The organism is Vibrio sp. V23_P3S9T160 (assembly GCF_963886625.1).
Lineage (GTDB): Bacteria > Pseudomonadota > Gammaproteobacteria > Enterobacterales > Vibrionaceae > Vibrio > Vibrio anguillarum.
The window spans coordinates 1-57,671 of sequence record NZ_CAWPDB010000138.1 but is presented as its reverse complement, the minus strand read 5'-3'; the positions used below and the strand labels follow the sequence as shown (position 1 = coordinate 57,671).

Genomic DNA, 57,671 nt, shown 5'->3' with positions numbered 1-57,671 from the left:
GAGTACCCATCGATTCAGCGTTTTACTGATTTACTAGAAAAAACTGAACGTGGCATTATTCGTTAGCTCGCCACTGAGTTTTGATTAATATCCGAAGATCGCTACTTGTTTAGCGATCTTTTGTCTTTTTGACGCCGCATAACGGCTGAGCGGATTCTGTTAGGAAACGATATGCACTCACATGAAAATCCCCTAAGAATCGGTATTGTTGCCGGAGAGCTTTCTGGCGATACATTAGGAGAAGGCTTCATTCAAGCCATCAAGCAGCAATACCCCAATGCACAATTTGTCGGTATTGGCGGCCCTAAAATGATTGCTCAAGGTTGTGAATCTTTATTTGATATGGAAGAGCTAGCCGTGATGGGTCTGGTTGAGGTGCTTGGCCGCTTACCGCGTTTACTGAAAGTTAAAGCGCAGTTGGTGAAGTATTTTAAAGCCAATCCGCCGGATGTGTTTGTTGGTATTGATGCACCAGATTTTAATTTACGACTAGAGCTTGATCTCAAAAAAGCGGGCATCAAAACCGTCCACTATGTGAGCCCATCTGTATGGGCATGGCGTCCCAAACGTATTTTTAAAATCGATGCGGCGACCGATCTAGTGTTGGCATTTCTTCCGTTTGAAAAAGCGTTTTACGACAAGTATCAGGTTGCGTGCGAATTTGTCGGCCATACACTGGCCGATGCCATTCCACTGCAACCCGATAAAATTGCCGCTCGTGAACTGTTGAAATTAGAGACAGATAAACAGTGGCTGGCTGTGCTACCCGGTAGCCGAGGGGGAGAAGTCGGTTTAATTGCCAAGCCATTTATTGAAACATGTCGACAAATCAAACAGAAATACCCTGATATTGGTTTTGTGGTAGCTGCCGTCAATCCCAAACGTAAACAGCAGTTTGAAACCATTTGGCAGGAGATCGCCCCAGAGCTCGATTTTGTTATTATTGAAGACACCGCGCGTAATGTCATCACGGCTGCAGATGCTGTGCTGCTTGCCTCTGGCACAGTCGCACTGGAATGCATGTTGCTCAAACGGCCGATGGTGGTGGGATACAAAGTGAACTGGCTTACCGGATGGTTGGTTCAGAAGCTTGCGATAACCGAATTTGTTTCACTGCCCAATATTTTAGCCGGAGAAGAACTGGTTCCTGAGTTCATTCTTGATGAATGCGACCCGCAACATCTGTTTCCTGCGGTCGATAGCATGCTTAGCCGTGATAATTCCTCTTTAATTGAACGTTTTACTGAAATGCATCACTGGATCCGCAAAGGCGCCGATCAACAAGCTGCCAAAGCGGTTTTAAGCTTGATTAACCGTTAACGATAAAAAAAGAGCGATTGAAAAATAACGAGAGGAAAATAGACAAGATGGCAGAACAAACACTGACTCCTTTTGAATACCCTAAGGGCTATGTTTTGATTGCAGGAGTGGATGAAGTTGGTCGAGGTCCATTAGTGGGCGACGTAGTGACTGCCGCAGTAATCTTGGATCCGAATAATCCGATTGAAGGTTTAGCAGACTCGAAAAAGTTATCAGAAAAAAAACGCCTAGCGCTTTTTCCTGAAATTCAACAAAAGGCGCTCGCTTGGTCTGTTGGCCGCTGTTCACCAGCTGAAATTGATGAGCTTAATATTCTTCAAGCGACTATGGTGGCGATGCAACGCGCGATTGCAGGTCTAGCGATTCAACCTGATTTGGCTTTAATTGATGGCAACCGTGTCCCACAATTACCGATGCATGGTATCGCAGTCGTCAAGGGTGATATGCGTGTGGCGCAAATCAGCGCCGCCTCAATCATTGCTAAAGTGGTACGCGATAAAGAGATGGAAGCGCTCGATAAATTGTACCCACAATTTGGCTTTGCTCAACATAAGGGCTATCCAACTAAAGCGCATTTTGCCGCGATCGAACAACATGGCGTCATCGCAGAGCACCGTAAAAGCTTTAAGCCAGTGAAACGCGTGCTGGGAATTGACTAATTGCGGGTGTCAGCCACGAGCAGATTCGCGTAGAATAACCGCCAAATCTTGTACCAAACCTAGCATCTAGGATTTTATTGCATGCCAGAACCAAAGTTTGTCCACCTTCGTGTCCACAGCGACTTTTCTATGATCGATGGCTTGTCCAAAGTGCCACCGCTTGTGAAAAAAGTGGCCGAGATGGGGATGCCTGCCGTAGCGTTGACCGACTTCACGAACTTATGTGGTTTGGTCAAATTTTATGGTACCGCTCATAACTGTGGGGTAAAGCCGATTATCGGTGCAGATTTTGTCATGCAATCCGAGGAGTTTGGTGATGAGCTCACCAAGCTGACGGTTCTAGCGAGTGATAATGTTGGTTACAAAAATCTGACCTTACTGCTCTCCGATGCTTATCTACGCGGTCATGTGCAACACCTACCTGTGATTGATAAAGCGTGGCTAGTGAAATATGCAGAAGGCTTGATTGTGCTTTCGGGTGGAAAAAGTGGTGAAATAGGCAAAGCACTGCTTAAAGGTAATCAGGCGTTAGTCGATAAATGTGTCGAGTTTTATCAAACTCATTTTGTCGATCGTTTTTACCTTGAATTGACTCGCACAGGGCGAGCCGACGAAGAGAGCTATCTGCACTTTGCTCTAGAATTGGCTGAAAATAACGATCTGCCCGTCGTTGCAACCAATGAAGTGGTGTTTCTCAGCGAAGAGTTTTTTGAAGCGCATGAAATTCGAGTAGCGATTCATGATGGCTACACCATGGAAGATCCTCGTCGGCCAAAAAATTACAGCCCACAGCAATATTTGCGCACCGAAGCGGAAATGTGTGAGCTGTTTGCCGACATTCCTGAAGCGCTGCAAAACAGTGTTGAGATTGCCAAACGGTGTAATGTTACCGTCCGTTTGGGGGAATATTTCTTGCCCGCCTTCCCAACGGAAGGAATGAAAGAAACCGAATACTTGGTGATGAAATCACAAGAAGGCCTTGAAGAGCGTCTTGAATTTCTGTTCCCCGATCCTGATGTTCGCGCACAACGTCGCCCTGAATATGATGAACGGCTGCAAATTGAGCTCGAAGTGATTAATAACATGGGATTCCCCGGTTATTTCTTGATTGTGATGGAGTTCATCCAGTGGTCAAAAGATAACGATATTCCGGTGGGACCGGGGCGCGGATCGGGTGCGGGTTCATTGGTGGCTTACGCGCTCAAAATTACCGATTTAGATCCACTACAATATGATTTACTTTTCGAACGTTTCTTGAACCCAGAACGGGTCTCAATGCCCGATTTTGACGTCGATTTCTGTATGGATAAACGTGACCAAGTTATTGATCACGTTGCTGAAATGTATGGTCGTGATGCGGTATCACAGATCATCACCTTTGGTACTATGGCTGCCAAAGCGGTCATTCGTGACGTGGGACGCGTGCTTGGTCATCCGTTTGGATTTGTCGACCGCATTTCAAAGCTTATTCCACTAGATCCAGGAATGACACTCGAAAAGGCGTTTAAGGCTGAACCCGCGTTACCTGAGCTGTACAACAATGACGAAGACGTCAAAGAGCTGATTGATAAGTGCCGAATTCTAGAAGGTTGCACGCGTAACGCCGGTAAGCATGCGGGTGGGGTGGTGATCTCCCCAACCACAATTACCGACTTTTCGCCGATTTATGCGGATGCTGAAGGGCATTTCCCCGTCACTCAATTTGATAAGAACGATGTTGAAACCGCAGGCTTGGTCAAGTTTGACTTCTTAGGTCTACGCACCTTAACCATTATCGATTGGGCACTAGGGCTGATTAACCCGCGCTTACAACGAGAAGGCAAAGAGCCCGTTCGTATTGAAGCTATCCCGTTAGAAGACCCAGTTTCATTTCGTGTATTGCAAAATTCTGAAACCACCGCGGTATTCCAGTTAGAATCGCGCGGCATGAAAGATCTGATCAAACGTCTCCAGCCAGACTGCTTCGAAGATATCATTGCACTAGTGGCCCTGTTTCGCCCAGGGCCTTTGCAATCGGGTATGGTGGATAACTTTATCGACCGTAAACATGGCCGAGAGGCGATCTCCTACCCAGATGAAAAATGGCAACATGAGTCATTAAAAGAAATTCTAGACCCAACCTACGGCATCATCTTGTACCAAGAGCAAGTGATGCAGATCGCCCAAGTCCTAGCCGGATACACATTAGGCGGCGCGGATATGCTGCGCCGTGCGATGGGTAAGAAAAAGCCAGAAGAGATGGCCAAGCAGCGGGCGATTTTTGAAGAAGGTTCGATAAAAAACGGCGTGGATGGCGAATTGTCGATGAAAATCTTCGACTTAGTAGAAAAATTCGCCGGTTACGGGTTTAACAAATCGCACTCTGCGGCTTATGCTCTGGTTTCTTATCAAACCTTATGGTTAAAAACCCACTACCCAGCCGAATTTATGGCGGCAGTAATGACGGCCGACATGGACAACACCGAAAAGGTGGTTGGCTTAGTGGATGAATGTTTACGCATGAATCTTAAAGTGTTACCACCGGATATTAACGCCGGCTTGTACCGCTTTAACGTCGATGAAAATGGCGCGATTGTCTATGGTATTGGTGCGATCAAAGGTGTGGGTGAAGGGCCGATTGAAGCGATTTTAGAAGCGCGCACAGCCGGCGGCTATTTTAAAGATTTGTTTGATTTTTGCGCCAGAATTGATCTGAAAAAAGTCAATAAGCGTGTGATTGAAAAGCTTATTTATGCGGGTGCTTTGGATCGTTTAGGCCCACACCGTGCTGCTATGATGGCCTCATTAAATGATGCTGTGAAAGCGGCCAGCCAATTCCACCAAGCTGAAGCCTTTGGTCAGGTTGATATGTTTGGTGTATTGACTGATGCGCCAGAAGAAGTAGAACATAAATATACGCAAGTCCCCGAGTGGCCTGAGAAAGTTTGGCTTGAAGGTGAGCGTGATACATTGGGCCTTTATTTGACCGGGCATCCAATAAACGCACATATTAAGGAACTTGCGAAGTACACCAGTTGTCGACTAAAAGATGCTACTCCAACACGACGCGATCAATCTGTGACCTTAGCGGGGTTGGTGATTGCTGCCAAAGTGATGACCACCAAGCGTGGTACGCGGATTGGCATCATGACGTTAGATGATCGTTCTGGGCGCATGGAAGTGATGTTATTCTCTGATGCGTTAGAGCGGTATGCAGAGCTGTTAGAAAAAGATAGAATTTTAGTGATTTCTGGACAGGTCAGCTTTGATGACTTCAATGGTGGCCTTAAAATGTCGGCGCGCGAAGTCATGGACTTGGACAGTGCGCGTGAAAAATATGCCCGTGGTTTGTCAATATCGATTGAACAATCACAGATAGACAGCCAGTTTTTTGAGCGCTTTAGTCAGATCTTAGAGCCTCACCGAGCAGGGACTATACCTGTCAATGTATACTACCAACGCGCAGAGGCGAGAGTGCGACTCACTCTTGGTACGCAGTGGCGTGTAACCCCAAGTGATACATTGTTAGACGAATTGAAACAGCTACTTGGCAAAGATCAGGTAGAACTCGAATTTAACTAAAATTTGGCGTCAAATATGTTGAACGCTGAGTATAAAAGGATCGGTAGATGAGCCTAAATTTTCTAGAATTTGAAAAACCAATTGCTGAACTTGAGGCTAAAATTCAGGCGCTACGCGACGTGTCTCGCCATGGTGGTGATAAGTCCGTTGATCTCGACAAAGAGATCGAACAGCTAGAAAAGAAAAGCTTAGAGCTTAAGAAGAAAATCTTTGGTGATTTAGGGGCATGGCAAGTAGCTCAATTGGCACGCCATCCACAACGCCCTTACACGCTTGATTACATCAACCATGTCTTTACTGAGTTTGACGAGTTGGCTGGTGATCGCGCTTTTGCTGATGACAAAGCGATTGTCGGCGGCATTGCTCGTTTAGAGGGACGTCCGGTGATGGTGATTGGTCACCAAAAAGGACGTGAAACGAGAGAGAAAGTAAGACGTAACTTCGGAATGCCAAAACCAGAAGGTTATCGTAAAGCACTGCGTTTAATGAAAATGGCTGAACGTTTTGGCATGCCTATTATTACCTTCATTGATACCGCAGGTGCTTATCCTGGTGTTGGCGCTGAAGAACGTGGCCAATCTGAAGCGATTGCTACAAACCTAAAAGTGATGTCAGGCTTGAAAGTGCCTGTAATTTGTAATGTTGTTGGTGAAGGTGGCTCTGGTGGTGCTTTGGCGATTGGCGTGGGTGACTACGTGAACATGCTGCAATATTCCACTTACGCGGTAATTTCGCCAGAAGGGTGTGCTTCAATCTTGTGGCGAGATTCAGATAAAGCGCCGCAAGCGGCTGAAGCTATGGGCTTAGTCGCTCCTCGCTTAAAAGAGCTTGAGCTGATTGATGAAATTATCGAAGAACCATTAGGTGGCGCGCATCGCGATCCAATACAAATGGCCGCCAACATGAAAGCAACACTGCTAAAACAGCTTGCTGATTTAGAGCCGCTGAATGAAGAAGCATTATTGGCTCGTCGTTATCAACGTTTGATGAACTACGGCTACTGCTAAATAGCAGAGCGGACAATAAATAAAAAGGGTTGGATTCTGTCCAGCCCTTTTTTATCAGCCCGATTTCAAGGCTGGTTTGCTTGGCGCGTTTCAAGGTAAACTGGCATCAATTCCTCTTAGCACTGAAAACCCATGTCTGAACTTTATTCGCTATTTTCACACGTTATCAATCGTCATCGCTTAGCAAGCAGCCAATTAGTCTTGGGTTTTAGTGGTGGCATGGACTCGCGGGTGATGCTTGAACTATTGGCGCAATATCGTGACGAAACCTCCTGTGAGTGCTGCGCTGTTTATGTTCATCATGGATTAAGTCAACATGCCGATGAGTGGGCCAAACAGTGCCAGCGCTGGGCCCAACACGCCGCGATCCCTTTTTTTATTGAACGGGTGCAACTCGATACCGCTAGCGGTGAAAGTGTGGAGTCATTGGCGCGTACGGCGCGTTACCAAGTTTTAGCGAAATACATTAACACTGACGATTTGTTGCTAACTGGACAGCATAGCGATGATCAGATCGAGACATTTTTGCTCGCGTTAAAGCGTGGTAGTGGACCCAAAGGACTCTCTTCGATGGCACAAGCGATGCCATTTGGCGCGGGGAAAATCGTCCGTCCTTTGCTTGCGGCGACTCGCGTACAGATCGAAAGCTTTGCCGTAACCCAGAATTTGGATTGGGTCGAGGACGAAAGCAACCAAGATACCCGTTTTGATCGTAATTTTATCCGCCATCACATCACGCCAGTTCTTACGCAGCGCTGGCCGCATATTCACCAAGCGGTTGCTCGTAGTGCGACATTGTGTGCTCAGCAGCAGGTGTTGCTTGAAGAGCTGCTACAAGAGGCAATGCAAGAGGCAAAAATGCCTGATGGTAGTTTATCAATTACCGCGCTTTCTCATCGCAGCGAATTAGCACGCTATCAATTGCTAAGAATGTGGCTTGCTCAATTGGGGGAGCCAATGCCGACTCAAGAACATTTAGCGATGATTTGGCAACAAGTGGCGTCTGCGCGTATTGATGCGAATCCTCGGCTTAAACTAGGGCAAAGTGAGATCCGCCGTTTTGACCAAAAGCTATATTGCATCCAAACTTATCAAGACATTTCAGATTGGCAGGCGATGATTGTGCCCGATCAATCATTAACCTTGCCTGATGGACTAGGAAATCTGAGGTTATCGTCTCATGGTGCTAGCAAGGAAATAGCCTTGCCTGATGATTGCCATCAATTAAGCGTTACGTTTAATCCTGAAGGGCTGGCAGCATGTCCTGTCGGACGAGTGGGAAGTCGAAAGCTAAAAAAATTGTTCCAAGAGCATGGCGTGCCGAGTTGGTTACGACGAAGAACGCCAATATTGATGCATCGGAATCAAGTGGTTGCGATTGCAAATTTATTTGTTGATCGTGACTTCAGTGGGCAAGATTGTGAACTCATCTGGGACAAATGAACGCTTTTCATGCAAAATTCGTATAAAACATACCATGAATATGGACATAAAGGTGGAGCAATGAAAAAAGTCGCGATTGGAATAGTTATGGGTTTTACGTTGTTAGCGGGAAGTGCGTTTGCTGGAGACCCAGCCGCAGGGCAAGCCAAAGCGGCTATCTGCGCGGCGTGTCACGGCGCAGACGGGATAGCCCTTATTCCGGGATATCCAAATCTAAAAGGGCAAAATGAGCAATACCTTATCTCATCAGTTAAAGCCTACAAGAATAAAGAGCGTAATGGTGGTTTAGCCGTCGTAATGCAAGCGCAAGCGGCAATGCTCAGTGATGCCGATATTGAAAACTTAGCGGCCTATTTCGCAAGTCTTAAGTAAATGGCAGTGAACGGGTTTCAATCAGCCCAGGCGTTGCTTGGGCTTTTTATTGATTGTTTTTTTTTGCTAGCAGATAATGCCACCAATTGACGAAAGTGTAAGGGATGAACATGAAAAAAATCGAAGCCATTATTAAGCCATTTAAACTTGATGACGTCCGCGAAGCGTTAGCTGAAGTCGGGATCACGGGTATGACTGTTTCTGAAGTAAAAGGATTTGGTCGTCAGAAAGGGCATACTGAATTGTACCGTGGCGCTGAGTACATGGTGGATTTCTTACCTAAAGTGAAGCTTGAAATTGTAGTGACTGACGATGTCGCTGATCGCTGCGTTGACACCATTATTGAGACGGCGCAAACGGGAAAAATTGGTGATGGTAAAATTTTCATTACTAATATTGAACGAGTGGTACGAATTCGTACCGGTGAAGAAGACGAAGACGCTATTTAGCCGTACACCGAGAAGAAGGGAGCCAATGGCTCCTTTTTTGTCTCTTTATTAATACATCCCTACCAATTTTGTTGAACGTTATGAAAAGAAAATATCTGCTTGTTTTGCCGCTGTTGCTGATTACCGCGGCTGTGATTAGTTTTTTCTCTATTTTTACTATTCCTTCAACGCCGCAATTGTTGACTATTGATGGGAAAAACGCTTCATCTCCACTGATTTGTTACGATAATCCAAACGCTCGCGCAATTGATGTGCGTGGTCAGCTTAATGTACTGGTTTGGAATATCTATAAACAAAATAGAGCAACATGGCAAAGTGAGCTGGATAAATTCAGCCAAGATGCCCAATTGATGTTGCTACAAGAAGCGAGCATGAGCTTGTCATTGAAAGAGTGGATCAGCCAAAAGCAGTGGGGAGGGACACAAGCGGATGCTTTTCGTGTTTTTGGTGAATCAGCCGGAGTGTTAAATCTTGGCAGGCAGATGCCAGTATTAGCGTGTGCTTACACCGAATTAGAGCCTTGGTTACGCTTACCCAAATCGGCGATTTACGCCCTGTATCGTTTAAGTGATGGTCAGACTCTGGCGGTTGTAAACCTGCATGCAGTGAACTTTACCTATGGAACGCAAGAGTATACCAATCAGTTGGAAGCGCTACTCGTTCAATTAAAAACACATCAAGGGCCAGTGATTGTCGGTGGCGATTTTAATAGCTGGAGTCAAGCAAGAATGGACACATTAACCGCTGCATTAAATCGTGTGGGTTTGAAGGAAGTGTTGTTCGAACCCGATCACCGTGTTCAGTTTGTGACGGGCTTGGTGCTTGATCATCTTTTTTATCGTGGTTTAACACTGCTCAATGCAAAAGCGCCCGTAACGGACGCTTCTGATCATAACCCACTATTGGCGAGTTTTAGTTTATAACCACTTTCTAGCTGATGGCGATGTACAGCGCCCAAATCAGGTAATAGCCAATCCAAGGCAGCGCCGAAATCACCAGAGCTTGGCCGCGTTCAAGCTCTGTCCATGCACCCACCGCCGCGTAGCCAAGTACGATGTACCAAGGCAAAAGCAGTGGGAAGGAGCTGGCAAATTGAGACCAATCATTAGTCAGTGGCAACTTAATTAGGCCATTTAAACTGTTAAGGTCAGCAGCGTAAGTCATCACGTGGCCATGTTTGAGTAATAAGCTCGCGTAACTGGCGAGATCACCCAACACGGCTGGGAAAGTGATGACAGCACTTGCGGCAAACCAACGCCAGAAACCGTGCTGATGTTGGCTCTGCTTGGTCGCCAAATTGAACCACAATGCCAACATGAAAATCGTTAGCGTGCGGCCTACCACATCGCTGATAATTTCGCTGGCCATCAAGGTGTTGGCATCTAACATTTCAAGCTGAGCGGGGTTGATCATAGCCAACTGCGCCGAGAGCCCAGCTTTTAACCATTCAAGGTTAACCACGTCAAAATAAGCCCCCCAAAATAGAAAGGGACTCAGGATTAAAAAGAGATAAGGTTGCCAACCCCACATGCCGCGTTGATAAAGGGCTAAAAAACAAGACGTGGGGGAACGGAAAATATCCACCAACATGATTAACGGGTTACTGGAAGGATTCATACACTGACCTTAGTGACATCGACGTAGAGCTTGAGTTTTTGACCCGGCTTTAAGTACTTTTGGTTTGCAAGCTCGTTCCATTTTACAATGTCGAGGCTTTTGACTTTAAACTTATTAGCGATGGCGCTGAGTGTATCGCCGCTACGCACTTGATAAAAGACGGTGCGAATGATGGCACCCTCACTGCTATTTTTCCAAATGACCAGTTTTTGGCCAATCTTCAACGTGTCTCTTGGCCCCATACCGTTCCATTTTGCTAAGGACTGATGGGAAACATTGTGCTGTTTGGCAATGCTCCATAAGCTATCACCTTTGGCTACCGTATGAGACAGCTTATACTGACCACGGGCCATCGCTTGCGTTTTTGCCAAGCGGTTACTGGCACTGAGTGCGTATGCTTTTTCGTCTTTTACGGATGTTGGGATCATTAAATACTGCTCAACGCGAATGACGTTGCCATTGAGATTGTTGGCCGTCTGAATCACTTTGCTGGTGGTATTGTGCTGTTGAGCAATCACACTCAAGCTATCGCCGGATTTTACCTTGTAGCGTACTAACTTCATCCCCTTACCGCGATTCTCTTCAACTTTCTGAGCAAAGCGTTCCACTTTATCTACTGGGATAAGCAGTTGATGAGGTCCCGTCGGCGAGGTCGCCCATTGATTGTAAGCTGGGTTGTAACTTTGCAACTCTTTCACGCTCATTCCGGCGTAATTGGCGGCAATGGCAAGATCAAGCTGTTCTTGAGGGTCGACTAACGTTAACACTGGTTTGTTAGCGATTGCTGGGATTTCAATGCCATATTTTTCTTGATTGGCAACAATATCGGCCAGTGCGAGTAATTTAGGGACGTAGCCTGTGGTTTCATCGGGTAAGTCGAGTGAGAAAAAGTCGGTTGGTTTACCAGCCTTGTGATTTTTACGAATCGCGCTAGAGATCCGCCCACCACCGCTGTTATAGGCGGCAATCGCATGGCTCCAATCACCATCAAAACGCTTATTTAATGCAGTGAGATAATCCAAAGCCGCATCGGTGGCGGCGTCTACATCTCGTCTTCCGTCATACCAAAAATTTTGCTCTAGGCCATACATCTCTCCCGTACTCGGCACAAATTGCCACAGCCCCGCAGCGCTACCGTGTGAGTAGGCAAAGGCATCAAACGAGCTTTCAACAATAGGTAAGAGTGCTAACTCAAGTGGTAAGCCGCGCTGCTCAATTTTCTCAGTGATAAGGTAAAGAAATGGCTTTGCTCGCTCGGCAACAGTTTGTAGGTGATTAGGGTGTTTAAGATACCAAGTTCGATAATAATTCACTGATTTATGATCTGGGATATCCATCGACAACTGCATTGCGATGCGCTGCCATACGTCCGCTTGCTCTTGTGGCGTGATCACTTTCGGCGTTGTCTTTTTTGCAGATGACGACTTTTGTTTAGCCATCTCTTTTTGTGTCTGAATCTGAGGGCTATTTGCCTCTTTGGCATTTGGCGCTGTTGTTTGGTCTGTTGGCTGAGTGATTTGGCACCCCGCTAACAAGAGCACCATCACCCAGCTAAATTGAAATCGCATCTATCTCAGCCCTTTGACTTAATGGCTGCTGATAATACTTGGCACTTTATTGCTATGACAAGCAGCAAATCGTCAAAATTCGTTCTTCCACTCACGTAACGCGGTAAAAATTGATAGAGGATCGGTTTGTTGAGTACGATTCGCGACGGATTTCATCACACTCTCTTGCTGGGTCCGCAAAAATGGATTGATCCATTTTTCTTGGCGGATCGTGGTCGGTAATGTCGATTTCTGCTGGGCTCGGAGCCGGTTGACGGTATCTCGATACTGTTGAAGTTGGTCATTATCGGGCTCAACGGCTAAAGCAAATGCGACGTTACTTGCGGTATATTCGTGCGCGCAATAGACCTCAGTCTCTTCTGGCAATGCGGCAAGTTTACACAGTGACGTAAACATTTGCTCCATTGTGCCCTCAAAAACACGGCCACACCCTGCGGAGAACAGTACATCGCCACAAAACAGTTTATTGTCACCGACATAGCCAATGTGACCTTTTGTGTGTCCTGCGAGATCAAGCACCATAAAGATTTCATCGAATAGTTCTAGCTGATCGCCAGCTTCAACCGCGTGCGTTAAGGTAGGAATAGGTTCATGAGCGGGACCAACAACGTTAATGCTGGGAAACTGGCGAACCAGTTCTGCAACACCACCAATGTGATCATGGTGATGGTGGGTAATTAATATTGCTTCGAGCGTTAATTGATGCTTCGAGAGGTACTCAAGCACTGGTGCTGCATCACCGGGATCGACCACAGCACAACGCTGATCGCTATTTTGGATCAGCCAGATGTAATTATCATTAAATACGGGTATGCTTTTGATCTGTAACATGAGTATCTCCAATCACCGAGGTGAAATAGGTTATCGATGAAGCCAGCGCGTAGCGAAAAAAAATTAGATAAGCCTCATTCTTGGTCCCAACTTAAAAATGGCCAGTGGGTTAGTGATTCTATTCAGACTCGGCTTGATGAATGGTGCTCTAAATTATTTGGCTATCATATGCTTAAGCTCGGTGGTTTGAGTTGTGAGCTTGCCAGTTGCAACTGCAATATTCAACACCAAGTTCATCTTGATATTGAAAACCCACTCCATACGGTGATTGCCGATAGCTACGAACTGCCTTTTCTTGAAAAGAGTTTTGATGTGGCTATTTTAGCGCACCAACTGGATTATTGTGGCGATCCGCACCGTATCTTACGCGAAGTTGATCGCGTGATGATGGATGATGGCTACATCATTATTACGGGGTTTAATCCAATCAGTTTTACGGGGATCGCAAGTTTGATGCCTTGGCGAAAACATAACTTACCTTGGAGCGGTCGTATGTTTACCGCTAATCGGATTAAGGACTGGCTGAGTGTCTTGAACTATCAAGTGATTGACTGTGACCAATATGCCCTTTTCCCGATGCAAAAATATCAACCCATGTGGGCGTGGTTGGAAAATGGTATTGGCGACTGGGCCGCTCCATTTGGTAGCCTGTATTTCATCGTAGCGCGCAAACGTACTTATCCCTTGAAACCGATTAAACCTCATTGGCGTTTTAAACGGCGTCTTTCGCCAGTTAGCCTGAACTACCGTTTATCAACTCAGAATCAAGATAAGGCCTGTGACCCTTATTCGGATGCTTGATACCCAATATCGTCTTCGGTTGGGTTTTCTGCTGCATTGCGTGCTAATTCATCGCACATTTCATTTTCACGATGACCCGCATGGCCTTTCACCCAGCGCCAGTCAATGGTGTGGCGGGCGCTTTCTTTATCAAGTGCTTGCCATAAATCGGCATTCTTCACTGGTTTTTTATCCGATGTTTTCCAACCGCGTTTTTTCCAGTTGTGGATCCACTGAGTAATACCTTGACGAACGTATTGGCTGTCTGTGGTGAGAATAACATTACATGGCTCTTTCAGTGTTTGCAGTGCAACCACTGCCGCTAACATTTCCATTCGGTTGTTAGTGGTGAGTCGGTAGCCTTTGGCTAACGTTTTTTCGGTTTCTTTGTAACGAAGGACAACCCCATAACCACCCGGGCCAGGATTACCTAAGCAAGATCCATCAGTGAAAATTTCCACCTGTTTTGTCATGATTTGATACTATTAGGTTACGCACATTATTGGCATAGTCTGACATACATATCCTTATGAATACTAGCAGCAATTCCCAATCCCAACGTATCGTCGTTCTCGATACGGAAACCACGGGTATGAACCGTGAAGGCGGCCCTCACTATGAAGGACACCGCATTGTTGAAATCGGTGCCGTTGAAATTATCAACCGCAAGCTGACAGGCCGCCACTTCCATGTCTACCTGAAACCCGATCGTGAGATTCAGTTAGAAGCGATCGAGATCCACGGTATTACCGATGAGTTTTTGATGGACAAACCGCAATATCGCGATGTGCATCAAGAGTTTTTAGATTTCATCAAGGGGGCTGAGCTGGTGGCGCACAACGCTCCCTTCGACGTCGGTTTTATGGATTACGAGTTTCGCAAGCTCGACGCTAAAATCGGTAAGACGGAGCAGTATTGCAAAGTGACCGATACGCTTGCTATGGCAAAGCGTATTTTCCCCGGCAAACGCAACAATTTGGATATACTTTGTGATCGTTATGGTATCGATAACTCACATCGTACCTTGCACGGTGCATTGCTCGATGCGGAGATATTAGCGGACGTTTATCTGCTGATGACTGGCGGGCAAACCTCGTTACAGTTCAGTGCCGGAACGCGCAGTGATGGCAGTGTGGGAGGAGAGTCAATAAAACGAGCTGTCGCAGGTCGGAAAAAGCTAAAGGTTTTGCAGGCTTGTGCCGATGAATTACAAGCACACCAAGAAAGATTGGATCTAGTCGAAAAGAGCGGAAGCTGCCTTTGGCGTCAGTAGGAGAAAATATGTTGAGGATAATGGCAGCAGTGATTACGCTGATGTGGAGTACAGGCGTTTTTGCGGTGAATTCCTCCTCGATGTCGCTGCTCGACAATCGTTTCCGTGTGGATCCAACCATTTCACAAATTACTTTTGTTGTGTATCGCGAAAAGTCATCCCAACCCGTGGTGCTTGTGCGGCCTGATGGTAAGAAATATTACGCTTGGCAACATAGCGATAATGTGCGTTGGTATCAAGAACCCACAATGGATATCATTTCAATTGATAAGCCAATGCCTGGCCCTTGGCAGGCCATAGGCAAGGTTTCCTCACAAAATAGCATCAAGCTTATTTCTCATCTGCAACTTGATACTGATCTGTTTCCTACGCGCTTATACCTTGGTGAAGTGATAAAATTTACCGCGCGATTAACCTCCGACGGTAAGCCTTTATTGTTGAGAGACTTTCTCGATAGAGTCAACTTAAAAGTAACCTTTACTAAATACGTTGAAAATGAAGAAGATCTGATTAAAGAAGCGCGTCCATTACCGGAAGTGATTGGTGAATTTGCCGATGATGGACGTGGTTTAGATGAACAGCCAGGTGATGGCATTTTCACTGTAGCGCTGCCCATCACCCCAATGCCGGGTAAGTATCGCGTTAGGATCACCTCTGGCAACGGCGTGTTTTTACGCGCCCAAGAGCAAGAGGTGCTGGTTTACCCAGCTCCAGTATCAACCACCTTTATCCAATCTCGTGTTGATGGTGCGCCACATCAAATTGTTTTTTCGGGTGAGCAAGGAATGATAGCCCCAGGCTCCATCGTTGCCCATGTCGAACATGCGAATATTTATGATGATATCTTTATTACTGAGGGGCAGTCAGAAAAAGAGGCGCTAAAGTTAAGTTTAGAAATTCCATACAATGGAGACAACGGTAACTATCGTTGGTCTGGAAAGTTGTATGCGACAGAGCTTGCTAGCCAGCGCCCACTTTACTTCCCGCTTGCTGAGCATACTTACAGCGTGGTTGATGATGTCAACATTGAGGAGACTCGCCGCTTACAGATTGAAGAAGAAATCCAGCAGCGTAAGCTTGAACAAGAGCAGTTGATTATTCAGATGAGAGAAGAGGCAACGAGTCGCAGTATTATGTTCATTGTTATTGGTAATATTGGTGCGATATTGATTGGGCTTTTGGCGTGGTTTGTGATGCGTAAGATTAAAGCGAAAAAGGCGTTGCAACCCGAATTACAGTTGAATATGCCGAAGAAATAACAAGGAATGTTGCCGAGTTGGCAACCTCTTGATTCTGTATTCCAGTCATAAAAAAGGGCGTTGAAAACGCCCTTTGACATTCAATAAATTGACTTACGCAACATCATTTATTGCCGGATATTGAGGCTTTGCGGCCAGTTCCTGTGGCGCAAAATCATCGACATTAATGGTATACAAACGATGAGCCTCAGCTTCCGTTAATAGCTGTGCTTCTTGTTCGGTTAGAATTTTTTGTTGTAAGCCAATGGCGGCCACTTCATCTAAACGCAAAAATGGACGGCGTTGATTGGTGACGCTGCACACTTTATCGAACAAAGGCTCTGCACGTAAAATGATGTCCAGTGCTTGTTCAATCTTACCCGCCGCATTATGCGCCGTTGGGGCGAGATATTGGTTGCGACCAATGCGTGAACGAGTTTCACTCGGTGTTTGCAGGATCTGCGCAACTTGGCTATCTAATTTATCACTAGGTGCTTTGCGTACTCGACCAATCGGCATCAACAATATACGAAGTACCTTACCAATCGCTTTATTCGGGAAGTTGGCTAAGAATTCATCAATGGCGACTTCCGTCTGCTTCAAACTGTCTTGCAGACCCCAATGAACCAAAGGAAGATCCTCCACGGGACGACCATCATTTTCAAAACGCTTAAGTGTGGCAGAACTGAGGTAGAGTTGGCTCAAAATATCGCCAAGGCGTGCTGACAAACGCTCTTTACGTTTGAGAGAGCCTCCCAATACAGCCATCGAAATATCAGAAAGCAGTGCTAAGTTAGCGCTGTAACGGTTTAGTTGTTGATAGTAGCGTTTGGTTGCATCATTAGTCGGTGTAGATGAACCAAAACCATCGGTAACACCAAACCAAATACTGCGCACAAGATTACTCATGGTGAAGCTGACGTGACCTGCAAGAGCGGCGTCAAATTTCTCAACGGCATCAGAATCTTGTGAATAAGCGGCGTTCATTTCTTCTAAAACATAAGGATGACAACGGATAGCGCCTTGACCAAAGATGATCATTGAGCGAGTCAGAATATTGGCCCCTTCGACGGTTACGGCAATCGGTGCACCTTGGTAGCTGCGAGCTAAAAAGTTAGCAGGACCAATACAAATGCCTTTCCCGCCCACGATATCCATTGCATCAATAATGCTGCGTTGACCACGGTGGGTACAGTGGTATTTGACTATAGCGGAAATGACCGAGGGTTTTTCGCCCAGATCAATACCAGCTACGGTTAAATTGCTCGCCGCATCCATCACATAAGCGTTACCACCTAAACGTGCTAATGGCTCTTCGACACCTTCCATATGGCCAATTGGTTGCTTAAATTGACGACGAATCCGAGCGTAAGCTCCTGTTGCTAGCGCCGCAGTTTTAATTCCGCCCGTCGAGTTAGAAGGTAACGTAATGCCACGTCCAACCGATAAACACTCTACAAGCATGCGCCAGCCTTGCCCTGCCATGCTTGGTCCGCCAATAATGAAATCAAGCGGCACAAATAAGTCGTTAGCTCGTGTCGGACCATTTTGGAATGGAACGTTCAATGGCATGTGGCGATTGCCAATTTCAACTCCTTTTAAGTGGGTTGGGATGAGCGCACAAGTGATGCCAAGCTCTGTTTTATCCCCAAGTAAGCCGTCAGGATCGCGCAGTTTGAATGCTAGGCCTAATACGGTTGCAACCGGGGCGAGCGTGATGTAGCGCTTGTTCCACGTTAGGCGCATCCCTAACACTTCTTTTCCTTCCCATTTCCCTTTACATACCACGCCAAAATCAGGAATTGAACCTGCATCGGAACCTGCTTCTGGGCTGGTTAATGCAAAGCAGGGAATCTCTTTACCTTCCGCTAAACGTGGCAGGTAATGGTTTTTCTGATCTTCAGTACCATAATGTTGTAAAAGTTCGCCCGGGCCTAAAGAGTTCGGTACACCAACGGTGGATGAAAGCACTCCAGATACACCCGTTAGCTTTTGTAGCACAATGGATTGTGCATAAGCTGAAAATTCCAAGCCGCCGTATTGTTTTTTAATGATCATGGCGAAGAATTTATGATCTTTTAAATATTGCCAAACCTCAGGAGGTAAGTCGGCTAATTCATGCGTAACTTGATAATCGCTAACCATGGCACACACTTCGTTGACTGGTCCATCAATAAAGGCTTGCTCTTGTGCACTTAATGTCGGCGCTGCAATTTTGTGTAGTTTGTTCCAGTTCGGTTTGCCTTTAAACAGTTCAGCTTCCCACCAAACGGTTCCTGCATCTAATGCCTCTTTTTCGGTTTGTGACATTGCAGGCAGCACTTTTTTGAACAGTGTTAATGCTTTTTCGCTAATAACGCTTTGACGGATAGAGGGAACGGCTAATAAAGCGATAGCCGCTAAATACAGCAACCATCCAATCACCCCGGTGTAATCCAGCAGGGTAAGAACCACCATGGTTACCGTTAGCGCAACTAATGCGCTAAAAAGTGACATTCGGTGGTAGAGGCACACACCGAACACGGTGAGAAAACCAAGTATAGAGAGCAAGATGTCCATAATTTCATTCCTTTGAGACTGTATTCACGCCATTGCGGCTGATTTTTCTCAGTGCATTGGAAAGTGTTGTTAGTCGTCTCGTTTGTGTAAGTGGTCTAACCAGTTCTAAGTGTAATCAAATTATTAACGAAATGTAAAACCTTGTATTGTTCAAAAAGTGATCCATGTAGGGCAAAACCTCAAAATAAATAACCCATAGAGGGCTTTCTGGAGTGGGAAGCGGGAGAAAACAACAATTCTTGAAGTCGAACTATCGACAGAAAGGATGGTTTGGGTAAACTCAAGCCTGTTACTGGCTCTTGATTGATGGAGCCTATCGGTAAACAGATTAAAAAGAGAATATATCTATGTACCAGGATTTAATTAAAAGTGAATTGACCGAAGCGGCTGACGTGCTAAACAAATTTCTTAATGATGAGCATAACATCGCTCAAATTGAGGCCGCCGCAAAACTGATTGCCGACTCATTTAAGCAAGGCGGGAAAGTGCTCTCTTGCGGCAATGGCGGTTCCCACTGTGATGCAATGCACTTTGCTGAAGAGCTAACGGGGCGCTATCGCGAGAATCGTCCGGGTTATCCTGGTATTGCTATTTCAGATCCAAGCCATTTGTCTTGCGTTAGCAATGATTTTGGTTACGATTTTGTATTCTCTCGCTATGTGGAAGCGGTGGGTTCAAAAGGCGATGTCCTGTTTGGCCTATCGACTTCTGGTAATTCAGGGAACATTTTGAAAGCGATTGAAGCGGCCCAAGCCAAAGGGATGAAGACCATTGCACTGACCGGTAAAGATGGTGGGAAAATGGCAGGTTTAGCGGATATCGAGATTCGTGTCCCGCACTTCGGCTACGCGGATCGTATCCAAGAAATCCATATCAAGATCATCCACATCGTTATCCAACTGATTGAAAAAGAGATGGCGTAAGAAGTTCAACACCGTTCTTTTCTTTTAATGTGTTTGTGGTTGCAAAAGGGAGTGCATTAAACCATGTGTGAATTGCTCGGTATGAGTGCCAATGTGCCGACTGATATTTGCTTTAGTTTTACTGGGTTGATTCAGCGTGGCGGCAACACGGGGCCGCATCGTGATGGTTGGGGAATCACTTTCTATGAAGGGAAGGGGTTTCGTACCTTTAAAGATCCTAACCCTAGCTTTCAGTCAAAAATTGCAGAGCTTGTGCAGAGTTACCCTATAAAAAGTCGGGCAGTGGTTAGCCATATTCGTCAAGCAAATCGGGGTGGGGTGAATTTGGAAAATACTCACCCATTCACTCGAGAATTGTGGGGGAGATATTGGACGTTCGCTCACAATGGACAATTGGCGGATCACCAGCAGCTAGAAACTGGGCGCTATCGCCCTGTTGGTGAAACCGATAGCGAGCAAGCTTTCTGTTGGTTGTTAAAGCAGTTAGAAGCGCGTTATCCTGAACCGCCTCAAGATATGCTCAGTATGTTTCAATTCGTTGCGAAGTGTTGCGATCAACTTAAGCTGCAAGGTGTGTTTAATATGCTACTTTCTGATGGTGAGTTTGTGGTGACCTATTGCACGAATCATCTGTACTGGATTACTCGACGAGCTCCCTTTGGGAAAGCAAGTTTACTTGATGAAGATGTCGAGATTAACTTCCAAGAAGAAACAACGCCTGATGATGTTGTGTCAGTGATTGCGACTCAGCCACTGACGGGAAATGAAACTTGGCAACGAATGAAGCCAGGCGAATATGCGATTTTCCATTATGGCGAATACGTTGATGGCAATGCGCAGTCCTTAGCTGACATTCCGTTTGCCGCGGCAAAGCCAGGCTGCCAAGCACCCATTTAAGTTTTTTATTCTTAAGCTTGTCTATTTACTGCTGTTTGAATTGTATTTGAGATGACAATAAAAAAGGTTGCTGTTGAGGCAACCTTTTTCGCACTATTTAGAGATACGATTTATTCATCGAAAGCATAACCATGCATGCCAAGTAATTGTCCATCTAAATAGGCTTTACCTTCACGCATTTCCAAGCGTCCTTCAACGAACCATTGTGCCACTAGTGGGTAAATTCGATACTCTTGAGCTTGGACACGTTGAGTCAGAATCTCAACGGTATCTTCATCAAAAATAGGCACTTTTGCTTGTAGAATGACTGGGCCACCATCAAGTTGTTCAGTCACAAAATGCACACTGGTGCCATGTTCTTCATCACCCGCGTGAATCGCGCGTTGGTAGGTATTCAACCCAGGATATTTAGGAAGTAAAGAAGGATGAATATTGAGCATCCGTCCTAAATAGTGACGTACAAACTCACCACTCAGAATACGCATGTAGCCAGCAAGAATGATTAAGTCAGGCGCGTATTGGTCAATTTTCTCCATCAATACCGCATCAAACGCATCTCGCGTGTCAAAGGCATTTGGGTCAATATGCACCGCCGCCGCACCTGCTTTTTTAGCTCGTTCTAAGCCATAAGCAGTTGCTTTGTTTGAAAAAACAGCCGTTACTTTGCCATCTTTAATTTTCGTTTCACACGCATCAAGGATAGCCTGTAAGTTGGTGCCATTTCCTGAAACTAAAACAACAATACTTTTCATCAGTTATTTGATCTCTACTTGCTCTTCATCGAGTTGAGCTTCAGCAATATGACCGATAACCCACGCATTTTCGCCTTCCGCTTGCAGTAATTGAACAGCCGTTTGTGCTTGATCCATTGGAAGCGCAACAATCAGTCCGACACCACAGTTAAATGTGCGGTACATTTCGTGAGTGGTTACATTCCCTTTTTCTTGCAGCCATTGGAAAATAATTGGCCATTCCCAGCTATTGCCGTCAATCACCGCTTTCGTCCCTTGTGGAAGAACGCGAGGAATGTTTTCCCAGAAACCACCGCCAGTAATGTGTGAAATGGCGTGAATATCGTGCTCGGCGATCATTTTAAGCGCTGATTTGATGTAAATCTTGGTTGGTGTCAGTAAGTGCTCACCAATCGTTTTGCCAGCCAAGTCTTCATTTTTGTCGGCACCTGATACTTCCAGGATCTTGCGAACTAATGAATAGCCGTTTGAGTGAGGGCCGCTAGAGCCAACCGCAATCAGAGCATCACCTGCTGCTACTTTTGAGCCATCGATGATCTCTTCTTTTTCAACCACACCGACACAAAAGCCAGCGACATCGTAATCTTCACCTTCGTACATACCCGGCATTTCAGCGGTTTCACCACCGATTAAAGCGCAACCTGCTTGCACACAACCATCGGCAATACCCGACACCACATCAGCAGCTGTATCTACATCCAATTTGCCCGTGGCGTAGTAGTCCAGAAAGAAAAGCGGTTCAGCACCTTGAACAATCAAATCGTTAACACACATTGCAACCAAGTCAATGCCAATGGTGTCGTGCTTATTCATATCCAATGCGAGGCGAAGTTTTGTGCCAACTCCATCGGTGCCAGAGACTAAAACAGGATGTTTATATTTGGTTGGTAGCTCGCAAAGCGCGCCAAAACCACCAATGCCACCCATAACTTCAGGGCGACGAGTGCGTTTGACGGCGCCTTTAATTCGTTCAACAAGTGCATTGCCTGCATCAATATCTACGCCAGCATCTTTGTAACTAAGAGAAGTGTTATTACCGCTCACGGGGAAGTCCTCGGTCATAAGTTGGATATGAAAACGGCGCTATTCTAACAGGGCTTAAAACAAAAAGGAAAACGTTTGCGTCAGTTTTTTTGTTTATAATTGGCACTGAAATTAGCATAAAAAGTGTGTACAATTCGAAGGTTTGTTTAAATGTCGTCGGAGATGAAAATGAAAGTTGTTGAAGTTAAACACCCTCTAGTTAAGCATAAACTTGGGTTAATGAGGGAAGGGGATATCAGCACTAAGCGTTTTCGTGAGTTAGCTACAGAAGTGGGTAGCCTACTAACTTATGAAGCAACCTCAGACTTTGAAACAGAAAAAGTGACGATTGAAGGCTGGAATGGCCCAGTTGAAATTGATCAAGTCAAAGGTAAAAAAGTAACGGTAGTACCTATTTTGCGTGCTGGTCTTGGCATGATGGACGGCGTTTTAGAGCACATTCCAAGTGCGCGGATTAGTGTTGTTGGCATCTATCGTGATGAAGAAACACTTGAGCCTGTCCCTTATTTCAACAAACTCGCTTCTAATATTGAGGAGCGAATTGCGCTTGTGGTTGACCCAATGCTGGCAACTGGCGGTTCCATGATTGCGACGATCGATTTGCTCAAGGAGCGCGGCTGTAACCAATTTAAAATTCTCGTTTTAGTTGCAGCGCCTGAAGGCATCGCGGCGTTAGAAAAAGCGCACCCTGATGTTGAGCTCTATACGGCGGCAATTGATGAGAAATTGAATGATAAAGGTTATATCGTTCCTGGTCTTGGCGATGCTGGTGATAAGATTTTTGGTACGAAATAAGCGTTAATTTTATGCTGTCTTAAAGGAGAAACGAAAGTTTCTCCTTTTTTATAGTTGCTTCGGTTTTTTATAGTTGTTTCAGTGATGCGTCATTACGGTCATTTTATTGCTCAACAGAATTAACGCATTGTTCGATGATTATTTTTTAAGACTTAACGTACTGCTTTTTCTGTGGCTATTAGCTGGCGCACCTTGTGATGAATTTGTGGGTCGGCGCGGTGCTCTTTTTGTATTTGGAGCATGGCGAAACTCATCGGCATTGCGTCCTTGGAACGTTTTTGGCTTTTGATTTCTGCGTGCCGTCGAGGTTTGATTTTGCTCACGACTATCAAACAGTTTTGCATCGGTAGCTTTGTGAATACGCTTACCTGTCACATCAAGCTTGGACGCGCCTTCCGTACCGCAAGAACTTTCGCACATTGCTAATATTTCAGCGACTTCCTCGTCGCTTAAATAACGCCATTCACCATTAGGGATACCGTCTAGGCTGATGTTCATAATACGAACTCGGCGTAGTTTAAACACTTCGTAACCTAAGGCCTCACACATACGACGAATTTGACGGTTTAACCCTTGTGTTAACACAATTCTAAAGGAGAACTTCGTTTCTTGGGTTACTTTGCAAGGCAGTGTCACCGTATCAAGAATTTCCACGCCAGAGGCCATCTTATGTAAAAATTCGTCGGTGATGGGTCTATCTACTCGGACGACGTACTCTTTTTCATGGTTATTACCAGCACGTAATATCTTATTGACTATGTCACCATCGTTAGTCAGAAAGATCAGCCCATCAGATGGTTTGTCTAATCGACCTATCGGGAAAATACGTTTGTGGTGGCCAATAAAATCAACAATGTTACCTGGAATATCGCGCTCTGTTGTGCAGGTGATTCCAGTCGGTTTGTTAAGGGCAATGTATATCGGTTTTTCTTTTGATTTTAATGGATTACCATCAATACACACCTCATCGTTCGGCGTGACTTTAGTGCCCATTTCCGGCAATAGTCCATTGATGGTTACTCGGCCTTGTTCAATTAACTTATCGGCCTCTCGACGAGAACAGAAACCAGTTTCACTGATGTATTTGTTTAAACGGATGGTGGCTTGTTGTGACATAGGTTGCTCTTACGTTTCCCAACGGCGGTGAATAAAAAGAAAGCAACACTCTGAGTGTTGCCTATTAACGTTGCGATATTTTAGCAGTTAATATTAATTAACCAAGGCGTTTTTAATGACACTCATGGTTTCCAGCCTTTCCCCATCACTTTTCCTCAACAAGATATAGACGGCATTGACGTCTTTATTTATGCGAAGAGGGAATGCTTTTATTTGTATGAGAAAATGGAAACTATTTTGAGACAGGTGTTCTTATCGAACCGACCTTGAGTAGCCGAATGATGCCATTCATCAAGAAGATAGAGTTATTAACGCGATAAAAAACCGGGGCAGACAGATAATCCACCCCGGTGCATAGCGTCACACTATTTTTCAATAGGTGCTAAGCGATCTAGTGAGGAGATTTGTCATTCATCACTTTATAAATGAAGAAACCGCCATAAAACAGCATAAGACCAAAAGCACCAAAGATTACTATCATTGAAGATAGTCCCACAGCATTACCAAATAGGAGATCAAGCCAAAAGTCCATGTTTCCTCCAAAGTTTCGAAGACACAGCCAAGTTAAAGTTTGCTCTGTTTGCTGACACTGATCTGGATCAATTATGTTGCATAGGTTAACTTGATGTTTCTATTGGTGTGTAATTAGTCACGTTTTTATGTGTATTTGATGGTGATTTAGCCAATGAGTTTGTTATTTGATGGAAATAAGATTAAAGGCTTGCGTCTTAGTTTTAGATGAGTAATATACGCATCCGTTCTAGGCAAAAAGCTCGGAACTGCTCGCTAAGTGCAGAGCAAAAATTTCGGTGAATAGCGCAGCTTGGTAGCGCATCTGGTTTGGGACCAGAGGGTCGGGGGTTCGAATCCCTCTTCACCGACCATATTTAAAAGCCTCGCAGTAATGCGGGGCTTTGTTACATTTGGAAGCGGTAAGTTTTTTCGTTACCAAAGAGAAAGGGGTTCGCCTCTTTCATTATCTGGCTCTTCACCGACCACATTAAAAGCCTCGCAGTAATGCGAGGCTTTGTTGCATTTGGAAGCGGTAAGTTTTCGTTACCAAAGAGAAAAGGGTTCGCCTCTTTCACTATCTGGCTCTTCACCGACCACATTAAAGGCCTCGCAGTAATGCGGGGCTTTGTTGCATTTGGAAGCGGTAAGTTTTTTCGTTACCAAAGAGAAAAGGGTTCGCCTCTTTCACTATCTGGCTCTTCACCGACCACATTAAAGGCCTCGCAGTAATGTGAGGCTTTGTTACATCTGGATGTGATCATTTTCATTACCAAAGAGAAAGGGTTTTCCTTTTCCTCTTTCTCTATCAGGCTCTTTCACTGTCCACCCTTCACAGAGTAAATTCAACTATTGAAAATAGCAGTCAATATTCCACGATAATAAATAGCATTAGGATGTGTATAAAACGTCACTTTAGCGCATTTTGACGTTTGATGAGTCATTACAATTTATGACCTATATCACGATTTAACCTGCCAAATCCCTTTAATGAACTTCTCGCCTTGTAGTGAGTAGTGATCTCTATTCATAAATTCATTTTTGTTATGCATTTTTATGTGATCTTTCTCAAGTTAAACTCGTCAAATAATAAATTACGGTTTTGACGTTAATTTTAATTTGTTGATTTTAAATGGTTTTATTCTGATTGTGTTTTAGGGAATTTGAACTGGATCACTTCGTGTAGCTAATTATTTTACGCTTAGAAATAACTCCTTGTATGGTGAATGCCTTAGGTCACAAGCCTTTATGCTTGTTGCTGTTTTGAGTCCTTTTAACAGGATATTGGGTTTTTATTTTAAAGGTAGGGTGAGTCAAATGTTGAAACCTAGTTTGATTGCTGTTTCGGTTATCGCCACATTATCAGGTTGCTCTTTGTTGCAATCACCAGAGCAGAAAGTAGTCGATGCGCTGGCGGAAAATTTGGATATTCATTACACCGTAGTAACCAATCACGGGGCAGATGAAGGATTGGCATGTCAGGCTCTCGAAGCGGAATGGGCATCGTGTAATAAAGTGAACATGACCTTGGTTAACCAAGGTGAAGCCGTGAATTCAAAGCAGTGGGCTATCTATTTCCACAGCATTCGACTGATTCTGGATGTTGAAAATGATCAATTCAAAATTACCCGTTTAACGGGTGATTTACATAAGCTTGAACCTACTGATAAATTTGATGGTTTTGCTGCGGGCGAAGAGGTTGTTTTGCCTCTGGTCGCTGAGTATTGGCAGTTGTTTGAAACGGACTTTATGCCGCGTGCATTCGTTGCGGCGCCCAATACAGAGCCTAAACTTATTGTATCTCTCAATACAGAGGACACGTCGTCATTTGTGCGTGGGCTTGAGGGCGACAATATAAAACGCACCACCAGCGATAATAATGTGTTTGCCACGGCCATCAGCCGATTTGAGAGAAATAGCGATGTATCACTGCAAGATGTATCAACGGCTCTGTTACCAACGCCTCTAAAAACAACGCTTGGTCAAGGTGTTGTTGACATTACTCGTGGCCTTAAGCTTGATGTGAAGGACTTTGCGACGGATCAGTTTTCAGCATTGCAGGCGCGTGCTAAAACGATTGGGCTGAAGCTTGATGGAGAGTTGGCGGTTGGTGTTGCGATTACACCGAGCGAATTTTCTGACCAGATGGCGACATCGGGTGCTTATGAGTTGGAGATTGCACCGAATGCTATCTCTATTCGTGCATTTGATGAGGCGGGAGCTTTCTACGCCGTTCAATCTATTTTGGGTTTAGTGGATAGCCAGAATGTCACAGCGCTGCCAGCGATCCGCATCGAAGATGCTCCACGTTTTGATTACCGTAGTGTGATGGTGGATGTCGCACGTAACTTCCATTCTAAGCAAGCGATTTTGGCCACGTTAGATCAAATGGCGGCTTATAAGATGAATAAATTACATCTTCATTTGACCGATGATGAAGGTTGGCGTTTAGAAATTCCGGGCTTACCTGAATTGACCGACATTGGTGGACAGCGCTGCTTTGATTTAGATGAGAAAAACTGCTTGCTGCCACAGCTTGGCTCCGGTCCAAATTCTGATAACTTTGGCTCGGGTTATTTTAGTCGAGCCGATTACATTGAAATCCTCAAGCACGCTAAAGCGCGCAATATTGAAGTGATCCCTGAAATTGATATGCCAGCCCATGCTCGCTCTGCGGTTGTTTCAATGGAGGCTCGTTTTGATCGTTTGAGCCAAGAGGGGAAAACCGAACAGGCTAGCCAGTATCGCTTGATGGATCCTCAAGACAGCTCCAATGTTACGACGGTTCAGTTTTATGATAAGCAGAGTTTTATTAACCCTTGTTTAGACTCGTCTAAACGTTTTGTGGATAAGGTGATCACTGAAGTGGCCTTGATGCACAGTGAGGCGGGCATGCCTTTATCGACTTGGCATTTTGGTGGCGATGAGGCGAAAAACATCAAATTGGGCGCGGGTTTCCAAGATATTAATGCGACGGAAAAAGTCAGTTGGAAAGGTAACTTAGATCTTTCACAACAAGATAAACCATTTGCGAAATCGCCACAGTGCCAAGCATTAGTCAGCCAAGGAGTAGTAAGTGACTTTGCTCATTTACCGAGTTATTTTGCTGAGCAAGTATCGGAAATTGTCGCCGATAAAGGGATTGAGAATTTCCAAGCATGGCAAGATGGCTTGAAATACAGCGAGGGAGAATCCTCTTTTGCCACGCGCAATACACGTGTGAACTTTTGGGATGTCCTCTATTGGGGCGGTACAAGCTCTGTTTATGAATGGGCAAAACAAGGTTACGACGTAATTGTTTCTAACCCTGATTATGTCTACATGGATATGCCTTATGAAGCGGATCCTAAAGAGCGCGGTTATTACTGGGCCACCCGTGCGACCGATACGCGCAAAATGTTTGGTTTTGCACCGGAAAATATGCCGCAAAACGCTGAAACTTCATTAGATCGTGATGGTAATGGTTTTGTCGGTAAAGGAGAGGTGACGTCGAAACCATTCTACGGCTTGTCAGCTCAATTGTGGTCAGAAACGGTTCGTAATGATGAGCAGTATGAGTATATGGTTTTCCCTCGAGTGTTGGCTGCCGCTGAACGTGCTTGGCATAAAGCGGAGTGGGAAAACGACTATAAAGTAGGGGTTGAATACTCTCAGCAAACGAACTTAGTCAATAAGTCTGCACTGAATCAAGATTGGACTCGTTTTGCTAATATTGTTGGGCAACGTGAGCTGGCGAAACTGGAAAAAGCTGGCATTGATTATCGCCTGCCAATTCCTGGAGCTAAGATTGAAGCGGGTAAATTGTCGATGAATTCGTCATTCCCAGGCGTTGAGCTGCAATACTCATTAGATGGTCAACAATGGCTTACTTACTCGAGCATCGAACAACCGAAGGTGTCCGGTGAGGTCTGGATCCGTTCTATCTCTGCTTCAGGCGAGCGAGTCAGCCGGGTAACTAGCGTTAAATAACTCGTAGCCATATCAAGGTACTCAAATGAAAGCCTCCGCATCTGTTGGAGGCTTTATTACATAAAATCAATTACCTTCGTGGTGAGCAAACTCAAACACCTGACCTTGCTCGTTAAAAGCAAAAATTGAATAGGCTTCTTTCTTATCACCAGATTCCATACCTGGAGAACCGATTGGCATACCGGGCGCGGCTAACCCTTTGGCATTTTTCGGTGGATTAGCGAGAAAGGCTTGAATGTCTGTGGCTGGAATGTGACCTTCGAAAACATAGCCGTCGATAACGGCTGTATGGCAAGAGGCGAGCTTGGGTGTAATGCCCAATTGTTGTTTTATCGCCGTCATATCTTCTTGCAATTGCTCGTTAACCTTAAATCCTGCTTGTTGCATGTGAGTGGACCACTCAGTACAGCAGCCACAATAAGGGGATTTGTAATTGGTCATCTCGGTCACCGTGGCGAATGCGGAGTAGCTCATAAGAGACAAGGTGCTAAGCATAGCGGCTGTGATCATTTTCATTTTTATCTAACCTCTAAGAGTGAAAAGGGTATTTAAATAGACGCAAGCGGTTAGCGTTGCTCACGACTGTGATTGAGGACAAAGCCATTGCCGCTCCTGCAACTACAGGGCTAAGTAAAAAGCCAAAAGCGGGATAAAGCACGCCAGCGGCAATGGGAATGCCGAAGGTGTTATAAATAAACGCGCCCAATAGGTTCTGCTTCATGTTTTTTACTGTCGCTTTAGAAAGAGCGATAGCATTGACTACGGCAAGCGGTGAGGAGTTGAGCAATGTCATTTGCGCACTCTCTATTGCGACATCACTGCCACTGCCCATTGCGATACCAATATCGGCTTGCGCAAGGGCTGGCGCATCATTAATACCATCACCGACCATGGCGACGATTTGGCCTTTCTCTTGTAACTGCACGATTTTTTGTGCTTTTTGATCCGGAAGTACTTGAGCTATCACTTGCTGTATGCCTAGTTGTTTTGCTATTGCAGTGGCCACACTTTGGTTATCTCCGGTTAGCATCACGGTACGAATGTTCATTTTGTTCAGTGTGCTGATAGCTTGTGCAGCGTTAGGTTTGATTGGATCAGCAATTGCGATGAGACCTTTGAGTTCACCGTTAATGGCAACCGCGACTGGCGTCCAAGCTTGTTCTGCGTAGTGTTCAATGGCCGTTTGTGCTTGAGTAAGAGGAACGCCCAGTGATTCAAGGTGCGATAAAGAGGCAACGACGACGGAATCACCGCCAATATTTGCCATTAGCCCTTTGCCTCTTAGGTTGGTAAATTGCTCGACTGTGGCGCTGGTTGATACCAGCGGTTGCGCATAATGGCAGATAGCCTTGCCAAGAGGATGTTCAGAGCGCAGTTCCAAAGCGTAAACAAGGGTTAACAATTTGCTATCTTCAATTCCCCACGTGACTAAGTTCTGAACGGTTGGCTTGCCTTGAGTGAGCGTACCTGTCTTATCAAATACTACAGTGGTGATTTTGCTTGCCGATTGCAATACATTGGCATCTCTGATCAAAATACCCATTTCAGCGGCTTTGCCAACTCCTACTGTAACCGAGAGTGGAGTAGCTAGACCCAAGGCACAAGGGCAGGCAATGATCAATACTGTTGTCGCAACCACTAGCATATAACTGGCCTTAGGTTCAGGGCCTACAAAGTACCAAATCAGAGCGGAAAACAGGGCAATCATAACCACAGTCGGTACAAAAATAGCGGATATCTGGTCTGCCAGTTTGGCGATGGCTGGTTTACTGCTTTGCGCCTGACGAACCATTTGGATGATGCGCGAGAGCATGGTTTGCGCCCCTACGCCGGTGGCTTCGATGACTAAGCTGCCATCATGATTGATGGTACCTGCCGCAATGGCATCGCCTGCTACTTTTAGGACGGGGATCGGCTCGCCAGTGAGCATGGATTCATCAACATAAGATTCACCGCTGATGACTTTGCCGTCTATCGGCACTTTTTCTCCCGGTTTTATGCGCAGTTGCATACCAAGTTGTACTAATTCAACTGCAATCTGTTGATCGCCTTGCGCCGTGATGCGTGTTGCTTGTTGTGGCTGCAAGTTAATTAGGGCTTGCAAGGATTGGGTTGTCTTTGCTTTGGCTTTCGCCTCAATGTAGTGGCCCAGTGAAATCAAACCGATAATCATCGCGCTGGCTTCAAAATAAACATGACGCGAGGCTACGGGAAACCAAGTTGGGTAAATCACTACCAACATTGAATAAGCCCAAGCTGCTCCAGTTCCTAGGGCGACTAAGCTATCCATGGTGGCGCGCTTATGGGTTAACGCAAGCCAAGCATGGCTAAAAAAGTGGCGGCCAGCGGTGGCCAATAGGGCTAAGCACACAATGCCGATAACGCCCCAGTATATTTGCTGCTGAGTGGTCACAATCATCATGCTGCCACCAAGAAGGCCCCAAAGCATTAACGGAATACCCATTATTAAACCTAGTAATGCATTGGTTTTATGTTGCTTTTGTAAATCAAGTGATTGCTGTTTTTGTTTTTCTTGCTGTTGGGCTGGATCATCGACTCGCTCTGCACGGTAGCCTGCATGAGTAATGGCATTGAGCAATTGCCGTTCAAGGTCAGCGATATCCGCTTGCGAGAGCACTAAGGCGCTTTGTTCAGCTAAATTGATTTGCGCTTTTTGTACACCGTTAACGCTTAGAAGTGCTTTTTCCACCGAAGAAACACAGCTTGCGCAAGTCATTCCTTGGATCAGTAAGTGGGTACTAACCAAACCCGTTGTTGAGACTTCTGTCTCTTGTGCGAGTGGCTGTGTATTGCTAACCAAGGTTGTGGGTTGCGATGAGGATAGAGGATCGCTGTTCGTGCTGAGCAAGGCTTGATAGCCTAAGGATTCGATAGCGGCGATGAGTTCACTTAAAGAGGCCGAAGTGCTCAGTTCGATGAATGTGGGTGACAGCTGGTGGATTTGTACCTCAAATTCTTGCTTGAGATGCTGCTCAAGTTTCTTCGCGCAACCCATGCATTTCAGCCCTGATAAAGGCAATTGAAAGCGTTTCATTGATAAATTCCCCGTAAACCAACTCAATAGCTAGAAGCATAAACCTTACCTTTAGGGCAAGGTCAAGTTCCACTAAAGGAAAGTTAAGCGAATTTTAAGCGTTATTCTTGAGCGCAGAAAAACGAAAGGCAATCGAGGATTGTAGATTTAGCCGTCAGTGGTAAAATGTCGCCACTTTTTATCCTGGTACTTGCAGTGGACATGTTCTCCGCTGTCTTTTTATCCCTAAGGAAATCAAATGACGGTTAAAACTCGTTTTGCTCCTAGCCCGACAGGCTATCTTCACGTTGGTGGTGCGCGTACTGCACTTTACTCTTGGCTTTATGCAAAAAGCCAAGGTGGTGAGTTTGTTTTGCGTATTGAAGACACCGACCTAGAGCGCTCGACGCAAGAAGCCGTAGACGCGATTCTTGAAGGTATGACTTGGCTAGGTTTGAATTGGGATGAAGGCCCATATTTCCAAACTAAACATTTTGATCGTTATAACGAAGTTGTCGATAAGCTGCTTGCTGAAGATAAAGCCTACAAATGTTACGCCTCTAAAGAGCTGTTAGATGAAGTTCGTGCCGAGCAAGAAGCGAACAAAGAGATGCCGCGCTACGATGCTGATCACCCAAAAATCAAAGCGGTTAACGACGCAGCAAAAGAAGGGGATCCGTGTGTTATCCGTTTCCGTAATCCTAAAGAAGGCAGCGTAATTTTTGACGACCAGATCCGCGGTCGTATCGAAATCTCCAACAGCCAGATGGATGATCTGATCATTCGCCGTACTGATGGCTCACCCACCTATAACTTCTGTGTGGTGGTGGATGACTGGGATATGGGGATTACTCATGTCGTTCGTGGCGAAGATCACATCAACAACACACCTCGTCAAATCAACATTTACGAAGCGTTAGGTGCTCCTGTACCTGTGTTTGCGCACTGCGCAATGATCTTAGGTGACGACGGCGCGAAGCTATCTAAACGTCATGGCGCTGTTTCTGTGATGCAGTATCGCGATGAAGGTTATCTGCCTGAAGCATTGAATAACTATTTAGTTCGTCTAGGTTGGTCTCATGGCGACCAAGAAATTTTCTCGCGTGAAGAGATGATTCAGTTCTTCAGTTTAAATGCTATTAGCAAATCGGCATCTGCATTTAATACTGATAAGTTGTTGTGGCTGAACAATCACTACATCAAAACATCAGAGCCTGAATATGTTGCAAAACACCTTGAATGGCACTTTGAGCAACAAGGCATCAATAAAGACAACGGCCCAGCATTAGCTGAGATCGTTAAACTGGTTGGTGAACGCTGCAATACCTTGGTTGAACTTGCTGCTCAATCTCGTTACTTCTTTGAAGATTTTGCTGAGTTTGATGCTGATGCGGCGAAAAAACACTTACGCGGTGTGGCGAAAGAGCCGCTAGCACTTGCTTTAAGCAAATTAGAAGCATTGAGTGACTGGACAACGGAAAACCTGCACGCTGTCATCGCTCAAGTGTGTGAAGAGCTTGAAATCGGTATGGGTAAAATAGGCATGCCTCTGCGCGTTGCTGTCACTGGCGGTGGTCAATCGCCATCGGTTGATGCTGTTATGCAACTGATCGGCAAAGAGCGTGTCATTGCTCGTATCAATATGGCATTGGCCTTTATTGCTGAGCGTGAAGCGAACGCTCAATAAGTCAATCATACGAACAACGCTTTGAACCGCAGCTTATGCTGCGGTTTTTCTTTATATCGGCTTTGTTAAATCCTTTGGTGTAGAGCACTGACAATATTTCACAAAACGATGACAGAGAATAAACTAATGCGCTATTTAAGCTTTCTTTACATACAGTATAGTGGTTCCGAGTTATGCAGGTATGTGTGTAGGCGAAAAGTAAACCGTTTTTTGGGTACCGCAACCGCATTATGATAACGATAAATAGGAAAGGAAAAAGTATGAAAAAGTTAGCAGCAGCAGTTTCAATGGCGCTTGTTTTTGCATCTTCTGCCGCAATGGCTGAAGTATACGTAGGTGCTAAAGTTGGTAAATCTTGGCTTGATGACGCTTGTCGTGCTGGAGATGTGTGTGAAGATGAATCTTCTACCGTCGGTGCTTACCTTGGTTATCAAGCGTTTAATTGGCTTTCATTAGAGGCAGGTTACGACTACTTGGGCAAATTTAGTGGTGCGGGGCTGAATGATGAAAAAGTAACGGCCATTACACTCGCACCGAAAGTCAGCCTTCCTTTGACTGATGCCATTGCCTTATATGCTAAAGTCGGCGGTGCTTATGTTGACTATGGCAATAAAGATGATTACTCATATTTAGGTGCCGCTGGTATTGAGTTCAACACCGATAATAACGTCACTTTACGTTTGGAATATCAAAGCCTCACCGATATTAATAACGATCTTGTCCGAGCGGCAGGTAATTCGGCTACCTTAGGTGTTTCGTATAAATTTGGTGGAAGTAAAGCAGAACCTGCGCCAGTCATCGTGCAAGAGGTGTTTGTTGAAGAAGTTGCACAGCCAGTGGTTGAGCCTGTCGTTATTCCCCAAGAACCTGAAACGGTTGTTAAGCATGTGCCATTTCAACGTTTGGACAGTAGTAGCTTTGCCCATAACAGCACTAAGATAACAACAGAGAGTACTAACCAGCTCGATAAACTCGTGAAATATTTGCAAGCTTACCCACAAGCCGATGCTGAAATTATTGGTCATACTGACTCAACTGGCGCTGCGGCTTACAACCAGAAACTATCAGAAAAACGCGCACAAGTTGTTGCTGATGTTGTGATTGCTAAAGGTGTGGATGCGAACCGTCTTACCGTAAAAGGTGAAGGGGAAAATAGCCCAATCGCATCGAACGATACAGTTGAAGGTCGCAAGCAAAACCGCCGTGTTGATATCGTTATTCCAAGCTTTGATTATGAAGTGAAATAATAACGCTTAAGTATTAGAAAATAGAGAAAGCCCGTGAAAAACGCGGGCTTTCTTCTTGTAAAACAATGGATTTGAGCCTCTAACCGCTCCGGTATCACGCCACGTTATTTCAAATCAATACTATTCAATCGGCCCATGTAGACAAGAATATCCAAGTCTTCTTTATAAGCCTCTAATAGCGCCTTTTTCGTCTTGGTATAAGCGGCAAGCTTGCCATGTTTGTTGATCGAACAAACGACGCTTTGAAATATACAGTTACCTTTTTCATCATAGTGTCTCCAAGCCGCGATATAACAAGGATCCCGAGCTTCCGGGTTATCGAGCGTTGGTCTGGGTTTGTATATGATTTTAGGTTCCAAACTGTGTGGTAGGCGAGTCATCAAGTAAGGATCTTTGAGCAGACGACGCCAATGTTTGCCCCACATCTCTGAACCTAATTCATTACGCAGCTTTATCGCCTTTTTAAGCCCTTTTTTCTCACCAATACGGATATAGCCGACAGAACGGTGCAGCACCGTATCATCCGGCGTATGGATATGAATTTTATAGGCGGTCTTTGCTTTAGAGATAAAGCGGTGACCAGTATTCGTGATTAGATTGCTCTTTTTCATCATTTTTTCTATCGATAAATCTGTTAATACTAATTCTAGATTATTTGACATAGAACTTACAGTAAGCACTGTATATGAATCATAGTGGCTCAAATCAATATTAGGTCAGTTTTTCGTCATAAGAAAAAAGCCTCAACACCGGTTGGGGGTTGAGGCTTTATCAAAATGGCGCTCCCGACAGGAGTCGAACCTGTGGCCTGCCCCTTAGGAGGGGGCCGCTCTATCCTACTGAGCTACGGGAGCAAGGTGGGATAGTTTACTCAATAATTTTGTGAAGTTAACTAGTTAAAACGAAAATTAAAGCTGTTTGTGCATAACATCGCCAATTTGTATGCTGGAGGCGAGATTTTCTTGATCAACACTCAGCTCCGCTTCGTTTTCATAGACGCGAGTAACCGTAAGAGTAATATCACTTTGAGTCACTTTATTTCGTGGTAGTCCTTTCTGATCAATGAATGAACCTGTATGCCACAACTGTAATTTGTCACCGGTTTTAACGCCATGCACACGTCCTAGATCCATCGTGATGGTGTTACCATATTTAGCAACCACTTCGGGGAGTGTTATTTTACATGAAAGTTCGGATTCAAGATCAAGCATGATATTTCGGCTGACACGCAGCATCATGCTGCCAAAGGTTGAAGCCCAAAAACGAGCACTACTAGTATCTATCTGACTGGTTTTGGCGAAGGGCCATTTAGCGACTTCTCTATAATGTCTAGTCATGACTTCTTGGCCTGTTTTGCCATCAAAAACTTGGATTTGCATAGCAAATTGACGGTTAATCACATCATCGGCGAGTAATTTTTGCTCTATCGTGGCAGTTAAATCGGTGATGGTTCCCCCCAAAATGTACTGTGCCCCCGTGTCCTCTGCAATCATGGTTAAGCGTTCTGGGTGCTGTTTTTCAATTGCATAATCTGTGGTGCCAACCGACACAAAACTGCGAGATTCTTGATCCAGTTGGCGGTTGAGTACCTGTGCAAAATCATCTCCCACACTGTAAATTTGCCCCATAACCGCCTGTTGTGGCGATGCAAGATCAATGTTACCCACTAAAAACGTTTTCTTATATTGGCTAACGTGGCAACCTGTTGCCGAAGGATAAATATCAATTCGAGCTTTAACATACATCACTCCCCGACGTGTTTTATTCTCTTCGACTAACACATAGCGTACTTCATGGTTAGTAAACTGGTACTCTTTACGGTCTGATTCCAGCAGTGGTCGTAAGTTACTGATACTACCGATGTCTGCCCCGGCAAAGTTTACCGCCTTATAGATGGCATCTTCCAATGCATTGAGGCGAGCGATTTCCTCTGAGGAAACAATGGCTGACGATCCGGTCACTTCATACCAAGCAGCATTAACGGCTTGAGAAAAGGTAATGGTGCAACATATTGAAAATAAAACAGAAATAATTTTTTTCATTGTTATTTACCAGTTGGGTATAAATTTTGCTTTTAAAATCTTAGCTGATGTAGGCAGTGCGTTTTGAAAGTGTAACAAGTTTTGAAAAGCAAAGAGTGTTCCAAGTTTTTTAATCTGAAGTTTGGAATCAAGATTGCCTCAGTATATCTGGAGATAAGAGAATGAAAAAATGGCTTTCGATAGTGCCAGCAGTTTTGTTAACTGCTTGTGCCTACGCCCCGATTTATAACGGTAAAGAGCCATACAATGGTTCACAGTTTATGCTAATGGAGAGCCCACGTCACACGTTGGACTTCTTTGTTGAAAGCATGACAGAAGATTTGATGGTGTCCAATACTAGTGTTTCTGCTCGCACTCCTATTGCTGTAACATCGTTTGTGGACCTGCAAAGTATGGATGCGACTAACTGGTTGGGTAACTCGGTTTCTGAAGGATTTATCCATCAGTTTCAGCGTCGAGGATTTAAAGTGGTTGATTTCAAAACCACAGGCTCGATTCAGGTAACGCAGCAAGGTGATTTTGCTTTCAGTCGTGACTGGAAAGACCTCGCTCAAGAGCAAGAAATCCAATACATACTGACAGGGACAATGCTTCGTCAAGAAGGCGGTGTATTAGTCAATGCTCGTGTTGTGGGAATGCAGTCTCGTGTTGTGGTTGCTACCGCACAAGGCTTTTTACCTGCTGATCGTATTGGTCGTGATCTTGATACGCTTAACAGTATCCGTACACAAGATGGTGTGTTAATTCGCTCTGACCCTACGATTAAGCAGCCGTATACGGTTATCTTGCGTCCATAGGAGAGACCAATGAAAAAATGGCTATTACTTCTAGTGACTATCATGATGGTGGGTTGCCAGCCATTGCAAACCATGCGCGCTGATGAATGGTTGACGGCGGTAGGTTATGCCAATATCAGTGAGCAAACTGGGCGTAGTGTGGATGAAAAGCAAGTCCGTGCAATGCGTGCCTCTAAAATCGATGCTTATCGCGAACTGGCAGAGCAAGTCTATGGAATGCGAGTGAGTGGTCGTGCTGAATTACAAGATCAGCGATTGGGCACAGAGCTGACGTCGGGAGCGGTTGATGGTGTTATCCGCGGAGCAGAAGTGGTCCGCAGTTATAAGGTGGGTGACAGTTATGTTACTGAGTTACGTCTCGATATCCGTAAGATGGATAAACTGCGTGACTACGGCGAAGTTCAGCAAGTACCAGAAAAACGTCAACAAACACTCTTCTAAATCTTCCTTCTCTCCAGATCGAAAAAGCGGCAAAGTTTGCCGCTTTTCTGTTTAATTCGTTTCAGCTTAAAAAATTTAGTCACTCAGCTGCATGTTGGTTACGCTTTAATATTGGTCCCTAAAGTGGACACAGTGTGGGTTTGCCCACCAGCGTTATACGTCATGCCAATTTTTCCGTGGCTTTGCTGCATCAAATTATTGAGTTTATTAAAACTGAGTTGTGCACGTTGTAGCGCCTCACCATTAACAAGGTTTGCTTGCTGGCAATCGTGAACAATGGAACGAATCTGATCAACGATTTGCGACAGGAGTACATCTTCAGTCAGGCTCACGACATGAGGATGTTTCGCAATTCGGAGGTCAGTTTGTTGAAGTTGTCCAACTAAGGTCATCTTTTGTTTGGCAATAGCTTCGATTTCACTTGATGAACGGCTCGTAATTGCTAGCTTTTCTTGTTCAAGTAGCGAAGAGAGTTCTAGTGCATTTTTCAATTGGAAATCGACTAAGTCTTTTAATACAGCCATTGTATGTTGCCTTAATTAGTCAAAAGTAGGGCTAGTTAAAACCACCCAACTCTTTTTCAAATTTAATCATATTATCAGCCAACTTTTCTGGGTCGACTCTATATGAGCCATTGGCTATCGCATCTTTAATTGCAGCGACTTTGGCACTATCAAAACTTGGCTGAGATACCATTTGGTTGTGCATTTCACCAATGGCCTTACCTTGGGTACTAAGTGATACCGCATCTTGATTTTGATGTGAACGAGTGACCGAGCCGGATGTCGATGGAGATGCATTCGATTCAGTACGAGCATTACTACGATTTGTCGTCGTTAATGTTTGCCCCGAACGTATGTTATCAATACCTGCCATATGTGAGCCTTATTAATAATAATGGAAACCTGTACAGTCAATATCGACGGTGCTTGTGATTACTTTAGCTTTTTTTTCTGTTTCACTTTCTTAACAACGTAAACACATTTAGAAGTGTAATGAAAGCGTTAAAATTGAACCGTGACTTCGCCAATACCGGTTACTTGTGCATCTATTATACGGTTTGATTTATCGTTTTTCACTTTTATCTGCTCACCAAAAATACCATCACTTAAAGCGGTTCCTTTGGTTGTGATGATCATTCCCTGCTTGACTGCTTGAATCATAACGTTTTCATTCCGACATACGACGCATATATCATCTTGCTCAACTACATCGCCAATACGCATGTTTTTTTTCACTTTAGCTCCGACGATACGATTTATATCGGAAAAACCTTGTCGTCTAAAGCGGTGTAAGTCTACCATTGTAATCAAGACATCTTGCTGCGTAATTTGCTGCCCACGAGAAATGGGTACGGCAACGGTGACAAGTGGCAGTGAAATGGTCAGTCTTACAGGAACATAAATTTTCCAGTTATCTTCAATGCATTCAACCAGAACTGTGATATTACTTGCAGAACCATTACTGGATGAGGAAGAGGTCGATAACGGTGTGGGGCAGTCGGTGGCATAAATTCGGTCATCAACATTTGCCGCTTTTACGTTTAACTCCCCGCTGGGAGGCCACTCAATAGTTTCTAAAACATGTTGTTCCGCAGCTTGTTGAATGGCTTCAACTTGCGGCAAAGTGGCAGAATGAAGAGAAAAATTAAAGAAAAACAATAAAAAGCCGATAGAGAGATAAAAATTTCTATAGAAAGCTCTACACTTAGTTATGGAAAGTAGATGTAAACATATTTTTGTATGCATCATTCTGTTTCTCTGGTTTCTTCATAGCCTGTAGTAGACTACCACTTTTTTGCATAAAAGTTTGAGATGGAGATGAGCTTATGACGGGTATTCTTGATTCTGTGAATCAGCGTACGCAACTCGTTGGTCAAAACCGATTAGAACTCTTAACGTTTCGTCTAATGGGACGGCAACGTTATGGTATCAACGTATTTAAAGTTAAAGAGGTGCTCCAGTGCCCTAAGTTAACTTTGATGCCCAATTTACATCGCCTAGTCAAAGGTGTTGCTCATATTCGTGGTCAAACCGTTTCTGTCATTGATTTGAGTTTGGCCGTAGGTGGACGTCCCACCGCGGACCTTGATAAGTGTTTTGTGGTCATTGCTGAATTCAACCGATCTATCCAAGCTTTCTTGGTCAGCTCGGTGGATCGAATTGTAAACATGCACTGGGAAGCCATTCTTCCTCCACCAGATGGCTCAGGCAAAGATAACTACTTAACCGCAGTCACCAATATTGATAACGAATTGGTAGAAATTCTCGATGTAGAGAAAATTTTGGCAGAGATTTCTCCGGTTAATGAGACAATGGATTCATCGATTGGTGAATCGATCGCCCAAGTAGAAACAGAAAAAGAGATCATCCGTCGAATTTTAATTGCCGATGACTCAACCGTTGCGCGTAAACAGGTTCAAAGAGCAGTAGAATCGATAGGTTTTGAAGTCGTTGCTGTTAAAGATGGTAAAGAGGCGTATGAAAAATTGATCGAGATGGCAGCAGAAGGGCCAATTTACAATCAAATATCTTTAGTGATCTCTGATATTGAAATGCCTGAAATGGACGGCTATACATTAACAGCAGAGATACGTAGAAATTCAGATTTGAAAGATCTATACGTTATTCTTCACTCTTCACTGAGCGGCGTTTTTAACCAAGCCATGGTTGAGCGAGTGGGTGCAAACTCATTCATTGCTAAATTCAACCCTGATGAGCTTGGGAATGCGGTGAAAGCTGCACTAGTTAACTAAAGAGAAATTAATGACTGCTATAACTATAAGCGATCAAGAATATCGCGATTTCAGCCGTTTTTTGGAATCTCAGTGCGGGATTGTACTTGGAGATAGCAAACAGTACTTAGTGAGAAGTCGCTTAAGTCCACTGGTTGCTAAATTCAAGTTAACCTCTCTTTCTGACTTGTTACGTGATGTGGTTACGGGGCGAAACCGTGAGCTACGAGTTGCAGCGGTCGATGCCATGACCACCAACGAAACACTGTGGTTCCGTGATGCTTACCCATTCACCGTTTTAGCGGAACGTCTATTACCCGAGGTCGCTGCAAATAAACGCCCTATAAAAATTTGGTCAGCGGCAAGCTCTTCAGGTCAAGAGCCTTACTCAATGGCGATGACGGTGCTGGAAACTCAACAGCGCAAGCCGGGTATGTTGCCGAGCGTAGCCATCACCGCGACGGATATTTCCGCCAGCATGTTGGATATGTGTAAGGCGGGAATTTATGACAATTTAGCACTTGGCAGAGGGTTATCACCAGAGCGTCGCAAAATCTTTTTTGAGGATGCTGGTGATGGCCGAATGAAAATCAAAGATAACGTTAAGCGTTTAGTTAACTTCCGTCCTCAGAACTTAATGGAGAGCTATGCCTTATTGGGTAAATTCGATATTATTTTCTGTCGTAACGTTTTGATTTATTTCTCACCTGATATGAAGTCGAAAGTATTAAATCAAATGGCTAGTAGCTTAAACCCCGGTGGCTACTTATTGCTCGGCGCATCGGAGTCACTGACAGGATTGACCGATAAGTTTGAAATGGTTCGTTGTAACCCTGGCATCATTTATAAACTCAAATAGCCACATTCTTACGTTGAGTTACTTGCTTACGTTTAGTTACTTGCCCAGCTTTTGCTGGGCTTTTTCTTTCCCCTAATTTCGTTTTGATTGGTGAGATTTACTGAAGTTGTGGGCGACAAGTGGATAAAGCGGCGTATATTTTGCTTACATTTTGACGGATTCTTATTTAGATAAAATTGTTGTAAACACGGTTCGTTTTTTTTAAGTTGGTACGTTAATTGCTTTTAATATGAGTAGTAACAGTCAGTTTTTAGTGTAGAGGCAAACATGGCTATTTCTTTTGACAACGCATTAGGTATTCACCAACACACGGTTGGTGTACGTGAGCGCAATGCTGAGGTGATTTCCACCAATATTGCACAGGCGAACACACCGGGCTTTAAAGCAAAAGGAATGGACTTTCAAAAAGCATTGCAGGCGGCAAGTTCAGGGGCAAGCATTGGTCTTAGCCGTACGGATGGTCGGCATATATCTGCCTCCACGAAAGTAACTGGCGAGAGTCTCTATCGAATTCCGACTCAACCTGATACGGGTGATGGCAACACGGTGGACGTAGATTTAGAGCGTAACTTGTTTATGCAAAACCAGATCAGACACCAAGCCTCACTGGACTTCTTAGGAAGTAAATTCAAGAACTTAACGAAAGCAATCAAAGGGGAATAAGTAGATGAGCTTATTTAATGTGTTCAATGTGACTGGTTCTGCAATGAGTGCTGAATCTGTTCGTCTAAATACGACCTCAAGTAACTTAGCCAATGCGGATAGTGTGAGTAGTTCGGCGAAAGATACTTACAAAGCGCGTCACGCGGTGTTTGGTGCAGAGTTAAGTAAAGCGCGTTATAACCGTGATCATAATGTACCTGTAAAAGTATTAGGTATTGTTGAAAGCGATAAACCGCTTAACGCAGAATATAACCCAGATCACCCACTTGCCAACGATGAAGGCTATATTTACAAGCCTAATGTCAATGTGATGGAAGAGATGGCTAACATGATTTCGGCTTCTCGTTCTTATCAAACGAACGTGCAGGTGGCTGATGCAAGTAAACAAATGCTGCTGCGCACGCTGCAGATGGGTCAATAAGATAAGGAGGTAGCGTATGGCCGGAATAAATAACATTGGTCAAAGCGGCTTGTCTTATATTGACCAGCTGAAAAGTCTTCAAGACCAAAAGAAAACAGAAGAGACAACGGGGAAGCAAGATCTTAAACAAGAAGACTTCCTATCGTTACTCACCAAACAACTGGCTCAGCAAGATCCTTTTAAACCGGTCAGTAATGACCAGATGATTGCCCAAATGGCGTCATTTGCCACAGTTGATGGTATCGGCAAAATGAACACTCAGTTTGAGAGTCTCAACTCGTCGATGACATCCAACCAAGCTCTACAGGCTTCATCACTGGTTGGCCGTGATGTGTTAGTACCGGGAGCAGCAGGGATCAAAAAAGAGGGTGCTGGGATGGCTGCGATGGTCAAACTTCCTCAAAGTTTAGAGAACTTGTTTGTCCGAATAGAGAATGAAGCTGGACAATTGGTTCGTACCTTTGATGTCGGGGCTAAATCAGCCGGTGATAATCGCGTTGAATGGGACGGTAACGATCAAAACGGTAATCCATTGCCGGGCGGCAAATACCAAGTGAAAGCTTCGGGTTTGCTCGATGGAGAAAGCAAGGAGTTTGCGGTATCGACTTACGCAAACGTCAATAGCGTTCTGCTGGGTAAAGGTGATGGTAACGTACTGCTCAATCTGGCTGGATTTACATCGCCAGTTAAACTTGCTGAAGTACTAGAAGTTGGCAAAGCGTAACTCTTTATAGAGTAGATATGCTAGCTAGATAGGAGATTTTGGAATGTCGTATATATCATTAAGCGGTTTATCCGCAGCTCAGTTAGATCTGAACACCACCAGTAACAACATTGCTAACGCGAATACCTTTGGTTTTAAAGAGTCGCGTGCTGAGTTTGGTGATGTTTACTCAACCTCATTGTTTACCAACTCCAAAACCACTCCTGGTCAAGGTGTTCAGGCGAACAAAGTGGCACAACAATTCCACGAAGGTTCCAGTATTTATACTAATAACCCGATGGACTTGCGCGTTGCGGGAACGGGGTTCTTTGCGGTTGCGAAAGATAAGCTGACGCCTCAACAAAATGAGTTGACCAGAAATGGTGCTTTCCACCTCGATAAAAATGATTACATGGTAACGTCAAATGACGAATTTTTGCTTGGCTATGATGTTAACCCTGATACTGGTGATGTTCTTTCGTATGAGCCAAAACCTATCAATATTCCTGCTCAGTTTGGTAAACCTAAACAGACAGCTAATGTTGAACTTGGCGCGAACTTGCCAGCTAATGGCAAGTTAAAAGACCCAACCTTGTTTGATATTACTGATCCTGAGACGTACAACCGTACCACCTCATCTACGATCTACGATTCGATGGGTCAGCCTTATAAGTTGACATCCTATTACCTCAAAGATCAGACGCAAGCTAACACATGGCAAACCTATTACACCGTGACGGATAAAACTGGTGAGAAACCAATCAATGTAGTTGGTGGTGATGCCACTACGCCGACGGGTCATATTGGGCATACCATGAAGTTTAATAATGATGGTACGCTAGCCAGCATGAATAATGGTCAGCAAATTGTAACTGAGCCTTTAGGTTTGGGGGCAAACCCAGTTGAACTCAACGGTGCTGATGCCAACCAAACATTGTCGTTCAGTCTCGATTCGGCTACGCAATTTGCCGCTCCATTTGAGTTGACTAAATTTGTACAAGATGGCGCAACCACGGGCTTTTTGACGAAGATCGATTTCGATGAAAATGGCAGTGTGCTAGCCACTTACTCAAATGGTCAAAATACCATTCTAGGACGTGTGGGGCTTGTCCGCGTAGCCAATGAACAAGGCTTAGATAAAAAAGGCGGTACGCAGTGGGATTCGACTCAATTCTCCGGTGATAAAATTTGGGGTGAATCAAACAAAGGCTCATTTGGTACCATCAGCAATGGTGTTATTGAACAATCCAACATTGATATGACTCAAGAGCTGGTGGATCTTATCTCTGCTCAGCGTAACTTCCAAGCGAACTCGCGTGCGCTTGAAGTTCACAACCAGCTACAACAAAACATACTACAGATCCGTTAATTCCTTTAACGTCATCAATGGCAATACCAAGTTAGCGGCAATGTTAGCTTGGTATTGTTGCCATCTGTTTGCGGCAATCTTCGTTATATCCTCCCTATTTTTTTGTGAAATTACATTTAACCTATTGATTTTTAGTTTAAATATAAGTTGGCACGTCAATTGCTTTTAATGATCGAACGATGATTATTGGAGCAGATTATGGATCGCGCACTGTTTCTCGCCATGAGTGGCGCAAAGCAAAACATGCAAGCCATGCAATTAAGAGCGAACAATTTAGCAAACGTCAGTACCACGGGGTTCCGTGCTGATTTGGCGCAAGCTCGCTCAATGCAAGCTTATGGCGAAGGGTTACCGAGCCGCGTGTTTAGTATGACAGAACGTCCGGGACATAATTTTGCGCAAGGCAGTGTCATTACCACAGGGCGCGATCTCGATATCACCATTCAAGGTGACGGTTGGATTTCCATGATGGATAAGACCGGCAAAGAGGGGTTAACCCGCAGTGGCAACCTAAGCATTGACCAAAATGGCATGCTCATAAATGGTAGCGGCCATCTAGTGCTAGATGGAACGGGCGCGCCAATTACTCTACCTATTCCATTGAGTAAAGTAGAAATCGGTAATGACGGTACTATTTCCGTTCGTCCGCAAGGCGCTCCAGCCGATGCGATGGAAGTGGTAGGCCGAATTAAACTGGTTCGCCCCAATAATCAATCCCTATACAAAGATACGAATGGTTTATTCCGTGCTAAAGATCCTAATGCAGCATTCGAAGCAGATGCTAGCGTAAAGCTATTAAAAGGTGCGCTGGAAGGCAGTAATGTCAATGCGGTGGGTGAGATGACTAGCTTGATTGAGCTACAACGTCAGTTTGAAATGCAAGTCAAAATGATGAGCACCGCAGAAGAGATGGACAAATCGTCCGATTCATTGCTTCGTATGAGCTGATAAGCGTTAAAGGAGATTACTATGCAACCTGCATTATGGGTAAGTAAAACCGGGCTTGATGCCCAACAAACCAATATTGCCACTATCTCAAACAACCTAGCGAACGCCTCGACTATTGGTTTTAAAAAGGGTCGTGCGGTATTTGAAGATCTGTTTTATCAAAATATTAATCAACCGGGCGGTCAATCTTCGCAAAATACCAAACTGCCAAGCGGTTTGATGCTTGGTGCGGGTTCTAAAGTCGTGGCAACACAAAAAGTGCATACCCACGGCAACGTACAAACCACGACCAATAGCCTCGATATGATGATTGAAGGTGACGGCTTTTTCCAAATCCTGATGCCAGATGGCAATATCGCTTATAGCCGAAATGGTCAATTTACCCTCAACGACGAAGGGGCGATTGTGACGTCCGGTGCTGGATATAATTTAGAGCCGGAAATTGTTATTCCACCTGATGCAATCTCTATTACTGTGGGTAATGATGGTGAAGTGTCCGTCAGGCTTCGTGGCCAGCAAAATAACCAAGTGGTTGGACAAATTACCACGGTTGATTTTATCAACCCAGGCGGTCTAGAGCCGATTGGTCAAAACTTGTATCTACCGACCGGTGCTAGTGGTGATCCACAAGAAGGGGTGCCAGGGCTTGACGGCCTCGGTGATGTTCGTCAATCCATGCTTGAAACCTCTAACGTGAACGTCACAGAAGAGTTGGTCAACATGATTGAAGCGCAACGCGTTTACGAAATGAACTCAAAAGTCATCTCAGCAGTCGATAAGATGATGAGTTTTGTGAACCAACAACTCTAATCATTAACTAAGAGAATGCTGCGATGAAACGTCTATTGAGTCTTGTATTGGTTACCGCTTTGTCTGGTTGCTCGTTAATGCCGCCACCCGTCGATACTCCTGAGGTGGTTCAAGGTACAACCGTGGTGGACGCGGTTGAAGGGGATAAGTCTGCAGAAGAAGGTTCTGGTTTACTGGACTCAATGCGTAAGCGTTCCGATCCCGTAGCCGGTGATCCCGCTTGGGCTCCCATTCATCCAAAACAGAAACCAGAACATTATGCCGCGGAAACTGGTTCACTGTTTAATTTGGCACAAATGAACAGTCTTTATGATGATTCAAAACCGCGTGGCATTGGCGATATTATTACCGTCAATCTTGATGAAAGTACCAAAGCGGCCAAGAGTGCTGATGCGGATCTATCCAAATCCAATGATGCGTCGATGGACCCACTCGCTGTCGGCGGTAAAGATCTCACTGTGGGTGATTACAATTTCTCTTATGCGTTGAAAAATGACAACAAGTTCAATGGCAGTTCTGCAGCCAACCAAAGTAACAGTATTTCTGGTTCGATCACGGTTGAAGTGATTGAAGTACTCGCCAACGGCAACTTAGTCATCCGTGGTGAAAAATGGCTCACACTGAACACTGGCGATGAATACATTCGCTTAAGCGGTACCATTCGTCCCGATGATATCGACTTTGACAACACCATTGCTTCTACTCGTATTTCTAATGCACGCATCCAATATTCAGGCACAGGCACCAATCAAGATATGCAAGAACCTGGATTCTTGGCACGATTCTTTAATGTCTCTCTGTAACGCCGGAGTTCTGGCGTAAAGAAACGTAGAAATTAAGGTACTAGACCATGAAAAAATTCACCCTGCTTGTTTTAAGTCTGTTGCTCATCGCAACCCATGCACAAGCGGCCCGTATCAAAGATGTCTCTCAAGTTGCGGGCGTGCGGAGTAACCAATTAGTGGGTTATGGTCTAGTTACTGGGCTACCGGGAACGGGCGAATCGACACCGTTCACCGACCAAAGTTTTAACGCCATGTTGCAAAATTTCGGCATTCAATTGCCGCCGGGCACTAAACCGAAAACAAAGAACGTTGCCGCCGTGATTGTCACGGCCGAATTGCCGGCGTTTTCCAAGCAAGGTCAAAATGTCGATGTCACCGTTTCTTCGATCGGCTCTGCTAAAAGTTTACGTGGCGGCACTCTAATGCAAACCTTCCTTAAGGGGTTGGATGGTCAAATTTACGCCGTGGCCCAAGGTAATTTAGTGGTCAGTGGTTTTAGTGCCACCGGTGCTGATGGTTCTAAAATTGTCGGCAATAACCCAACGGTTGGTCTGATTTCAGGCGGTGCTATGGTGGAACGTGAAGTACCAACACCTTTTAGCCGTGGCGATTTTATTACCTTCAATTTGCTTGAATCTGACTTCACCACGGCGCAACGTATGGCAGATGCAGTGAATAACTTCCTAGGCCCAGAGATGGCGACCGCGGTTGATGCAACGTCAGTACGTATCCGTGCACCACGAGATGTTGGGCAGCGCGTCGCGTTTCTTTCTGCAATCGAAAATGTTGAGTTTGATCCAGCGGATGGCTCAGCCAAAATTATCGTCAATTCTCGAACTGGTACCATTGTTGTCGGCCAGCATGTGCGCTTAAAACCTGCTGCGGTGACGCACGGTGGTATGACTGTTGCCATTAAAGAGAATTTGAATGTCAGTCAGCCCAATGCGTTAGCGGGTGGTCAGACAGCTGTGGTGCCTAATAGCCAAATAGAAGTGTCTGAAGCACAAGGTAAAATGTTTAAATTTGAACCGGGTTTGACCTTGGATGATTTAGTGCGCGCGGTCAACGAAGTGGGCGCAGCCCCTTCAGATTTGATGGCGATTCTGCAAGCATTGAAACAAGCAGGCGCGATTGAAGGCCAACTGATCATTATCTAGGAGAGGAAGATGATTAATAATCCCAATGATATTGGCTTTATTCATGATATTGCTAGCTTAGATAAGCTACGTCAGCAAGCTAAAACCGGTGATAAAGAAGGCGAGTCAGCGGCGCTCAAGGCCGCAGCCAAACAGTTTGAAGCGATTTTTACCTCAATGTTGTTCAAATCGATGCGCGACGCCAATGCCGATTTTAAATCTGAGATGTTCAACAGCCAAAACGAAGATTTCTATCGACAAATGCTTGATGAACAAATGTCGAGCGAGCTCAGTGCCTCCGGTTCTTTAGGGCTTGCCGATATGATTGTGGCGCAGCTCAGTCAGGCTAACGGCACCTCGAAAAACGATCCATCAATAACCGACCCGACGCAAGATGGTTTCCAAGAAGCCATGCGCCGTATAGAACGCAGTAACACCCGCCGCCTCTCAACGCAAGAAACGATCGAACCTAGCAAGGTCGAATCGAGTCGATTTGATTCGCCGCAAGCGTTTGTGGCTTCAATGAAACCTTATGCTGAAAAAGCAGCGCGGGCATTAGGTGTTGACTCTTCACTGCTACTTGCTCAAGCGGCATTAGAAACCGGATGGGGACAAAAAGTTGTTCAAAATGCTCGTGGTAGCAGTAATAACTTATTCAACATCAAAGCGGATAAAAGTTGGTTAGGTGAGAAAGTGGCGACGCAAACTCTTGAATATCATGATAATACACCCGTGATGGAAAAAGCTGCGTTCCGTTCTTATGGAAATTATCAAGACAGTTTTAATGACTATGTTCGTTTTCTCAATGACAATCCGCGCTACACTGTGGCGCTGAACCATAATGGCAGCGATGAGTCTTTCATTCGTGGCCTGCACGCTGCTGGTTACGCGACGGACCCGTACTATGCTGAAAAAGTGCTGAGAGTAAAATCTCAAATTGAAGCAATGGAATAACCCCTCTAAAGCCAGCTTTGCTGGCTTTTATCTTTCCTTTGTTTTGTCTAATCTCCTCTTTGAAACTCCTTTGGCATACATATTGCAGTTACTAACTTAGATATTCAGTAACCACTGATTTGATTAGGTTTTCGGGGGCAGTATGGCGTCGGATCTTCTGAATCTAGGTACCCAAAGTGTACTTACCGCTCAGAGACAACTCAGCACCACAGGTCATAACATTTCTAATGTTAATACAGAAGGTTACAGCCGTCAGTCTGTGATCCAAGGGACCAATACGCCTCGCCAATACGGTGGTGAAACCTACGGTATGGGCGTACATGTGGAAAAAGTTCGCCGCTCATGGGATCAATTTGCCGTTAATGAATTAAACCTATCTACCACCAGCTTTTCCTTTAAGCGTGACGACGAAGAAAATTTAGACATGCTTTCAAAGTTATTGTCGTCAGTGGCCTCGAAAAAAATCCCTGAAAACTTAAACGAATGGTTTGATGCGATTAAAACCCTCGCCGACAGCCCGAATGATGTAGGTGCGCGTAAAGTTGTACTTGAGAAAGCGGATCTGATCACTCAAAACATGAATGATTTTCACGAGAACATTCGCCGCCAATCTGATGCGACCAACAAAGGGCTAGATGTTGCCGTTGAGCGTATTAACCAATTGGCGCTTGAGCTGCGAGATTTACAACGCTTAATGATGCGTACTCCTGGTCCTCACAATGACTTAATGGACCAGCATGAAAAATTGGTGGCTGAGTTGTCTGAATACACCAAGGTCACCGTGACGCCACGTAAAAATGCTGAAGGGTTTAACATCCATATCGGGAGCGGGCACACGCTCGTCTCAGGTACAGAAGCCAGCCAAATGAAGATGGTTGATGGTTATCCTGATGTGAGTCAGCGCCGCTTGGCCATGATTGAAGGCAAAGGGATCAAGACCATTACCACTGAGGATATTGGCGGTAAGTTAAGTGCGCTGTTTACGATGCGAGATAAGCACATTCCTTACCTAATGGATGAACTTGGCCGCATGGCAACATCTTTCTCTTATGAAGTTAACAAATTGCAATCACAAGGCTTGGACTTACGTGGCAATGTAGGAAGAGCGTTGTTTACGGATGTGAACTCTGAAGTCAATGCCCGCTCGCGAGCGATCATCGCTGGCAATTCAAAAGCCGATATGGCGGTCTATATCGAAGATACTTCAGCGTTGAAAAGTGGTGAATACTCCCTACAGTACAACGGCAGCAATTATACCGTATTAAAGCCAACGGGCGAGCGGGTTAACGTTCCGGTCGTTGGCAGCAGTTTATTTTTAGATGGAATGCGAGTTGAGATTCGCAACGCCCCTCAAGCAGGGGAGCGCATATTGCTGCGTCCAACGCGTAATGGTGCCGCTATTATGAAAATGGCGACCAACGATCCGACAGCCATTGCCGCACAAAGTTATGAAGCCTCCACCACTTTTGCCCAAGGGCAGGCAAAATTTAATATTTTATCGGCAGGTGGGTTGCGTGAATTTGAAGTGGTGATCTCACCAACGGGCGATCAATTTGCGGTCACGGATACCAAAGGCAACGTGCTGCTAGAACCACAGGCCTACCCACCATCGAATTCGATTACTGTGCTTGGTACAACGTTTGAATTGACGGCTGGCGCGCTACCCAATGATAAATTTACGGCAAACCTTGTCCCCTCAGAAGGTGATAACGGCAATTTACGTAAGATGCAGCAAATTCAAACGGAGAAAAAACTCAACGACGGTGAAACGACCGTGCTCGGGGTTTATCACGATCTCAATACGGATTTTGGTTTGCAGCTGGCCACCGCGTCACGCTTAAGTGATGTGGCCAGGCTTGAAAAAGAGTCAGCGCAGGAGCGCATTGCGTCCATTTCCGGAGTCAACCTTGATGAGGAAGCCGCGAACATGATGAAGTTCCAACAAGCTTATATGGCTTCCTCACGCATCATGCAGGTGGCTAATGATACTTTCAACACGATTTTGCAGCTGAGATAGGAGGCGATAAATGTTAACCAGAATATCGAGCTTCCATAACTATCAATCGGTGCAAAACGATATGCGCCGTCAAGAATCAAAGATCCATCATAACCAAGCGCAGCTAGCGTCAGGTAAGAAGTTGCTTTCGGCCAGTGATAGCCCATTAGCCACTCATTACATCCAAAAAGTAGGGCAGCAAGAAGAGCAATTACGCCAATATCTTGATGCAATAGTGCTGGTTCGAAACCGCTTAGAGCATCAAGAAGTAATCATTGCCAATGCGGAAAGCTCGACCGATGAGGCAAAGCGTACTGTTATGGAAATGATTAACGGCTCTTTCTCTCCAGAAGATAGAGAAGCGAAAGCGCGTGAGCTGCAAGAGATGTTCAACAACTTAATTGAACTAGCAAATACGCAAGATGAGTCCGGTAACTACATGTTTGCCGGCACCAAGCCGAAGAATCAGCCATTTTTTAGAGATAATGCCAGTAACGTGACTTATTCCGGCGATGATTATCAGCGCAAAATGCGTATCTCCAACAGCTTAGAGATCCCGTTCAATAATCCGGGTAATAAAGTGTTTATGGAGATTGATAACCCGTTTGGTAACTACGAACCAAACTATCAATTAAACGAAGGTTCAGAGTTACTGCTCGAGCGCGCAACTAATTTAGACTCGAATGATACATCACGCTATACCGTGACGTTTGTTGATATGGCTAACGGCAAATATGGTTACCAATTAGAGAAAGATGGCAGCGTGGTACAGGCCGATGAGTTTGATCCACAAAAAGGCATTCGATATCAAGATCTGACGGTGCACGTAAAAGGGCAAATTTCGAAAGGTGATGTGTTAAGCCTAGAGCCACGTTCAACCTTTACCTTATTTGATAGCTATAAAGACGCGATTGAGCTCTCGCAGGGCTCCGTATCGGATGCATCGACGACAGCGAAACTGCACCAAATTACGGAAGAGTTCCATGCCGCCTTTATTCATCTCAATAAAGTGCGTACTGATGTCGGTGCACGCTTGAGCACTTTAGATATTCAACAAGAACAGCATGAAGATTTCAAAATCAGTTTAGCGAAATCAAAAAGTAACTTTGAAGATCTTGATTACGCGGAAGCGGTGATTGAATTTAATGAGAATTCACGTGCGTTGCAGGCTTCACAGCTGGCTTTTGGTAAAACGAAAGATTTGACCCTTTTCAACTATATCTAATCTTCAATGCCTTATGTGCTAAGCCATATGCGCGAAGAGTGGAATGTGTTGAAAAATTGGCCTGGAAATTGCTCATCTATTATCGAGAGATAAAGAGGCAATAGAGCGGCAAACGAAAGTGGCAACTCTGTTGCTAACGAGAAAAAACTGGATGCTCACTCACAAAGATAGAATGATTGAAGTTCTTCTAAGTGATTAAAAAACAAAGAATATTAATTTTAATATCAGATGTTTTAAAAGTTGGCATACTAATTGAATTGTCTATATCAGAGTTGATACAACAAGTTTTTAAATCGGCAAATAGCGGATTTAGCAAGTTCACGGTCAGTGCTTCCAAATGAGAGTAAAGCTGGCCGCTTCGCAAAAAGCTTGCGAACTCACTAGGAGAGCAAACTATGACCATTACAGTAAATACTAACGTCTCAGCAATGACTGCTCAGCGTTACCTTAATAAAGCGACGGGTGAATTAAATACCTCGATGGAACGTTTATCATCAGGTAATAAAATCAACAGCGCTAAAGATGATGCGGCAGGCTTACAAATTTCAAACCGCTTAACCGCTCAGTCTCGTGGCCTAGATGTGGCAATGCGTAATGCCAACGACGGTATTTCGATTGCTCAGACCGCGGAAGGGGCAATGAATGAGTCGACCAGTATCTTGCAACGTATGCGTGATCTTGCTCTTCAATCAGCAAACGGCACCAACTCGGCGTCAGAACGACAAGCTTTGGATGAAGAGTCGACCGCATTGCAAGATGAGTTAAACCGTATTGCAGAAACGACCTCATTCGGTGGACGTAAACTGCTCAACGGCTCGTTTGGTGAAGCATCGTTCCAGATTGGTGCGAGCTCAGGTGAGGCGATCATTATGGGGCTTACCAGCATACGTGCTGATGACTTCCGTATGGGCGGCCAATCGTTCCTTGCAGAGCAAGGAAAGGACAAGGATTGGGGAGTTCCAGCGGGCGCGCGTGATTTGAAATTTGAATTCACCACCCAGGCAGGTGAGCTTGTCACTCTCGATGTGTTAGCCAAAGATGGCGATGATATTGAAGAGCTAGCGACTTACATTAATGGTCAAACCGACAAGCTTAAAGCATCGGTTGATCAAGACGGTAAACTGCAAATTTTTGCCGCAGAACCGAATTTACAAGGTGACCTTGCCATCTCTGGTGGTTTGGCAACCGAACTTGGCCTAAACGGCGGACCGGGCGTTAAGACGACGGTTCAAGATATTGATATCACCTCAGTTGGTGGTTCTCAAAATGCAGTGGGCGTTCTGGATGCTGCGTTGAGATATGTGGATTCACAACGGGCAGAGCTCGGTGCGAAGCAAAACCGTTTAAGCCATAGCATCAACAACTTGGCCAATATCCAAGAGAATGTTGAAGCATCCAACAGTCGAATTAAAGATACAGATTTTGCGAAAGAAACCACGCAAATGACGAAAGCACAGATTCTGCAACAAGCGGGTACCTCGATTCTCGCTCAAGCAAAACAGTTGCCAAATTCTGCAATGTCACTATTGCAGTAATGTTAGGACCCTTCATCCAACAGCTCAGACGTGGGTTAGGTGAAGGAATCCTTGGCAAAGTATGATTATGGCCGAATATAAAGCTCTCTCAAGATGTACCCTGCTTTATAGTCATAGATAATCATACGCCCCGGTCAGTCGGTAATGTGTTCATTTCTCTGATCTCCACATTGGCTCTGGCTACCAACTAGCCCCGGTTCTCTCAAAGGAAAAGGGGCTTTTCTTTATCTATAATTTCTTGCTCTCATCAATGCTCCTCAATCGCCCGTGAAGCCGACCAATCACGTCAAATCTTTAATACTATTTTTGTATTTCAGCCAGTTTTGCAGCGTTTATCCCACTTTTAATCGATATTGGTTATTTTTTACGAAATCGTCGTTTTCCCGTTAAAGGATTCCTAACCGCAGTCGCTAATAATAGTACTTTGAGAGAACTACTTGGTTTTCCGAGACGTCGGAAACCGTTTGTCTATGACGCTAAGTCGGAAAATCAATAGGAGAACCACTATGGCGGTTAATGTAAACACTAACGTTTCAGCTATGACAGCACAACGCTACCTAAACAGTGCTAGCAATGCGCAACAGTTATCAATGGAACGTTTATCATCAGGCTTCAAAATTAATAACGCAAAAGATGACGCAGCAGGTTTGCAAATCTCTAACCGTTTGAATGTTCAAAGCAGAGGCTTAGATGTTGCCGTGCGCAACGCAAATGATGGCATTTCAATTGCGCAGACAGCTGAAGGTGCAATGAACGAAACCACCAACATTTTGCAACGTATGCGTGACTTATCTCTACAATCGTCAAATGGTTCGAACTCGAAAGCCGACCGCGTAGCGATTCAAGAAGAGATCACCGCGCTGAATGACGAACTCAACCGTATTGCTGAAACTACATCGTTTGGTGGCAATAAGTTGCTCAATGGTACTTTTGAGACGAAATCATTCCAAATCGGTGCGGATAACGGTGAAGCGGTCATGCTAAGCCTAAATAATATGCGCAGCGACAACGCAATGATGGGCGGTAAGAGTTACCAAGCGGCAAATGGACAAGATAAAGATTGGACCGTTAAAGCGGGTGCTAATGATCTTACCATTACGTTGACTGACAAACGTACTGGCGAGCAAACCATCAACCTAAGTGCAAAAGATGGCGATGACATCGAAGAGTTGGCCACTTACATCAATGGTCAAACCGACATGTTAAAAGCTTCTGTTGACGATGAAGGCAAACTGCAAATCTTTACTGATAGCAATCGTATTGATGGCGTAGCAACCTTTGGTGGCAGCTTAGCGGGTGAACTGAGTTTCCAAGCGGCAAAAGATGTGACAGTCGATACCATTGATGTCACCTCTGTAGGTGGTTCGCAAGAATCAGTTGCCATTGTTGATGCGGCACTGCAATTTGTAGACAGCCATCGTGCTCAACTGGGTGCATTCCAAAACCGTTTCAACCATGCGATTAACAACTTAGATAACATCAACGAAAACGTAAATGCTTCTAAGAGCCGAATCAAAGACACTGATTTTGCGAAAGAAACCACTGCCTTGACTAAATCGCAGATCCTTTCTCAAGCATCAAGCTCAGTGTTGGCACAAGCTAAACAAGCGCCTAATGCTGCACTTGGTTTGCTTGGTTAAGTCGTTAACTTTTAAATTAAAAATCCAGCTTCGGCTGGATTTTTTTATGCCTCACTTTTCACGTGATCAAAGAATGGATCGGAAAAATGAATCAACGGTTAAAACGGGAGGAAAGGATATATTGTTATAAGGCTAATAAAACAAAACCCAGCCTAAGCTGGGTTTGAATTAATGGTGCGGAAGGAGAGACTTGAACTCTCACACCTTGCGGCGCCAGAACCTAAATCTGGTGCGTCTACCAATTTCGCCACTTCCGCAACTTGTACTATAGATAGATTGAACATTGGTTATTCAAACTATCGTTGTAAATGGTGGCTACGACGGGATTCGAACCTGTGACCCCATCATTATGAGTGATGTGCTCTAACCAACTGAGCTACGTAGCCATCTTAAATAATGGTGCGGAAAGAGAGACTTGAACTCTCACACCTTGCGGCGCCAGAACCTAAATCTGGTGCGTCTACCAATTTCGCCATTTCCGCAGCGTATTCTTTAAATAAGCCGAATGTTATTGATTCAGCTTATCTTTTTACGGTCAGCTTATCGCGAACCCTACAAATAATGGCAGGGCTACCTGGATTCGAACCAGGGGATGGCGGCATCAAAAGCCGCTGCCTTACCGCTTGGCGATAGCCCTACAAGATGATTACTCATCTAAATAATGGTGCGGAAGGAGAGACTTGAACTCTCACACCTTACGGCGCCAGAACCTAAATCTGGTGCGTCTACCAATTTCGCCACTTCCGCAACTTATGCTGTAGATAAAATGAGGATTGGTTACTCAATTTATCGTTGTTATGGGTAGCTTATCGCTAGCCATATGAAATATGGCAGGGCTACCTGGATTCGAACCAGGGGATGGCGGCATCAAAAGCCGCTGCCTTACCGCTTGGCGATAGCCCTACAAGATGATTGCTCATCTAAATAATGGTGCGGAAGGAGAGACTTGAACTCTCACACCTTACGGCGCCAGAACCTAAATCTGGTGCGTCTACCAATTTCGCCACTTCCGCAATTTAATATTTTGATTCAACGAATCTTTTTCACAACAAGCGCTTGGCTTATCGTGTCAATAATGGCAGGGCTACCTGGATTCGAACCAGGGAATGGCGGCATCAAAAGCCGCTGCCTTACCGCTTGGCGATAGCCCTACAGGATGATTGCTCATCTAAATATGGTGCGGAAAGAGAGACTTGAACTCTCACACCTTGCGGCGCCAGAACCTAAATCTGGTGCGTCTACCAATTTCGCCATTTCCGCAAATTTTTAGTTATCGAGATGGTGCGGAAGGAGAGACTTGAACTCTCACACCTTACGGCGCCAGAACCTAAATCTGGTGCGTCTACCAATTTCGCCACTTCCGCAGCTCGATATCTATGTGTTGCCAGCCTTCGCTAACAACTAAATTATGGTGGCTACGACGGGATTTGAACCTGTGACCCCATCATTATGAGTGATGTGCTCTAACCAGCTGAGCTACGTAGCCATCTTTTTGAGCGAGACAATATAATACAATCCACACCCATGTGCCAATGGTTTTTTAAACACTGACCCATTTGAATAATGGCAGGGCTACCTGGATTCGAACCAGGGGATGGCGGCATCAAAAGCCGCTGCCTTACCGCTTGGCGATAGCCCTACAAGATGATTGCTCATCTAAATAATGGTGCGGAAGGAGAGACTTGAACTCTCACACCTTGCGGCGCCAGAACCTAAATCTGGTGCGTCTACCAATTTCGCCACTTCCGCAACTTAACCTGTAGATTCAGTGAATATTGGTATCCATTGAATCGTTGTTATGACCAGTTTATTTGCTAGTCATCTCAATATTGGCAGGGCTACCTGGATTCGAACCAGGGGATGGCGGCATCAAAAGCCGCTGCCTTACCGCTTGGCGATAGCCCTGCAAGATGATTGCTCATCTAAATAATGGTGCGGAAAGAGAGACTTGAACTCTCACAC

General features: G+C 44.9%; 51 protein-coding genes and 16 tRNA genes (1 of these 67 running past the window's edge). 36 read left to right on the top strand and 31 right to left on the bottom strand.

Features of this window, described 5'->3' with window-relative positions:
• From lpxA to AACU59_RS12110, 9 genes are all read left to right on the top strand, one after another.
• On the top strand, positions 1-66 hold the final stretch of the coding sequence (gene lpxA, locus AACU59_RS12150) for an acyl-ACP--UDP-N-acetylglucosamine O-acyltransferase (RefSeq protein ID WP_010320113.1). Its footprint begins 723 nt before the window's first position; 66 of the gene's 789 nt are visible here — the last part of the coding sequence; the start codon falls outside the window, past its left edge; it ends in the stop codon at positions 64-66.
• A 105-nt stretch (positions 67-171) separates the two neighbouring features.
• Positions 172-1,320: a lipid-A-disaccharide synthase gene (lpxB, locus tag AACU59_RS12145; RefSeq protein ID WP_013856216.1), complete on the top strand. Its 1,149-nt coding sequence runs from the start codon at positions 172-174 to the stop codon at positions 1,318-1,320.
• A gap of 17 nt (positions 1,321-1,337) precedes the next feature.
• The gene (gene rnhB, locus AACU59_RS12140) at positions 1,338-1,979 is read left to right on the top strand and encodes a ribonuclease HII (protein WP_013856217.1); all 642 of its coding nucleotides are present in this window, start codon (positions 1,338-1,340) and stop codon (positions 1,977-1,979) included.
• Between the two features lie 81 nt (positions 1,980-2,060).
• Complete coding sequence (gene dnaE / locus AACU59_RS12135) at positions 2,061-5,540, top strand: DNA polymerase III subunit alpha (RefSeq protein ID WP_094145210.1); 3,480 nt, start codon at positions 2,061-2,063, stop codon at positions 5,538-5,540.
• A 47-nt stretch (positions 5,541-5,587) separates the two neighbouring features.
• Positions 5,588-6,547 carry an acetyl-CoA carboxylase carboxyl transferase subunit alpha gene (accA, locus tag AACU59_RS12130; RefSeq protein ID WP_013856219.1) on the top strand — a complete coding sequence of 320 codons (960 nt, stop codon included), beginning with the start codon at positions 5,588-5,590 and terminating at the stop codon, positions 6,545-6,547.
• 132 nt (positions 6,548-6,679) lie between these two features.
• Positions 6,680-7,990 (top strand): tRNA lysidine(34) synthetase TilS, encoded by a 1,311-nt coding sequence (gene tilS, locus AACU59_RS12125; protein WP_094145209.1) that lies wholly within the window; start codon positions 6,680-6,682, stop codon positions 7,988-7,990.
• A gap of 60 nt (positions 7,991-8,050) precedes the next feature.
• Positions 8,051-8,362: a c-type cytochrome gene (locus tag AACU59_RS12120; protein ID WP_026027913.1), complete on the top strand. Its 312-nt coding sequence runs from the start codon at positions 8,051-8,053 to the stop codon at positions 8,360-8,362.
• Positions 8,363-8,472: 110 nt separating this feature from the next.
• Entirely contained in the window at positions 8,473-8,811 is a 339-nt protein-coding gene (gene glnB, locus AACU59_RS12115) for a nitrogen regulatory protein P-II (RefSeq protein ID WP_010320105.1), read from the top strand.
• An 80-nt stretch (positions 8,812-8,891) separates the two neighbouring features.
• Positions 8,892-9,734, top strand: coding sequence for an endonuclease/exonuclease/phosphatase family protein (locus AACU59_RS12110; RefSeq protein ID WP_202598849.1), 843 nt, complete (start codon positions 8,892-8,894; stop codon positions 9,732-9,734).
• A 7-nt stretch (positions 9,735-9,741) separates the two neighbouring features.
• Here AACU59_RS12110 and AACU59_RS12105 read toward each other — a convergent pair whose 3' ends face one another.
• From AACU59_RS12105 to gloB, 3 genes are all read right to left on the bottom strand, one after another.
• Complete coding sequence (locus AACU59_RS12105) at positions 9,742-10,428, bottom strand: YIP1 family protein (RefSeq protein ID WP_013856224.1); 687 nt, start codon at positions 10,426-10,428, stop codon at positions 9,742-9,744.
• A complete protein-coding gene (locus AACU59_RS12100; RefSeq protein ID WP_094145001.1) occupies positions 10,425-11,996 on the bottom strand; it encodes a lytic transglycosylase in 1,572 nt (523 codons plus the stop codon). The genes AACU59_RS12105 and AACU59_RS12100 overlap by 4 nt, the downstream gene beginning before the upstream one ends.
• A 72-nt stretch (positions 11,997-12,068) precedes the next feature.
• On the bottom strand, positions 12,069-12,827 hold the full coding sequence (gene gloB, locus AACU59_RS12095; protein ID WP_094132459.1) for a hydroxyacylglutathione hydrolase: 759 nt from the start codon (positions 12,825-12,827) through the stop codon (positions 12,069-12,071).
• A 36-nt stretch (positions 12,828-12,863) separates the two neighbouring features.
• On the opposite strand from gloB, the gene AACU59_RS12090 reads away from it, so the two are divergent.
• Entirely contained in the window at positions 12,864-13,628 is a 765-nt protein-coding gene (locus AACU59_RS12090) for a methyltransferase domain-containing protein (protein WP_013856227.1), read from the top strand.
• Here the strand turns inward: AACU59_RS12090 and rnhA are convergent.
• Positions 13,613-14,080, bottom strand: coding sequence for a ribonuclease HI (gene rnhA / locus AACU59_RS12085; protein WP_013856228.1), 468 nt, complete (start codon positions 14,078-14,080; stop codon positions 13,613-13,615). The genes AACU59_RS12090 and rnhA overlap by 16 nt on opposite strands.
• Positions 14,081-14,136: 56 nt before the next feature.
• On the opposite strand from rnhA, the gene dnaQ reads away from it, so the two are divergent.
• Both dnaQ and AACU59_RS12075 read left to right on the top strand, forming a co-directional pair.
• A complete protein-coding gene (dnaQ, locus tag AACU59_RS12080) occupies positions 14,137-14,880 on the top strand; it encodes a DNA polymerase III subunit epsilon (protein WP_013856229.1) in 744 nt (247 codons plus the stop codon).
• Positions 14,881-14,888: 8 nt separating this feature from the next.
• On the top strand, positions 14,889-16,139 hold the full coding sequence (locus AACU59_RS12075) for a TIGR03503 family protein (RefSeq protein WP_026027909.1): 1,251 nt from the start codon (positions 14,889-14,891) through the stop codon (positions 16,137-16,139).
• Between the two features lie 93 nt (positions 16,140-16,232).
• Here the strand turns inward: AACU59_RS12075 and fadE are convergent, their stop codons facing one another.
• A complete protein-coding gene (gene fadE / locus AACU59_RS12070; RefSeq protein WP_094145425.1) occupies positions 16,233-18,677 on the bottom strand; it encodes an acyl-CoA dehydrogenase FadE in 2,445 nt (814 codons plus the stop codon).
• Positions 18,678-19,024: 347 nt separating this feature from the next.
• Between fadE and lpcA the strand changes: the two genes are divergently transcribed.
• Positions 19,025-19,600 (top strand): D-sedoheptulose 7-phosphate isomerase, encoded by a 576-nt coding sequence (lpcA, locus tag AACU59_RS12065; protein WP_010320095.1) that lies wholly within the window; start codon positions 19,025-19,027, stop codon positions 19,598-19,600.
• A gap of 63 nt (positions 19,601-19,663) precedes the next feature.
• Entirely contained in the window at positions 19,664-20,497 is an 834-nt protein-coding gene (locus tag AACU59_RS12060; RefSeq protein ID WP_094145424.1) for a class II glutamine amidotransferase, read from the top strand.
• A 110-nt stretch (positions 20,498-20,607) separates the two neighbouring features.
• Here AACU59_RS12060 and purN read toward each other — a convergent pair whose 3' ends face one another.
• Together purN and purM are read right to left on the bottom strand one after the other, a co-directional pair.
• On the bottom strand, positions 20,608-21,249 hold the full coding sequence (purN, locus tag AACU59_RS12055; RefSeq protein WP_017047307.1) for a phosphoribosylglycinamide formyltransferase: 642 nt from the start codon (positions 21,247-21,249) through the stop codon (positions 20,608-20,610).
• A 3-nt stretch (positions 21,250-21,252) separates the two neighbouring features.
• Positions 21,253-22,293 (bottom strand): phosphoribosylformylglycinamidine cyclo-ligase, encoded by a 1,041-nt coding sequence (gene purM, locus AACU59_RS12050; RefSeq protein ID WP_094145423.1) that lies wholly within the window; start codon positions 22,291-22,293, stop codon positions 21,253-21,255.
• 168 nt (positions 22,294-22,461) lie between these two features.
• Between purM and upp the strand changes: the two genes are divergently transcribed.
• Positions 22,462-23,088: a uracil phosphoribosyltransferase gene (gene upp / locus AACU59_RS12045; protein ID WP_026027908.1), complete on the top strand. Its 627-nt coding sequence runs from the start codon at positions 22,462-22,464 to the stop codon at positions 23,086-23,088.
• Between the two features lie 138 nt (positions 23,089-23,226).
• Here the strand turns inward: upp and rluF are convergent, their stop codons facing one another.
• Together rluF and AACU59_RS12035 are read right to left on the bottom strand one after the other, a co-directional pair.
• The gene (gene rluF, locus AACU59_RS12040) at positions 23,227-24,204 is read right to left on the bottom strand and encodes a 23S rRNA pseudouridine(2604) synthase RluF (protein WP_094145422.1); all 978 of its coding nucleotides are present in this window, start codon (positions 24,202-24,204) and stop codon (positions 23,227-23,229) included.
• Positions 24,205-24,595: 391 nt separating this feature from the next.
• Positions 24,596-24,736 (bottom strand): DUF3149 domain-containing protein, encoded by a 141-nt coding sequence (locus AACU59_RS12035; protein ID WP_010319399.1) that lies wholly within the window; start codon positions 24,734-24,736, stop codon positions 24,596-24,598.
• A 275-nt stretch (positions 24,737-25,011) separates the two neighbouring features.
• Here AACU59_RS12035 and AACU59_RS12030 point away from each other — a divergent pair.
• Both AACU59_RS12030 and AACU59_RS12025 read left to right on the top strand, forming a co-directional pair.
• Positions 25,012-25,088 (top strand) — tRNA-Pro (locus AACU59_RS12030).
• 943 nt (positions 25,089-26,031) lie between these two features.
• Complete coding sequence (locus tag AACU59_RS12025; RefSeq protein WP_094125019.1) at positions 26,032-28,683, top strand: beta-N-acetylhexosaminidase; 2,652 nt, start codon at positions 26,032-26,034, stop codon at positions 28,681-28,683.
• A 66-nt stretch (positions 28,684-28,749) separates the two neighbouring features.
• On the opposite strand, the gene AACU59_RS12020 is transcribed toward AACU59_RS12025, so the two are convergent.
• Together AACU59_RS12020 and AACU59_RS12015 are read right to left on the bottom strand one after the other, a co-directional pair.
• Positions 28,750-29,199, bottom strand: coding sequence for a DUF411 domain-containing protein (locus AACU59_RS12020; RefSeq protein WP_094145421.1), 450 nt, complete (start codon positions 29,197-29,199; stop codon positions 28,750-28,752).
• 13 nt (positions 29,200-29,212) lie between these two features.
• Positions 29,213-31,738 (bottom strand): heavy metal translocating P-type ATPase, encoded by a 2,526-nt coding sequence (locus AACU59_RS12015; RefSeq protein ID WP_176428558.1) that lies wholly within the window; start codon positions 31,736-31,738, stop codon positions 29,213-29,215.
• 238 nt (positions 31,739-31,976) lie between these two features.
• On the opposite strand from AACU59_RS12015, the gene gltX reads away from it, so the two are divergent.
• Both gltX and AACU59_RS12005 read left to right on the top strand, forming a co-directional pair.
• On the top strand, positions 31,977-33,404 hold the full coding sequence (gene gltX / locus AACU59_RS12010; protein ID WP_013856240.1) for a glutamate--tRNA ligase: 1,428 nt from the start codon (positions 31,977-31,979) through the stop codon (positions 33,402-33,404).
• Positions 33,405-33,664: 260 nt separating this feature from the next.
• Positions 33,665-34,651 carry an OmpA family protein gene (locus AACU59_RS12005; RefSeq protein WP_176428557.1) on the top strand — a complete coding sequence of 329 codons (987 nt, stop codon included), beginning with the start codon at positions 33,665-33,667 and terminating at the stop codon, positions 34,649-34,651.
• 104 nt (positions 34,652-34,755) lie between these two features.
• Here AACU59_RS12005 and AACU59_RS12000 read toward each other — a convergent pair whose 3' ends face one another.
• The 3 genes from AACU59_RS12000 to AACU59_RS11990 all read right to left on the bottom strand — a co-directional run bounded on the left by AACU59_RS12000 (position 34,756) and on the right by AACU59_RS11990 (position 36,693).
• Positions 34,756-35,262: a Fe3+-citrate ABC transporter substrate-binding protein gene (locus tag AACU59_RS12000; RefSeq protein ID WP_029189872.1), complete on the bottom strand. Its 507-nt coding sequence runs from the start codon at positions 35,260-35,262 to the stop codon at positions 34,756-34,758.
• Positions 35,263-35,428: 166 nt separating this feature from the next.
• Positions 35,429-35,505: transfer RNA gene (locus tag AACU59_RS11995), tRNA-Arg, on the bottom strand.
• A gap of 54 nt (positions 35,506-35,559) precedes the next feature.
• Positions 35,560-36,693, bottom strand: a complete 1,134-nt coding sequence (locus AACU59_RS11990) for a flagellar assembly protein FlgT (protein WP_094145418.1) — start codon at positions 36,691-36,693, stop codon at positions 35,560-35,562.
• A 161-nt stretch (positions 36,694-36,854) separates the two neighbouring features.
• Here AACU59_RS11990 and AACU59_RS11985 point away from each other — a divergent pair, with 161 nt between their 5' ends.
• Both AACU59_RS11985 and flgP read left to right on the top strand, forming a co-directional pair.
• Positions 36,855-37,490 (top strand): FlgO family outer membrane protein, encoded by a 636-nt coding sequence (locus AACU59_RS11985; RefSeq protein WP_013856244.1) that lies wholly within the window; start codon positions 36,855-36,857, stop codon positions 37,488-37,490.
• A gap of 9 nt (positions 37,491-37,499) precedes the next feature.
• A complete protein-coding gene (flgP, locus tag AACU59_RS11980) occupies positions 37,500-37,931 on the top strand; it encodes a flagellar assembly lipoprotein FlgP (RefSeq protein WP_017043110.1) in 432 nt (143 codons plus the stop codon).
• 98 nt (positions 37,932-38,029) lie between these two features.
• Here the strand turns inward: flgP and AACU59_RS11975 are convergent, their stop codons facing one another.
• The 3 genes from AACU59_RS11975 to flgA form a co-directional block, all read right to left on the bottom strand.
• Complete coding sequence (locus AACU59_RS11975; RefSeq protein ID WP_017043109.1) at positions 38,030-38,455, bottom strand: flagella synthesis protein FlgN; 426 nt, start codon at positions 38,453-38,455, stop codon at positions 38,030-38,032.
• A gap of 31 nt (positions 38,456-38,486) precedes the next feature.
• Complete coding sequence (gene flgM, locus AACU59_RS11970; protein WP_017043108.1) at positions 38,487-38,807, bottom strand: flagellar biosynthesis anti-sigma factor FlgM; 321 nt, start codon at positions 38,805-38,807, stop codon at positions 38,487-38,489.
• Between the two features lie 128 nt (positions 38,808-38,935).
• Positions 38,936-39,682 carry a flagellar basal body P-ring formation chaperone FlgA gene (gene flgA / locus AACU59_RS11965; protein WP_013856248.1) on the bottom strand — a complete coding sequence of 249 codons (747 nt, stop codon included), beginning with the start codon at positions 39,680-39,682 and terminating at the stop codon, positions 38,936-38,938.
• 77 nt (positions 39,683-39,759) lie between these two features.
• Between flgA and AACU59_RS11960 the strand changes: the two genes are divergently transcribed.
• From AACU59_RS11960 to AACU59_RS11890, 15 genes are all read left to right on the top strand, one after another.
• Positions 39,760-40,686: a chemotaxis protein CheV gene (locus tag AACU59_RS11960; RefSeq protein ID WP_013856249.1), complete on the top strand. Its 927-nt coding sequence runs from the start codon at positions 39,760-39,762 to the stop codon at positions 40,684-40,686.
• Between the two features lie 10 nt (positions 40,687-40,696).
• The gene (locus AACU59_RS11955) at positions 40,697-41,524 is read left to right on the top strand and encodes a protein-glutamate O-methyltransferase (RefSeq protein WP_013856250.1); all 828 of its coding nucleotides are present in this window, start codon (positions 40,697-40,699) and stop codon (positions 41,522-41,524) included.
• A gap of 267 nt (positions 41,525-41,791) precedes the next feature.
• On the top strand, positions 41,792-42,187 hold the full coding sequence (gene flgB / locus AACU59_RS11950; RefSeq protein ID WP_013856251.1) for a flagellar basal body rod protein FlgB: 396 nt from the start codon (positions 41,792-41,794) through the stop codon (positions 42,185-42,187).
• 4 nt (positions 42,188-42,191) lie between these two features.
• Complete coding sequence (flgC, locus tag AACU59_RS11945; protein WP_010319383.1) at positions 42,192-42,608, top strand: flagellar basal body rod protein FlgC; 417 nt, start codon at positions 42,192-42,194, stop codon at positions 42,606-42,608.
• 16 nt (positions 42,609-42,624) lie between these two features.
• The gene (flgD, locus tag AACU59_RS11940; protein WP_013856252.1) at positions 42,625-43,332 is read left to right on the top strand and encodes a flagellar hook assembly protein FlgD; all 708 of its coding nucleotides are present in this window, start codon (positions 42,625-42,627) and stop codon (positions 43,330-43,332) included.
• A 43-nt stretch (positions 43,333-43,375) separates the two neighbouring features.
• Positions 43,376-44,680: a flagellar hook protein FlgE gene (gene flgE / locus AACU59_RS11935; protein ID WP_026027395.1), complete on the top strand. Its 1,305-nt coding sequence runs from the start codon at positions 43,376-43,378 to the stop codon at positions 44,678-44,680.
• Positions 44,681-44,878: 198 nt separating this feature from the next.
• Positions 44,879-45,628 carry a flagellar basal-body rod protein FlgF gene (gene flgF, locus AACU59_RS11930; RefSeq protein ID WP_026027903.1) on the top strand — a complete coding sequence of 250 codons (750 nt, stop codon included), beginning with the start codon at positions 44,879-44,881 and terminating at the stop codon, positions 45,626-45,628.
• 21 nt (positions 45,629-45,649) lie between these two features.
• Complete coding sequence (gene flgG, locus AACU59_RS11925) at positions 45,650-46,438, top strand: flagellar basal-body rod protein FlgG (RefSeq protein ID WP_010319379.1); 789 nt, start codon at positions 45,650-45,652, stop codon at positions 46,436-46,438.
• Positions 46,439-46,461: 23 nt separating this feature from the next.
• A complete protein-coding gene (flgH, locus tag AACU59_RS11920; protein ID WP_017045947.1) occupies positions 46,462-47,241 on the top strand; it encodes a flagellar basal body L-ring protein FlgH in 780 nt (259 codons plus the stop codon).
• Positions 47,242-47,288: 47 nt separating this feature from the next.
• Entirely contained in the window at positions 47,289-48,380 is a 1,092-nt protein-coding gene (locus tag AACU59_RS11915) for a flagellar basal body P-ring protein FlgI (RefSeq protein WP_094145416.1), read from the top strand.
• Positions 48,381-48,389: 9 nt separating this feature from the next.
• The gene (gene flgJ / locus AACU59_RS11910) at positions 48,390-49,313 is read left to right on the top strand and encodes a flagellar assembly peptidoglycan hydrolase FlgJ (RefSeq protein ID WP_094145414.1); all 924 of its coding nucleotides are present in this window, start codon (positions 48,390-48,392) and stop codon (positions 49,311-49,313) included.
• Positions 49,314-49,455: 142 nt separating this feature from the next.
• On the top strand, positions 49,456-51,330 hold the full coding sequence (flgK, locus tag AACU59_RS11905) for a flagellar hook-associated protein FlgK (protein ID WP_017045945.1): 1,875 nt from the start codon (positions 49,456-49,458) through the stop codon (positions 51,328-51,330).
• 10 nt (positions 51,331-51,340) lie between these two features.
• Complete coding sequence (flgL, locus tag AACU59_RS11900; protein WP_013856259.1) at positions 51,341-52,534, top strand: flagellar hook-associated protein FlgL; 1,194 nt, start codon at positions 51,341-51,343, stop codon at positions 52,532-52,534.
• Between the two features lie 395 nt (positions 52,535-52,929).
• The gene (locus AACU59_RS11895; RefSeq protein ID WP_017045944.1) at positions 52,930-54,069 is read left to right on the top strand and encodes a flagellin; all 1,140 of its coding nucleotides are present in this window, start codon (positions 52,930-52,932) and stop codon (positions 54,067-54,069) included.
• A gap of 506 nt (positions 54,070-54,575) precedes the next feature.
• Positions 54,576-55,709, top strand: coding sequence for a flagellin (locus AACU59_RS11890; protein WP_026029038.1), 1,134 nt, complete (start codon positions 54,576-54,578; stop codon positions 55,707-55,709).
• A gap of 172 nt (positions 55,710-55,881) precedes the next feature.
• Here AACU59_RS11890 and AACU59_RS11885 read toward each other — a convergent pair.
• The 14 genes from AACU59_RS11885 to AACU59_RS11820 form a co-directional block, all read right to left on the bottom strand.
• A tRNA-Leu gene (locus tag AACU59_RS11885) sits at positions 55,882-55,966 on the bottom strand.
• Between the two features lie 52 nt (positions 55,967-56,018).
• A tRNA-Met gene (locus AACU59_RS11880) sits at positions 56,019-56,095 on the bottom strand.
• A gap of 11 nt (positions 56,096-56,106) precedes the next feature.
• Positions 56,107-56,191: transfer RNA gene (locus AACU59_RS11875), tRNA-Leu, on the bottom strand.
• Between the two features lie 80 nt (positions 56,192-56,271).
• Positions 56,272-56,346, bottom strand: a tRNA-Gln gene (locus AACU59_RS11870).
• 25 nt (positions 56,347-56,371) lie between these two features.
• Positions 56,372-56,456: transfer RNA gene (locus AACU59_RS11865), tRNA-Leu, on the bottom strand.
• 81 nt (positions 56,457-56,537) lie between these two features.
• Positions 56,538-56,612, bottom strand: a tRNA-Gln gene (locus AACU59_RS11860).
• A gap of 25 nt (positions 56,613-56,637) precedes the next feature.
• Positions 56,638-56,722: transfer RNA gene (locus tag AACU59_RS11855), tRNA-Leu, on the bottom strand.
• A 63-nt stretch (positions 56,723-56,785) separates the two neighbouring features.
• Positions 56,786-56,860: transfer RNA gene (locus tag AACU59_RS11850), tRNA-Gln, on the bottom strand.
• A gap of 24 nt (positions 56,861-56,884) precedes the next feature.
• Positions 56,885-56,969: transfer RNA gene (locus AACU59_RS11845), tRNA-Leu, on the bottom strand.
• Positions 56,970-56,988: 19 nt separating this feature from the next.
• Positions 56,989-57,073: transfer RNA gene (locus tag AACU59_RS11840), tRNA-Leu, on the bottom strand.
• Between the two features lie 45 nt (positions 57,074-57,118).
• Positions 57,119-57,195 (bottom strand) — tRNA-Met (locus tag AACU59_RS11835).
• Between the two features lie 78 nt (positions 57,196-57,273).
• A tRNA-Gln gene (locus AACU59_RS11830) sits at positions 57,274-57,348 on the bottom strand.
• A 25-nt stretch (positions 57,349-57,373) separates the two neighbouring features.
• Positions 57,374-57,458 (bottom strand) — tRNA-Leu (locus tag AACU59_RS11825).
• Between the two features lie 81 nt (positions 57,459-57,539).
• Positions 57,540-57,614, bottom strand: a tRNA-Gln gene (locus tag AACU59_RS11820).
• Between the last annotated feature and the right edge of the window lie 57 nt (positions 57,615-57,671).

Coding starts and splice junctions, on each gene's coding strand:
- lpxB (WP_013856216.1), top strand. CDS start 172: ATGCACTCACATGAAAATCCCCTAAGAATCGGTATTGTTGCCGGAGAG.
- dnaE (WP_094145210.1), top strand. CDS start 2,061: ATGCCAGAACCAAAGTTTGTCCACCTTCGTGTCCACAGCGACTTTTCT.
- accA (WP_013856219.1), top strand. CDS start 5,588: ATGAGCCTAAATTTTCTAGAATTTGAAAAACCAATTGCTGAACTTGAG.
- tilS (WP_094145209.1), top strand. CDS start 6,680: ATGTCTGAACTTTATTCGCTATTTTCACACGTTATCAATCGTCATCGC.
- AACU59_RS12120 (WP_026027913.1), top strand. CDS start 8,051: ATGAAAAAAGTCGCGATTGGAATAGTTATGGGTTTTACGTTGTTAGCG.
- glnB (WP_010320105.1), top strand. CDS start 8,473: ATGAAAAAAATCGAAGCCATTATTAAGCCATTTAAACTTGATGACGTC.
- AACU59_RS12110 (WP_202598849.1), top strand. CDS start 8,892: ATGAAAAGAAAATATCTGCTTGTTTTGCCGCTGTTGCTGATTACCGCG.
- AACU59_RS12105 (WP_013856224.1), bottom strand. CDS start 10,428: ATGAATCCTTCCAGTAACCCGTTAATCATGTTGGTGGATATTTTCCGT.
- AACU59_RS12100 (WP_094145001.1), bottom strand. CDS start 11,996: ATGCGATTTCAATTTAGCTGGGTGATGGTGCTCTTGTTAGCGGGGTGC.
- gloB (WP_094132459.1), bottom strand. CDS start 12,827: ATGTTACAGATCAAAAGCATACCCGTATTTAATGATAATTACATCTGG.
- AACU59_RS12090 (WP_013856227.1), top strand. CDS start 12,864: ATGAAGCCAGCGCGTAGCGAAAAAAAATTAGATAAGCCTCATTCTTGG.
- rnhA (WP_013856228.1), bottom strand. CDS start 14,080: ATGACAAAACAGGTGGAAATTTTCACTGATGGATCTTGCTTAGGTAAT.
- dnaQ (WP_013856229.1), top strand. CDS start 14,137: ATGAATACTAGCAGCAATTCCCAATCCCAACGTATCGTCGTTCTCGAT.
- AACU59_RS12075 (WP_026027909.1), top strand. CDS start 14,889: ATGTTGAGGATAATGGCAGCAGTGATTACGCTGATGTGGAGTACAGGC.
- fadE (WP_094145425.1), bottom strand. CDS start 18,677: ATGGACATCTTGCTCTCTATACTTGGTTTTCTCACCGTGTTCGGTGTG.
- lpcA (WP_010320095.1), top strand. CDS start 19,025: ATGTACCAGGATTTAATTAAAAGTGAATTGACCGAAGCGGCTGACGTG.
- AACU59_RS12060 (WP_094145424.1), top strand. CDS start 19,664: ATGTGTGAATTGCTCGGTATGAGTGCCAATGTGCCGACTGATATTTGC.
- purN (WP_017047307.1), bottom strand. CDS start 21,249: ATGAAAAGTATTGTTGTTTTAGTTTCAGGAAATGGCACCAACTTACAG.
- upp (WP_026027908.1), top strand. CDS start 22,462: ATGAAAGTTGTTGAAGTTAAACACCCTCTAGTTAAGCATAAACTTGGG.
- rluF (WP_094145422.1), bottom strand. CDS start 24,204: ATGTCACAACAAGCCACCATCCGTTTAAACAAATACATCAGTGAAACT.
- AACU59_RS12035 (WP_010319399.1), bottom strand. CDS start 24,736: ATGGACTTTTGGCTTGATCTCCTATTTGGTAATGCTGTGGGACTATCT.
- AACU59_RS12025 (WP_094125019.1), top strand. CDS start 26,032: ATGTTGAAACCTAGTTTGATTGCTGTTTCGGTTATCGCCACATTATCA.
- AACU59_RS12020 (WP_094145421.1), bottom strand. CDS start 29,199: ATGAAAATGATCACAGCCGCTATGCTTAGCACCTTGTCTCTTATGAGC.
- AACU59_RS12015 (WP_176428558.1), bottom strand. CDS start 31,738: ATGAAACGCTTTCAATTGCCTTTATCAGGGCTGAAATGCATGGGTTGC.
- gltX (WP_013856240.1), top strand. CDS start 31,977: ATGACGGTTAAAACTCGTTTTGCTCCTAGCCCGACAGGCTATCTTCAC.
- AACU59_RS12005 (WP_176428557.1), top strand. CDS start 33,665: ATGAAAAAGTTAGCAGCAGCAGTTTCAATGGCGCTTGTTTTTGCATCT.
- AACU59_RS12000 (WP_029189872.1), bottom strand. CDS start 35,262: ATGAAAAAGAGCAATCTAATCACGAATACTGGTCACCGCTTTATCTCT.
- AACU59_RS11990 (WP_094145418.1), bottom strand. CDS start 36,693: ATGAAAAAAATTATTTCTGTTTTATTTTCAATATGTTGCACCATTACC.
- AACU59_RS11985 (WP_013856244.1), top strand. CDS start 36,855: ATGAAAAAATGGCTTTCGATAGTGCCAGCAGTTTTGTTAACTGCTTGT.
- flgP (WP_017043110.1), top strand. CDS start 37,500: ATGAAAAAATGGCTATTACTTCTAGTGACTATCATGATGGTGGGTTGC.
- AACU59_RS11975 (WP_017043109.1), bottom strand. CDS start 38,455: ATGGCTGTATTAAAAGACTTAGTCGATTTCCAATTGAAAAATGCACTA.
- flgM (WP_017043108.1), bottom strand. CDS start 38,807: ATGGCAGGTATTGATAACATACGTTCGGGGCAAACATTAACGACGACA.
- flgA (WP_013856248.1), bottom strand. CDS start 39,682: ATGATGCATACAAAAATATGTTTACATCTACTTTCCATAACTAAGTGT.
- AACU59_RS11960 (WP_013856249.1), top strand. CDS start 39,760: ATGACGGGTATTCTTGATTCTGTGAATCAGCGTACGCAACTCGTTGGT.
- AACU59_RS11955 (WP_013856250.1), top strand. CDS start 40,697: ATGACTGCTATAACTATAAGCGATCAAGAATATCGCGATTTCAGCCGT.
- flgB (WP_013856251.1), top strand. CDS start 41,792: ATGGCTATTTCTTTTGACAACGCATTAGGTATTCACCAACACACGGTT.
- flgC (WP_010319383.1), top strand. CDS start 42,192: ATGAGCTTATTTAATGTGTTCAATGTGACTGGTTCTGCAATGAGTGCT.
- flgD (WP_013856252.1), top strand. CDS start 42,625: ATGGCCGGAATAAATAACATTGGTCAAAGCGGCTTGTCTTATATTGAC.
- flgE (WP_026027395.1), top strand. CDS start 43,376: ATGTCGTATATATCATTAAGCGGTTTATCCGCAGCTCAGTTAGATCTG.
- flgF (WP_026027903.1), top strand. CDS start 44,879: ATGGATCGCGCACTGTTTCTCGCCATGAGTGGCGCAAAGCAAAACATG.
- flgG (WP_010319379.1), top strand. CDS start 45,650: ATGCAACCTGCATTATGGGTAAGTAAAACCGGGCTTGATGCCCAACAA.
- flgH (WP_017045947.1), top strand. CDS start 46,462: ATGAAACGTCTATTGAGTCTTGTATTGGTTACCGCTTTGTCTGGTTGC.
- AACU59_RS11915 (WP_094145416.1), top strand. CDS start 47,289: ATGAAAAAATTCACCCTGCTTGTTTTAAGTCTGTTGCTCATCGCAACC.
- flgJ (WP_094145414.1), top strand. CDS start 48,390: ATGATTAATAATCCCAATGATATTGGCTTTATTCATGATATTGCTAGC.
- flgK (WP_017045945.1), top strand. CDS start 49,456: ATGGCGTCGGATCTTCTGAATCTAGGTACCCAAAGTGTACTTACCGCT.
- flgL (WP_013856259.1), top strand. CDS start 51,341: ATGTTAACCAGAATATCGAGCTTCCATAACTATCAATCGGTGCAAAAC.
- AACU59_RS11895 (WP_017045944.1), top strand. CDS start 52,930: ATGACCATTACAGTAAATACTAACGTCTCAGCAATGACTGCTCAGCGT.
- AACU59_RS11890 (WP_026029038.1), top strand. CDS start 54,576: ATGGCGGTTAATGTAAACACTAACGTTTCAGCTATGACAGCACAACGC.